The organism is Streptomyces angustmyceticus, from assembly GCF_040701845.1.
GTDB lineage: Bacteria > Actinomycetota > Actinomycetes > Streptomycetales > Streptomycetaceae > Streptomyces > Streptomyces angustmyceticus_A.
Genome location: NZ_JBFBHQ010000013.1, coordinates 111,522 through 154,625, shown reverse-complemented (window position 1 = coordinate 154,625; position 43,104 = coordinate 111,522). Strand labels below are relative to the sequence as shown.

Annotated in this window: 39 protein-coding genes, 7 tRNA genes and 1 pseudogene; 15 read left to right on the top strand and 32 right to left on the bottom strand. The window is 72.9% G+C overall.

The window, feature by feature from the left end; all coding sequences use genetic code 11:
• Positions 1-229: 229 nt before the first annotated feature.
• From AB0411_RS25070 to pgsA, 3 genes are read right to left on the bottom strand one after another with little or no spacing between them, the layout of a single operon-like run.
• A complete protein-coding gene (locus AB0411_RS25070) occupies positions 230-1,390 on the bottom strand; it encodes a glycosyltransferase family 4 protein (protein WP_366419523.1) in 1,161 nt (386 codons plus the stop codon).
• Positions 1,387-2,361 carry a phosphatidylinositol mannoside acyltransferase gene (locus AB0411_RS25065; protein ID WP_366419522.1) on the bottom strand — a complete coding sequence of 325 codons (975 nt, stop codon included), beginning with the start codon at positions 2,359-2,361 and terminating at the stop codon, positions 1,387-1,389. The genes AB0411_RS25070 and AB0411_RS25065 overlap by 4 nt, the downstream gene beginning before the upstream one ends.
• Entirely contained in the window at positions 2,358-3,014 is a 657-nt protein-coding gene (pgsA, locus tag AB0411_RS25060; RefSeq protein WP_366419521.1) for a phosphatidylinositol phosphate synthase, read from the bottom strand. The genes AB0411_RS25065 and pgsA overlap by 4 nt, the downstream gene beginning before the upstream one ends.
• Positions 3,015-3,280: 266 nt before the next feature.
• Between pgsA and AB0411_RS25055 the strand changes: the two genes are divergently transcribed.
• Both AB0411_RS25055 and AB0411_RS25050 read left to right on the top strand, forming a co-directional pair.
• Entirely contained in the window at positions 3,281-5,479 is a 2,199-nt protein-coding gene (locus AB0411_RS25055) for an elongation factor G-like protein EF-G2 (RefSeq protein ID WP_366419520.1), read from the top strand.
• A gap of 209 nt (positions 5,480-5,688) precedes the next feature.
• On the top strand, positions 5,689-7,344 hold the full coding sequence (locus AB0411_RS25050; protein WP_366419519.1) for a hypothetical protein: 1,656 nt from the start codon (positions 5,689-5,691) through the stop codon (positions 7,342-7,344).
• 62 nt (positions 7,345-7,406) lie between these two features.
• On the opposite strand, the gene AB0411_RS25045 is transcribed toward AB0411_RS25050, so the two are convergent.
• From AB0411_RS25045 to AB0411_RS25035, 3 genes are all read right to left on the bottom strand, one after another.
• Positions 7,407-8,609 carry a YncE family protein gene (locus AB0411_RS25045; RefSeq protein WP_366419518.1) on the bottom strand — a complete coding sequence of 401 codons (1,203 nt, stop codon included), beginning with the start codon at positions 8,607-8,609 and terminating at the stop codon, positions 7,407-7,409.
• Positions 8,609-9,376: a polysaccharide deacetylase family protein gene (locus AB0411_RS25040; protein ID WP_366419528.1), complete on the bottom strand. Its 768-nt coding sequence runs from the start codon at positions 9,374-9,376 to the stop codon at positions 8,609-8,611. Before AB0411_RS25040 ends, AB0411_RS25045 begins: the two co-directional genes overlap by 1 nt.
• Before the next feature lie 148 nt (positions 9,377-9,524).
• A complete protein-coding gene (locus AB0411_RS25035) occupies positions 9,525-10,082 on the bottom strand; it encodes an HIT family protein (RefSeq protein ID WP_366419517.1) in 558 nt (185 codons plus the stop codon).
• Between the two features lie 67 nt (positions 10,083-10,149).
• Between AB0411_RS25035 and AB0411_RS25030 the strand changes: the two genes are divergently transcribed.
• Positions 10,150-10,794 (top strand): potassium channel family protein, encoded by a 645-nt coding sequence (locus tag AB0411_RS25030; RefSeq protein ID WP_366419516.1) that lies wholly within the window; start codon positions 10,150-10,152, stop codon positions 10,792-10,794.
• A gap of 68 nt (positions 10,795-10,862) precedes the next feature.
• Here AB0411_RS25030 and thrS read toward each other — a convergent pair whose 3' ends face one another.
• The 3 genes from thrS to AB0411_RS25015 all read right to left on the bottom strand — a co-directional run bounded on the left by thrS (position 10,863) and on the right by AB0411_RS25015 (position 14,699).
• Positions 10,863-12,842, bottom strand: a complete 1,980-nt coding sequence (gene thrS / locus AB0411_RS25025) for a threonine--tRNA ligase (RefSeq protein WP_366419515.1) — start codon at positions 12,840-12,842, stop codon at positions 10,863-10,865.
• A 112-nt stretch (positions 12,843-12,954) separates the two neighbouring features.
• A complete protein-coding gene (locus tag AB0411_RS25020) occupies positions 12,955-14,133 on the bottom strand; it encodes a hypothetical protein (RefSeq protein ID WP_366419514.1) in 1,179 nt (392 codons plus the stop codon).
• On the bottom strand, positions 14,133-14,699 hold the full coding sequence (locus AB0411_RS25015; protein ID WP_366419513.1) for a DUF4365 domain-containing protein: 567 nt from the start codon (positions 14,697-14,699) through the stop codon (positions 14,133-14,135). The genes AB0411_RS25020 and AB0411_RS25015 overlap by 1 nt, the downstream gene beginning before the upstream one ends.
• A 198-nt stretch (positions 14,700-14,897) precedes the next feature.
• Between AB0411_RS25015 and AB0411_RS25010 the strand changes: the two genes are divergently transcribed.
• Positions 14,898-15,623: an exonuclease domain-containing protein gene (locus AB0411_RS25010; RefSeq protein WP_366419527.1), complete on the top strand. Its 726-nt coding sequence runs from the start codon at positions 14,898-14,900 to the stop codon at positions 15,621-15,623.
• A 113-nt stretch (positions 15,624-15,736) separates the two neighbouring features.
• On the opposite strand, the gene AB0411_RS25005 is transcribed toward AB0411_RS25010, so the two are convergent.
• The 4 genes from AB0411_RS25005 to AB0411_RS24990 all read right to left on the bottom strand — a co-directional run bounded on the left by AB0411_RS25005 (position 15,737) and on the right by AB0411_RS24990 (position 17,031).
• A tRNA-Val gene (locus AB0411_RS25005) sits at positions 15,737-15,808 on the bottom strand.
• Between the two features lie 117 nt (positions 15,809-15,925).
• The gene (locus AB0411_RS25000; RefSeq protein ID WP_366419512.1) at positions 15,926-16,387 is read right to left on the bottom strand and encodes an SRPBCC family protein; all 462 of its coding nucleotides are present in this window, start codon (positions 16,385-16,387) and stop codon (positions 15,926-15,928) included.
• An 86-nt stretch (positions 16,388-16,473) separates the two neighbouring features.
• Positions 16,474-16,545 (bottom strand) — tRNA-Val (locus AB0411_RS24995).
• Between the two features lie 54 nt (positions 16,546-16,599).
• Positions 16,600-17,031 carry a TIGR02611 family protein gene (locus AB0411_RS24990; RefSeq protein WP_366419511.1) on the bottom strand — a complete coding sequence of 144 codons (432 nt, stop codon included), beginning with the start codon at positions 17,029-17,031 and terminating at the stop codon, positions 16,600-16,602.
• A 190-nt stretch (positions 17,032-17,221) separates the two neighbouring features.
• Here AB0411_RS24990 and AB0411_RS24985 point away from each other — a divergent pair, with 190 nt between their 5' ends.
• Entirely contained in the window at positions 17,222-17,635 is a 414-nt protein-coding gene (locus tag AB0411_RS24985) for an SsgA family sporulation/cell division regulator (RefSeq protein WP_003959770.1), read from the top strand.
• 227 nt (positions 17,636-17,862) lie between these two features.
• Positions 17,863-18,432 carry a CGNR zinc finger domain-containing protein gene (locus AB0411_RS24980; RefSeq protein WP_366419510.1) on the top strand — a complete coding sequence of 190 codons (570 nt, stop codon included), beginning with the start codon at positions 17,863-17,865 and terminating at the stop codon, positions 18,430-18,432.
• Positions 18,433-18,482: 50 nt separating this feature from the next.
• Here the strand turns inward: AB0411_RS24980 and AB0411_RS24975 are convergent, their stop codons facing one another.
• Both AB0411_RS24975 and AB0411_RS24970 read right to left on the bottom strand, forming a co-directional pair.
• Positions 18,483-18,638, bottom strand: a complete 156-nt coding sequence (locus AB0411_RS24975; RefSeq protein WP_164993091.1) for a hypothetical protein — start codon at positions 18,636-18,638, stop codon at positions 18,483-18,485.
• A gap of 68 nt (positions 18,639-18,706) precedes the next feature.
• Entirely contained in the window at positions 18,707-19,156 is a 450-nt protein-coding gene (locus AB0411_RS24970; RefSeq protein ID WP_366419509.1) for a hypothetical protein, read from the bottom strand.
• 192 nt (positions 19,157-19,348) lie between these two features.
• On the opposite strand from AB0411_RS24970, the gene AB0411_RS24965 reads away from it, so the two are divergent.
• Entirely contained in the window at positions 19,349-19,876 is a 528-nt protein-coding gene (locus AB0411_RS24965) for a DsbA family protein (protein ID WP_366419508.1), read from the top strand.
• Positions 19,877-19,895: 19 nt separating this feature from the next.
• On the opposite strand, the gene AB0411_RS24960 is transcribed toward AB0411_RS24965, so the two are convergent.
• From AB0411_RS24960 to AB0411_RS24950, 3 genes are read right to left on the bottom strand one after another with little or no spacing between them, the layout of a single operon-like run.
• Positions 19,896-20,726: a GNAT family N-acetyltransferase gene (locus AB0411_RS24960; protein ID WP_366419507.1), complete on the bottom strand. Its 831-nt coding sequence runs from the start codon at positions 20,724-20,726 to the stop codon at positions 19,896-19,898.
• 35 nt (positions 20,727-20,761) lie between these two features.
• Positions 20,762-21,586 (bottom strand): aminotransferase class IV, encoded by an 825-nt coding sequence (locus AB0411_RS24955; protein WP_260637891.1) that lies wholly within the window; start codon positions 21,584-21,586, stop codon positions 20,762-20,764.
• The gene (locus AB0411_RS24950; protein ID WP_366419506.1) at positions 21,583-22,650 is read right to left on the bottom strand and encodes a chorismate-binding protein; all 1,068 of its coding nucleotides are present in this window, start codon (positions 22,648-22,650) and stop codon (positions 21,583-21,585) included. Before AB0411_RS24950 ends, AB0411_RS24955 begins: the two co-directional genes overlap by 4 nt.
• A gap of 177 nt (positions 22,651-22,827) precedes the next feature.
• Between AB0411_RS24950 and AB0411_RS24945 the strand changes: the two genes are divergently transcribed.
• The 5 genes from AB0411_RS24945 (at position 22,828) to AB0411_RS24925 (ending at position 23,292) form a co-directional block, all read left to right on the top strand.
• Positions 22,828-22,900, top strand: a tRNA-Gly gene (locus tag AB0411_RS24945).
• A 35-nt stretch (positions 22,901-22,935) separates the two neighbouring features.
• Positions 22,936-23,009, top strand: a tRNA-Cys gene (locus tag AB0411_RS24940).
• 1 nt (position 23,010) lies between these two features.
• Positions 23,011-23,082: transfer RNA gene (locus AB0411_RS24935), tRNA-Val, on the top strand.
• 32 nt (positions 23,083-23,114) lie between these two features.
• A tRNA-Val gene (locus AB0411_RS24930) sits at positions 23,115-23,186 on the top strand.
• Between the two features lie 34 nt (positions 23,187-23,220).
• Positions 23,221-23,292, top strand: a tRNA-Val gene (locus tag AB0411_RS24925).
• Between the two features lie 63 nt (positions 23,293-23,355).
• Here AB0411_RS24925 and AB0411_RS24920 read toward each other — a convergent pair.
• The 3 genes and pseudogenes from AB0411_RS24920 to AB0411_RS24910 all read right to left on the bottom strand — a co-directional run bounded on the left by AB0411_RS24920 (position 23,356) and on the right by AB0411_RS24910 (position 25,154).
• Positions 23,356-23,633, bottom strand: a pseudogene (locus tag AB0411_RS24920) (zf-TFIIB domain-containing protein).
• 73 nt (positions 23,634-23,706) lie between these two features.
• Positions 23,707-24,720, bottom strand: coding sequence for a phosphotransferase family protein (locus tag AB0411_RS24915; RefSeq protein WP_366419505.1), 1,014 nt, complete (start codon positions 24,718-24,720; stop codon positions 23,707-23,709).
• A 224-nt stretch (positions 24,721-24,944) separates the two neighbouring features.
• Positions 24,945-25,154 carry a hypothetical protein gene (locus tag AB0411_RS24910; protein WP_366419504.1) on the bottom strand — a complete coding sequence of 70 codons (210 nt, stop codon included), beginning with the start codon at positions 25,152-25,154 and terminating at the stop codon, positions 24,945-24,947.
• Positions 25,155-25,754: 600 nt separating this feature from the next.
• Between AB0411_RS24910 and AB0411_RS24905 the strand changes: the two genes are divergently transcribed.
• Entirely contained in the window at positions 25,755-27,107 is a 1,353-nt protein-coding gene (locus AB0411_RS24905; RefSeq protein WP_366419503.1) for a serine/threonine-protein kinase, read from the top strand.
• 136 nt (positions 27,108-27,243) lie between these two features.
• On the opposite strand, the gene AB0411_RS24900 is transcribed toward AB0411_RS24905, so the two are convergent.
• The 9 genes from AB0411_RS24900 to AB0411_RS24860 all read right to left on the bottom strand — a co-directional run bounded on the left by AB0411_RS24900 (position 27,244) and on the right by AB0411_RS24860 (position 40,072).
• Entirely contained in the window at positions 27,244-28,059 is an 816-nt protein-coding gene (locus AB0411_RS24900; protein ID WP_366419502.1) for a TrmH family RNA methyltransferase, read from the bottom strand.
• Positions 28,060-28,112: 53 nt separating this feature from the next.
• Positions 28,113-29,351, bottom strand: a complete 1,239-nt coding sequence (gene cobA, locus AB0411_RS24895) for a uroporphyrinogen-III C-methyltransferase (RefSeq protein WP_366419501.1) — start codon at positions 29,349-29,351, stop codon at positions 28,113-28,115.
• A 160-nt stretch (positions 29,352-29,511) separates the two neighbouring features.
• Positions 29,512-33,723, bottom strand: a complete 4,212-nt coding sequence (gene cobT, locus AB0411_RS24890; RefSeq protein ID WP_366419500.1) for a nicotinate-nucleotide--dimethylbenzimidazole phosphoribosyltransferase — start codon at positions 33,721-33,723, stop codon at positions 29,512-29,514.
• Positions 33,724-33,959: 236 nt separating this feature from the next.
• Positions 33,960-35,180: a precorrin-6y C5,15-methyltransferase (decarboxylating) subunit CbiE gene (gene cbiE / locus AB0411_RS24885; RefSeq protein WP_366419499.1), complete on the bottom strand. Its 1,221-nt coding sequence runs from the start codon at positions 35,178-35,180 to the stop codon at positions 33,960-33,962.
• 177 nt (positions 35,181-35,357) lie between these two features.
• Positions 35,358-35,993 carry a GNAT family N-acetyltransferase gene (locus tag AB0411_RS24880; RefSeq protein WP_366419498.1) on the bottom strand — a complete coding sequence of 212 codons (636 nt, stop codon included), beginning with the start codon at positions 35,991-35,993 and terminating at the stop codon, positions 35,358-35,360.
• Between the two features lie 289 nt (positions 35,994-36,282).
• On the bottom strand, positions 36,283-37,137 hold the full coding sequence (locus AB0411_RS24875; protein WP_366419497.1) for a MetQ/NlpA family ABC transporter substrate-binding protein: 855 nt from the start codon (positions 37,135-37,137) through the stop codon (positions 36,283-36,285).
• 98 nt (positions 37,138-37,235) lie between these two features.
• Positions 37,236-37,970 (bottom strand): methionine ABC transporter permease, encoded by a 735-nt coding sequence (locus AB0411_RS24870; RefSeq protein ID WP_366419496.1) that lies wholly within the window; start codon positions 37,968-37,970, stop codon positions 37,236-37,238.
• Positions 37,967-39,043 carry a methionine ABC transporter ATP-binding protein gene (locus AB0411_RS24865; protein WP_366419495.1) on the bottom strand — a complete coding sequence of 359 codons (1,077 nt, stop codon included), beginning with the start codon at positions 39,041-39,043 and terminating at the stop codon, positions 37,967-37,969. Before AB0411_RS24865 ends, AB0411_RS24870 begins: the two co-directional genes overlap by 4 nt.
• 381 nt (positions 39,044-39,424) lie before the next feature.
• Positions 39,425-40,072 carry an HAD-IA family hydrolase gene (locus AB0411_RS24860; RefSeq protein ID WP_366419494.1) on the bottom strand — a complete coding sequence of 216 codons (648 nt, stop codon included), beginning with the start codon at positions 40,070-40,072 and terminating at the stop codon, positions 39,425-39,427.
• A 117-nt stretch (positions 40,073-40,189) separates the two neighbouring features.
• Here AB0411_RS24860 and AB0411_RS24855 point away from each other — a divergent pair, with 117 nt between their 5' ends.
• Both AB0411_RS24855 and AB0411_RS24850 read left to right on the top strand, forming a co-directional pair.
• Complete coding sequence (locus AB0411_RS24855; RefSeq protein WP_260637904.1) at positions 40,190-40,558, top strand: hypothetical protein; 369 nt, start codon at positions 40,190-40,192, stop codon at positions 40,556-40,558.
• Entirely contained in the window at positions 40,551-41,009 is a 459-nt protein-coding gene (locus tag AB0411_RS24850) for a hypothetical protein (RefSeq protein ID WP_366419493.1), read from the top strand. Before AB0411_RS24855 ends, AB0411_RS24850 begins: the two co-directional genes overlap by 8 nt.
• 95 nt (positions 41,010-41,104) lie before the next feature.
• Here AB0411_RS24850 and AB0411_RS24845 read toward each other — a convergent pair whose 3' ends face one another.
• Together AB0411_RS24845 and AB0411_RS24840 are read right to left on the bottom strand one after the other, a co-directional pair.
• Complete coding sequence (locus tag AB0411_RS24845; RefSeq protein ID WP_366419492.1) at positions 41,105-41,647, bottom strand: GNAT family N-acetyltransferase; 543 nt, start codon at positions 41,645-41,647, stop codon at positions 41,105-41,107.
• Positions 41,648-41,935: 288 nt separating this feature from the next.
• Entirely contained in the window at positions 41,936-43,072 is a 1,137-nt protein-coding gene (locus AB0411_RS24840; protein ID WP_366419491.1) for a glycerophosphodiester phosphodiesterase, read from the bottom strand.
• Between the last annotated feature and the right edge of the window lie 32 nt (positions 43,073-43,104).

Below are 43,104 nucleotides of genomic sequence, written 5' to 3'. Positions count from 1 at the left end.
TGTGGGACGTAAAGCGAAGCAGTCCCACACACCGGCCCCGCAGGCCCGTCACCGCACCCACAGCCCCGCGCAGCGGACCCGCCCGCCGCAGGCGCCACGGCGGGACAGCCAAAAACGGGGCGGAGACAAAACGCAGCGGACCGGCCGCCAGGCGCCACGGCGGGCGCACCGCGCAGCGGGCGAAGAACGGCGAGCAACAACCACGGCGGGAAAGCCAAAAACGGGGCGCTCAATCCTTCGCCAGCCAGCGCCGGGCCCGCAGGCCCATCCTCTCGTCGGTGGCCACGGACGCCGCCCCGGTGGTGACGGTCTCGTAGACGGCGAGAATGTCGGCCCCCACGGTCGACCAGTCGAACCGCCGCACATGACGGGTGCCGCGTTCCCGCAGCTCCGCGAGGCGGTCCGGATCGCCGAGCAGTCGTACCGCCGCAGCGGCGAGCGCCTCGGCGTCCTCGTTGGTGAACAGCTCGCCCGCCTCGCCCTGGTCGAGGACCTGGGCGAAGGCGTCGAGGTCGCTGGCCAGTACGGGCGCCCCGGCCGACATCGCCTCGACGAGGATGATGCCGAAGGATTCGCCGCCCGTGTTGGGGGCGACGTAGACGTCGACGCTGCGCAGCAGCCGTGCCTTGTCCTCGTCGCTGACCATGCCGAGGAACTCGACCCGGGAGCGCAGCTCGGCGGGCAGCGCCGCGACGGCTTCCTCCTCGTCGCCGCGGCCGGCGACGAGGAGCCGGGCGTCGGGGACCGCGGCCAGGATCGTGGGCAGCGCCTTCATCAGGACCGGCAGGCCCTTGCGCGGCTCGTCGATGCGGCCGATGAAGCCGATGGTTTTCCCCTGCCACTCGGCCTTCGGCTCGGCGGAGTCGAAGAAGTCGACGTCGACGCCGTTGGGGATGACCACCGCGTCGCCGCCGAGGTGCTCGACGAGGGTGCGGCGGGCGTATTCGCTGACCGCGATGCGGGCGCTGATCTTCTCCAGCGCGGGCTGCAGGATCGGGTAGGCGGCGATCATCGCCCGCGAGCGCGGGTTGGAGGTGTGAAAGGTCGCCACGATCGGCCCCTGTGCCGCCCAGCAGGCGAGCAGGCCGAGGGAGGGCGAGGCCGGTTCGTGGATGTGGATGACGTCGAAGGCGCCGTGCTGGAGCCAGCGGCGCACCCGGGCCGCGGAGAGGAAGCCGAAGTTGAGCCGGGCGACCGAGCCGTTGTACGGGACGGGGACGGCGCGGCCGGCGGAGACGACGTACGGCGGCAGGGGCGTCTCGTCGTCGGCGGGGGCGAGGACGGAGACGTCGTGGCCGAGGCGGATCAGGTGGTCGGCCAGGTCGCGGATGTGGAACTGCACGCCGCCGGGGACGTCCCAGGCGTACGGGCAGACGATGCCGATCTTCACGCAGTCTCCGTTCCGGGGGCCGCGGTGCCGCCCGGGGCACCGGGCTCCTCGCGCGGCTCCAGGTCGGCGAGCCAGAGCCGCTGCAGCATGTGCCAGTCCTCGGGGTGGTCGGCGATGCCGGAGGCGAAGGCGTCGGCGAGCGCCTGGGTCATCTGGGCGGCCTTCTCGGCGCGGGTGCCGGTCTCGGGGGCCTCGATCTCCGGGTGGACCCGGCCGCGCATGACGGCGGTGTCGTCGTACCAGAGTGTGACGGGCAGCAGCATGGCGCCGGTCTGGAGGGCGAGTACCGCGGGGCCGGCCGGCATCTTCGTCGCCTCCCCGAAGAACTTGACCTCTATCCCGGAGGCGGACAGATCGCGGTCGGCGACCAGGGCGACCAGGCCGCCGGCCCGCAGCCGCCGGGCGAGCGTCCCGAAGGCGGAGCCGCCGGTGTGCGGCAGCACCTCCATGCCCAGGCCTTCACGGTAGGCCACGAAGCGGTCGTAGAGGGACTCCGGCTTGAGGCGCTGGGCGACGGTGGTGAAGGGGACGCCGAGCTTGGTGGTGACCCAGGCGCCGGCGAGGTCGTAGTTGCCCATGTGCGGCAGGGCGAGGATGACGCCGCGGTCGCTGTCGAGCCCGTCCTCCAGGTGGTGCACGTCCTCGGGCGTGAAGCCGTTCCTTATCCGCTCCTTGCTCCAGGCCGGCAGCCGGAAGGACTCCATCCAGTAGCGCATGTAGGAGCGCATCCCGGCCCGGGAGAGCTCGGAGAGCCGCTGCGGGGTGGCGTCCGGGACGACCCGGGTGAGGTTCGCCTCCAGCCGCAGGACGCCCTTGCCACGGCGCTTCCAGACCGTGTCGGCGATCCGGCGGCCGAGTCCGGTGGCCACGCCTTCGGGCAGCTTCTTGACGGTGCTCCAGCCCAGCGCGTAGAGCGCGTCCGCCAGCTTGTCGGTGTCGAACCGCGGCCGGCGGGTCGTGCGTGGACTCATGCGCCTGTTCCCCCTTGTGCCATGGCGTCGGCCTCGGCCGACTCCCGTCGTACCGTCACCACACGTTGGCCGAGGGTGACGGCGCTGCCGATGCCGACGACCCACAGGGCGATCGGCAGCAGGATCTCGACGCCGGGTACCCCGAAGGCGTGCAGCCCCGACAGTCCGCAGGCGACGAGCGTGATGACCAGCCGCTCCGCGCGCTCCACCAGGCCGTTGACGTTCACCGGCAGCCCGATGGCCTCGCCGCGCGCCTTGGTGTACGAGACCACCTGGCCGCTGGCCAGGCAGAAGATCGCCATCGCGCAGAGCAGCAGGCTGTCGCCGCGCCCCGCGTACCAGAGGGCGAGCCCGCCGAAGATCGCCGAGTCGGCGACCCGGTCGAGGGTGGAGTCGAGAAAGGCCCCCCAGCGGCTGGAGCGTCCCAGTTGCCGCGCCATGTTTCCGTCGACCAGGTCGGAGAAGACGAACAGGGTGATGACCACCGTGCCCCAGAAGAACTCGCCCAGCGGGTAGAAGACCAGGGCGCCGGCCACCACGCCTCCGGTCCCGACGAGGGTGACCGCGTCCGGGCTGACGCCGAGACGGATGAGCAGGGCGGCGAACGGCGTGAGAACACGCGTGAAGAACGCACGCGCGTACTTGTTCAGCATGGCCTTCCCGGAGGTCGATACGGGCCGCGAGGTCAAGGGGCCACCGGCTGGCCCATCGTAGCCAGGAGGTCTCGGGCCACCACGAACGCATCGCGGCGCAGGGCGCATCCCACGGCTCCAGGGCTGCGCCGCGCGCCCGTGGACGCCTCCGCGGGCCCCGTACCGGACCCCTTGGGAGGACCGGTCCGATGTGCCACGTATGGACGCATCATGACCTCGGTGGAAAGCTCGAATCACCGCAAAGTGTCGACCTGGAGGCGAGACACATGAGCGAGAAACCGAGTACACACCCGGGAGCCGCCGGCAGGGCATCAACGGCCGGCCAGCCCACGGCCCTGCGGAATGTGGTGCTGGTCGGCCACTCCGGATCGGGGAAGACCACCCTGGTCGAGGCCCTCGCGCTGGCATCCGGCGCGGTCAACCGGGCGGGCCGGGTCGAGGACGGCGGCTGTCTGTCCGACTACGACGAGATCGAGCACCGCCAGCAACGCTCCGTACAGCTCTCCCTGGTCCCGGTTGACTGGGGCGGAGTCAAGATCAACCTCTTGGACACCCCCGGATACGCCGATTTCGTCGGGGAACTCAGGGCCGGTCTGCGCGCCGCGGACGCGGCCCTTTTCGTTGTCTCGGCGGCCGACGGCGTGGCCGGCGCGACCCGCATGGTCTGGGACGAGTGCGCGGCCGTGGGCATGCCGCGCGCGCTGGTCGTCACGCACCTGGAGGCGTCCCGCGCCGACTTCGACGAGATGACCGAGCTGTGCCGGACCTCGTTCGGCGGCGAGGACCCGGACGCCGTCGTGCCCCTCTACCTCCCGCTGCACGGGACACCGGGCGCCGACGGCCACGCCCCCGTGCACGGCCTGATCGGCCTGCTCACCGGGCGGGTCTTCGACTACTCGTCCGGCGAGCGCACCGAGCGCGCGCCGACCGACGACGAGCTGCCGCGGATCGAGGCGGCCCGCGCCCGCCTCATCGAGGCGGTCATCGCCGAGAGCGAGGACGAGTCCTTGATGGACCGCTACCTCGGCGGCGAGGAGATCGACATCAAGACCCTGATCGGGGACCTGGAGACGGCGGTCGCCCGGGGCACCTTCCATCCTGTGCTGGCCGCGTCTCCGGCCGCCGAGGGCTCCAAGCAGGGGCTGGGCACCGTGGAGCTGCTGGAGCTGATCAGCGGCGGCTTCCCGACCCCCGCGGAGCGCGAGGCACCCGAGGTGACCAGCCCGGACGGCGCCCCGCGCCCGGCGCTGAGCTGTGACCCCGACGGCCCCCTGGCGGCCGAGGTGGTCAAGACCTCCTCCGACCCGTACGTCGGCCGGATCTCCCTCGTACGCGTCTTCTCCGGCACCCTGCGCCCGGACGAGACGGTGCACGTCTCCGGCCACGGCCTGGAGGACCGGGGGCACGAGGACCATGACGTCGACGAGCGGGTCGGCGCGCTGTCCACCCCGTTCGGCAAGCAGCAGCGCCCGCTGCCGCAGGCCGTCGCGGGCGATCTGGCCTGTGTGGCGAAGCTGACCCGTGCCGAGACCGGCGACACCCTGTCCGGCAAGGACGACCCGCTGCTGATGGTGCCCTGGACGATGCCCGACCCGCTGCTGCCGGTCGCCATCCGGGCCCACAGCAAGGCCGACGAGGACAAGCTGTCGCAGGGCCTGGCCCGCCTGGTCGCGGAGGATCCGACGATGCGCCTGGAGCACAACCAGGACACCCATCAGGTGGTCCTGTGGTGCCTGGGCGAGGCCCATGTCGATGTCGCGCTGGAGCGGCTGCGGGCCCGCTACGGCGTCCAGGTCGACACGGTCGCGCACAAGGTGCCGCTGCGGGAGACCTTCGGCGCCCCCGCCGCGGGCCGCGGCCGCCATGTGAAGCAGTCCGGCGGCCACGGCCAGTTCGCGATCTGCGAGATCGAGGTCGAACCGCTGCCGGGCGGCTCCGGCATCGAGTTCGTGGACAAGGTCGTGGGCGGCGCGGTACCCCGGCAGTTCATCCCGTCCGTGGAGAAGGGGGTGCGCGCCCAGGCCGAGCGCGGGGTCGCCGCCGGGCATCCGCTCGTCGACATCCGCGTCACGCTGCTCGACGGCAAGGCGCACTCCGTCGACTCCTCCGACGCCGCGTTCCAGACGGCGGGCGCGCTGGCGCTGCGCGAGGCCGCCGGCGGGGTCCGGATCGAGCTCCTCGAACCGGTGTCCGAGGTGAGCGTGATGGTTCCGGACGATTTCGTCGGCCAGGTGATGAGCGACCTGTCGGGGCGCCGCGGCCGGGTCGTGGGCACCGAGCAGTCAGGGGCGGGGCGCACCGTGGTGCGCGCCGAGGTGCCCGAGCTGGAGATCGACCGGTACGCCGTCGACCTGCGCTCCCTCTCGCACGGCACCGGCCGGTTCTCCCGCGTTCACCTGCGACATGAGCCGATGCCGCCCCAACTCGCCGACAAGTGGCGGGAACAGGCCGAGAACGGCGCATAGTCAACGGCCCGTCAGCCCTGCGGGTGGCCGCTGTCCGGCTCAACTCCCCTGAGCCGGACGGCGGCTGTACGCTGAGCACCTGCCGTGGGGCCGGGGAGCCGGCGGCAGGACGAGAGGTCAGGGGCTCGAACACAGGCTCTCAGCAGGTGTGCCGTCGGCGGAAGTCGGGAAGAGCCGCATCATCGGATGCGTACGGTGTGGGGGCGGTAGTGGCAGACGGCTTTGACTTCAGTCCCGGGGCACAGGTCCCGTTGTCGGGGAGTGCCGGGCAGACGGCGGCGACCCAGGCGCTGGCCTCGGCCGCCTACCGGGACAGCCCGCTCGCCGACATCTCCAAGGCCGACTCCGAGTCCGGCAAGTCCGAGATCAAGAAGCCCAAGCTGTCGCTGTTCGCGCCCAATCTCGGCGAGGCGTTCTCGCGCGCCGTACAGGTGCGGATGCTGGGCGGTGGCCGCGCCGCGCTCATCCAGTCCTTCGGGACCGAGCCGCAGACCATCGTCGAGCACTGCCTGTCCGCCACCCGCGTCCGCAAGCAGCGGGACGCCAAGCTGACGGTGCTGATGGTGCTGTTCGGGGTGCTGTTCCTGCCGGGTGTGCTGCTGTGGCTGGGCGTCTTCCAGCTGCGCAAGATGCTCTCCAAGGACGGGGCGGGCAGCGGGCTGTCGATGCTCGGCGGTCTGCTGCTGACGGTGCTGGCCGGCGTGGGCCTGTTCTTCATGATCAAGCTGCCGCTGACCGGCTTCTGGCCGATGTACGCCCGCGCCATGATGGTCGCCCCGGTGATCGGCTGGTGGCTGGCCAAGCAGATCTGCGAGAAGACCGCGGTGGCCATGCGGGAGTCCTGGAAGGGGCTGCTGGAGGGCGGCGGGGTGGCCGCGAAGATCCCCGAAGCGGTGCCGCAGGACCCGAACCAGATCGCCGCCGAGACCCTCCGGCAGAACCTCGCCAAGATCTCCGCCGAGCAGAGCAGCAACGTCGTCTTCTACGCCGGCCCCAAGGGCATACTCGGCATGGGCACGCGCTGGGGCAGCTGGCAGCTCGCCGAGGAGCTCATCCCGGCGCAGGAAGGCAGCGAGATCCACCCGTTCCGCAGCTGGGACGTGATCCGGGCGATCCACGACAAGCTGCGGCTGCTGGAGCGCAGCCCGCTGCACACCGGCGGGTTCCCCACTCCCTCCGTACGCCACTGGATCGTCTCGCCGGTCGGTGAGAAGGCCGCCGCCGTCACCCGCCCCGAGGGCTCCCATGTGGAGGCGTACCAGATCCGCGGGCACGAGATAGAGCGGATCTGCAACGAGCAGCAGTTCGGCAGCGGCAACCGCCACTACCTGGGCGTGCAGTTCGTGCTGTGGGACGGCCAGTTGGTGATCACGTTGATGATCACGGTCACGGTGCTGCACGAGACCCTGCGCATCGAGGTGACCGGTCACGCCCTCGGTCCGGTCAACGGCCTGTTCACGACCAAGCCGGAGCCCAAGACCAAGGACGTCGCCAAGGTCGTCAAGTTCTGGGAGACCAAGACCCAGCACCTCCCGCTCATCGAGCCGCAGGAGGTGGTCCGGCTCGCCGCGCGCGCCCCGCTGACCTGGTTCCCGCCGGTGCTGGACTTCCTCGGCGGCAAGCTGACCCTCCCCGAGCCGTTCGGCCTGCGGCACGTCTGGGCGGACAAGCCCTGGCGCCACCGCTTCATGGCCGATGACGCGCTGCGCGCCGCGACCCCGGTGCTGCGCACCGTCCACGCCGCCGCGATGAGCGTCCTCAAGGAGAACGGCGTGGACACCGAGCGCTTCACCAACCGCTCCCTGGTGCTCAGCGGCATGATCCAGGGCGTGGAGCCGCAGAAGGCGGACGAGTACAACGCCTAGGAACCACCGGCCCTGCGGACCCACGGGGCAAGGGATCTGACGCCCCTCGGGCGCCGGGCCGCCTAGCGGAAGATGCCCGTGTGCCCCAGGGAGTAGCGCCCCGGCTGCGGGTAGACCGCCAGCCCGTGCGGGCCCTGGCCGACGGGGATCTTGGCCAGGGTCCGGCCGGTACGGGTGTCCAGCGCGTACACCTCGGAGTTGTAGCGGCCGGACAGCCACAGCACCTTGCCGTCGGTGGACAGGCCGCCCATGTCGGGGCTGCCGCCGCCGCGGATGCGCCACTTGCCGATCAGGGCGCCGGTCCGGAAGTCGAGGCGGGAGATGGTGCCTTCGCCGCGGTTGGAGACGTACATGTAGCGGGAGTCGCGGCTGACGTAGAGGCCGTGGGCGCCCTTGCCGGTCGGCAGGAGCTTGGGCCGGTCGAAGGTGTCGCCGTTGAGGATCCAGATGCCGTCGGCCATCATGTCGGCGACGTACCAGGTCCTGCCGTCCGGGGAGATCTTCACGTCCTGCGGCATCGCGCCCTCGAACGGGAGCTTCTCCTGGCCGATGACCTTCATCTTCTCGGTGTCGACCTTGAGCAGCTCACCGGAGAACTCGCAGGAGACGATGAAGTACCGCCCGTCCGGCGAGAAGTCGGCGTGGTTGACGCCACCGCAGTTGACCGGCAGCGTCTTGCGGATCTCCATGGTGTGCGGGTCGCGGAAGACCAGCTGCCGGTCCATCGAGGCCATCACCACGGCGTACTTCCCGTTGGGCGTGAAGTAGAGGTTGTACGGGTCGTGGACCTTGACGGGCTTGCCGACCTTGCCGGTGGCGGGGTCGATGGGGGTGAGGTCGTGGCCCCGGTTGTTGTTGACCCAGAGCGTCTTCAGGTCCCACGACGGCACCACGTGCTGCGGCTGTACGCCCACCCGGAGGGTGTCGATGACCTTGTAGGTCTTCGGGTCGATGACGCTGACCGTGTCGGATCCGGTGTTGGGGACGTAGATCCGCGAGGGGAAGTCCTTGACCTGCGGCGCCAGCCTGCCCGGCCGGTCGGCCGCGTAGAGGTCGTGCTCGTCCAGCAGCGGCGGCATCCCCGGCAGGCCCGGCTCGGCGCCCTTGACCGGCGCGCGTTCGACCGGCCGCGGGCTCTGCCCGGCCCGTTCGGTCCCCCCGCTGCCACAGCCCGCCGCCACCAGCGCGCAGGCCACGGTGAGCAGCGCGGCCCGGTGGCGCGCGCGCAGACGGGGACGGTCGGGGGTACGGTTCCGGTCAGCCATCAGGTCACTAGCTCCGTTGTCGTCACCGCGCGCAGACCGCGTCGGCGGAGGCCGTCGAGGATCGGGGGCAGGGCCGCCACCGTGCCGGCGTGCCCGAGGTGGAGGCTCACGACCGAGCCCGGTCGGACCGCGTCCAGGACCGTGCGCCGGACGGCCGGCGCTCCGGGGTCGTTCGCGTCGAGGGAGTCCACGTCGTAGGACAGGACGTGCGGATAGCCGGCCTTGCGGGCCAGCCCGGTCACCAGGTCCGTGGCCTGCCGGGCCTGCGAGGGGCGGAACCAGCTGCCGATGCTTCCGGTGAGCGCCCGCAGCCGGTCGGCGCACCGGCTGATCTCGGCGTAGGCCTCGGCGGCCGGCAACGCGCAGATGTTGCGGTGGTGCATGGTGTGGTTGCCCAGCTCGTGCCCGCCGTCGAGGATCCGGCGGGCCATCGCGGGCTGCTCGTCGAGCCAGTCGCCGACGGCGAGCACGGTGACCCGGGCCCCGGCCCGCTCGGCCTCGCCGAGCAGCGCGGTCGCCATCTTGGGGTCGCCCCTGCCGTGGAAGGTCAGCGCGACCGCGCGGCCGTTCCGCGGCCCGTGCGCGATCTGTACGGGCAGGCCGGGCACCCGGGTCGGCGGCCCGGCGGTGCGGGCCCGGGCGGGTGGGGTGGGGCCGGCACCGGCCGGGGCCGGGGACCGTACGGCGCCGGCGTCCTCGTCCCGGTGCGGGTCGCAGCCCGAGAGCAGCGCACCGGCGGCCGCGGCCGAGACGGCCGCGCGCAGCACGGCACGGCGGTGTGGGGAAGTCACCACCCCATTAGAGAGGCAACCAATCCGATTCAGGGCGATCTATCCGGTTCGCCCGGGTACGTGTCGCTTCAATCGGGGCGGCCTCGTACGAAGCCGGCGGCCCCGCACGAGGCCGGGGAACGTCCTACGCGGGCCAGGCGTCCGCGAGCATCGCCCGGGTGTCGGCAAGGAGTTGGGGCAGCACCTTGGTGTGGCCGACCACCGGCATGAAGTTGGTGTCACCGCCCCAGCGCGGGACCACGTGCTGGTGGAGGTGCGCCGCGATGCCGGCACCGGCGACGGTGCCCTGGTTCATCCCGATGTTGAAGCCGTGCGCCCCGGAGGCGGTGCGCAGCGCGGTCATCGCCCGCTTGGTCAGCTCGGCCAGCTCCGCGGTCTCCGGCCCGTCCAGCTCGGTGTAGTCGGCGACGTGCCGGAACGGGACGACCATGAGGTGACCGCCGTTGTACGGATAGAGGTTCAGCACCGCGTAGACATGCTCGCCGCGCGCGATCACGAGGCCGTCCTCGTCCGACTTGGCGGGGATCGCGCAGAACGGACAGCCGTCGCCGGCCCCCGGGCCGGTCGGCTTGTTCTCACCCTGGATGTAAGCCATCCGGTGAGGCGTCCACAGGCGCTGGAAGGCGTCCTGCGTCCCGACTCCGATCTGCTGCTCCGGCTCGCTTGTCATACGGGCCAGCATATGGCTTCGCCCATTGGAGCCGTGTCGTTGGGGCGCATACCGCGACCTGCTCCGCGATGCTGAGCCGGTGGACAGGGAGCAGCGGCTGAGGAACTGGGAACAATCCGCCCAGCCCTACCTCCTTGCCGCCTCGCTCCTCTTCCTCACCTCCTACGCGGTCCGGGTCCTGGTCCCCGGCCTCTCCCCCGGCTGGCGGGCCTGGTGGGAGCTGGTCACCGTCGTCACCTGGGGCTTCTTCGTCGTCGAATATCTGGCGCGGCTGGCGTTCAGCAACGACCGGCGGCACTTCCTGCGCACCCGCTGGCTGGACCTGATCGTGACCGTGCTGCCCCTGCTGCGGCCGCTGCGGATCGTCGACATGCACGAGCGGATGCAGCGGCGCCGGGACCATCCGCGGCTCGTCCTCGAAGCGCGGGTGATGGCGTACACCGGGCTCACCTCGCTGCTGCTGGGTTTCGCGGCCAGCCTGGCCGTCTACCACGACGAGCGCCTCGCCCCGGGCGCGAACATCCACACCTTCGGTGACGCGGTGTGGTGGGCCTGCTCGACGCTGACGACGACGGGCTACGGCGATGCCACGCCCGTCACCTCGCGCGGCAGGGTGGTCGCGGTGGCGCTGATGTTCGTCGGGGTGGCACTGGTCGGAGCGGTGGTGGGCTCCTTCTCCTCCTGGCTGCTGCGCCGCTTCCGGCAGGACGACGAGCCCGGCTGACGCGGCCCGGCGTGCGGCACGAAGCCCCGGCGAGCGGACCGCTCGCCGGGGCTTCCCGCTGCCGGGCGTCACACCTGGGCGCGACGCTCCACGACATCGAGGATCTCGGCGATCGCCGCGTCGCGCGGGATGCCGTTCTTCTGCGTGCCGTCGCGGTAGCGGAAGGAGACCGCGCCGTTGGCGACGTCCTCGTCACCGGCGATGATCATGAACGGGACCTTGGCCTTCTGCGCGTTCCTGATCTTCTTCTGCATCCGGTCCGACGAGGAGTCCACCTCGATCCGCAGGCCCTTGGCCTTGGCCTGCGCGGCGAAGTCCTGGAGGTAGGGGACGTGGGCGTCGCCGATCGGGATACCGGTCGCCTGGACCGGCGCCAGCCACGCCGGGAACGCGCCCGCGTAGTGCTCCAGCAGCACCGCGAAGAACCGCTCGATGGAGCCGAACAGCGCGCGGTGGATCATCACCGGACGCTGCTTGCTGCCGTCGGCCGCGGTGTATTCCAGGTCGAAGCGCTCCGGCAGGTTGAAGTCCAGCTGCACGGTCGACATCTGCCAGGTCCGGCCGATGGCGTCCTTGGTCTGCACGGAGATCTTGGGCCCGTAGAACGCGGCGCCGCCCGGGTCCGGGACCAGCGGCAGCCCCTGCTTCTCGGCCACCTTCCGCAGGGTCTCGGTGGCCTCCTCCCACGCCTCGTCCGAGCCGACGAACTTCTCCGGGTCCTTGGTGGACAGCTCCAGGTAGAAGTCGGTCAGGCCGTAGTCGCGCAGCAGGTCGAGGACGAAGGTGAGCGTGGCGTCCAGCTCGTCCGCCATCTGCTCCTTGGTGCAGTAGATGTGCGCGTCGTCCTGGGTGAAGCCGCGGGCACGGGTGAGGCCGTGCACGACGCCCGACTTCTCGTAGCGGTACACGGTCCCGAACTCGAAGAGGCGCAGCGGCAGCTCACGGTACGAACGGCCGCGCGCATCGAAGATCAGGTTGTGCATCGGGCAGTTCATGGGCTTGAGGTAGTAGTCCACGCCCTCGTCGAGCTGCATGGGCGGGTACATGCCGTCGGCGTACCAGTCCAGGTGGCCCGACTTCTCGAAGAGCTTGCCCTTGGTGGCGTGCGGCGTGTAGACGAACTCGTAGCCCGACTCCTCGTGGCGCCGGCGGGAGTAGTCCTCCATGACCCGGCGGATGATGCCGCCCTTGGGGTGGAAGACCGCCAGGCCCGAACCGATGTCCTCCGGCACGGAGAACAGGTCCAGCTCGGCACCGAGCTTGCGGTGGTCGCGCTTCTCGGCCTCGGCGAGGAACTCCAGGTGCGCCTTGAGCTCGTCCTTGGTCGGCCAGGCGGTGCCGTAGATCCGCTGCAGCTGCTTGTTCTTCTCGCTGCCGCGCCAGTAGGCGGCGGCCGAGCGCATCAGCTTGAACGCCGGGATGGCACGGGTGCTGGGCAGGTGCGGCCCGCGGCACAGGTCCTTCCAGCACAGCTCGCCGGTCTTGGCGTCGAGGTTGTCGTAGATGGTGAGCTCGCCGGCGCCGACCTCGGCGGAGGCCCCCTCGGCTGCGTCCGCGGCGGAGCCCTTGAGTCCGATCAGCTCCAGCTTGTACGGCTCGTCGGCCAGCTCCTCGCGGGCGGCGTCGTCGCCGACCGCCCGGCGCGCGAACTTCTGCCCGCGCTTCTGGATCTCCTGCATCTTCTTCTCGATGCGCTTGAGATCGTCGGGGTGGAAGGGGGTCTCGACGTCGAAGTCGTAGTAGAAGCCGTCCTTGATCGGCGGGCCGATGCCGAGCTTCGCCTCCGGGAACAGCTCCTGCACGGCCTGCGCCATCACATGCGCGGTGGAGTGCCGCAGGATGTCCAGACCGTCCTGGGAGGTGATGTCGACGGGCTCGACCGCGTCGCCGTCGGCGACCTCGTAGGCCAGATCCTTCAGCTCTCCGGCCACCCGAGCGGCCACGACGCTGCGCTCGCCCTGGAAGAGGTCGGCGGCCGTAGTGCCCGTGGTCACCACGCGTTCTTCCCGCTCGGAATCGCGTTGGACGGTCACACGGACGTCTGACACCGGTCTCTCCTGACTCATGTCTCTTCACGGCAGCGATTGCTGCGCAGCCGAATCGTACCGAGCCACCGGACCGGACGGCGAAACGGTTTCACCACCCCCCGCTCGAAAACCGCTATTCCCCGGCGCCGCACGCCTCCTCGAAAAAGTCCAGGTTCTCCTGCAGCGACTTCAGCAGCCGGTCCCGCTCCGCCTCGTCGACCTGTACGGGCGTGACCTCGCGGCCGCCGGTGATCCGGCGGAACCCGCCGCGGCTCTCCAGCCGCCCGGTCACCCGGACGGGCAGTCCCACCAGGTGCGCATGCCCGGCGATGCGGTAGTCCTCCTCCCCCAGCGCGACCCGCACCTGCAGCACGTCGGCCCCGGTGATCACCCGCAGCCGCACCGTGCCGGGCCCGCCCGGCCGCTCCCGCCGCAGCCGTATCACCGTGCCGGTCACCCGGACCGGCAGCGACGGCTCCTCGCGCACATAGCGCTGGGCCGCCCGCTGCAGCGCGGGCAGATCGCCGGGCGAGAACTCCACCGGTTCGGGGCGGGCCGGGCAGCCGGCCGGAGCGCCCTCCCCCGGCGACCACTCGACCGCGATCCGCACCCCCTCCGCGTCCCGCACCAGCGCGATCAGCGCCTGCACCAGCTCATGGCAGACCCCCAGCTCCACGGCCGCGTCGAAGGCCTCCATCCCGCCGGTGGCCCGCTGGTAGTCGGTGGCGTCGCGGGCCGCGTGCAGCGCCCGCTGCAGCCCGGCGACCGCGCCGCGCCCGCCGCGCACCGGCACGAACGCGGTCAGCCGGCGCCCGGCCGCCGCCGGTCCGACCAGCACCTCGCCCAGGAACCCCTCGGCCCGCCGCTTGTGCCGCGCCCCGTAGTAGCCGGCCCGGCCGTACGTCCCCAGCGCCCCGGCGACCAGCATCGAACGGGCCGCACCGCGCAGCTGCTCCTGTGCGGCCCAGTACCCGCCGCCCGGGCCGCCGTCGGGGATCTCACGCTCCCAGCGCACCTCGTCGCTGGGCACCGCCAGCCCCACCAGCACCTCGCGCGCGGAGGGCGCGGAGCTCCGCGCCAGCGCCGCCAGCGCCTCGGCGAGCAGCTCCCCGCTGTCGGGGAAGCGGCGGTCGTGCGGGACCAGCAGGCTGGTGCCGCCCGCCCCGCCGGGCGGAGTCCACCGGGCGTACCGGCCCGCGGCCCCGCCCCGGCGCCGCCAGCCGTGCCGGGCCAGCAGGGCGCCGAGCACCGCCGGGTCGAGCTGCGCGGGATCCGGGAGCCGCGCGTCCTCCTCGTCGATCGGCCGGTACATCAGGGTCTCCCTCCCGCCCCGACCCGCGTCATGATCTCGCAGAGCGCTCGGTCGTCGAAGATCCGCGCGGTCGGGATCCGCACGGTGGTCCTGCGCCGGCCGGTCACCGGATGGCCGGCCAGGTTGATCCAGTAGCAGCAGTGCCGCAGTGCGAGACGGTCGTGCGAGGCCCGCAGCCAGTCCTCCTGGGACCGCGGGACCAGCATCACGACCAGGATCTTGTGCACGGAAACGGGCGTACGGGCCAGCTTCACCAGATGGTCGTTGTCGAGCGTGAACGCGAACGTCGGCCCCGGCGGGCGGGGGGCGGTCTGGTAGGTGCACTTGAGCTGCACCTTGATGGTGACTTCGTCGTCGACGGTGTGACCGGGCGCGCCATGGCTGACGTGCCAGTCGATTCCGTTGTCCGGGAAGGGCTGCGCCAGCGAACATCCGGAGGCGGCGGCGACCGCGTGCAGATAGCCCACCTGGAGGGTCTCCATACAGGCCGTGGTGGCGAGTGAGCCGCGCTGCGGAATGGTCAGCTGGGGCAGCAGCCCGCCCGGTTCGGGCTGCGCGAGCGTCATCGCGGGGGTGCCTTCCGGGCTGTGCCGATCGTGCGAGTGGATGACGGGGAGAAGGCGGAACGCGTCGGCCCGTCCCTCTGGTTGTCTCCGCGTCAAGTGGTCGGCAAACAAAGACGGTTCGACCACCGCACGGCTCGGGTATCACCAGCTCGGGTGGCGTGCACGTCATCCCCTGTACGAGCGCGAGGAGTTGGGATGATGCCGTGCTGGTATGACGGTCCGCTTGCCGCCTTCGACACCGAGACCACGGGGATCGACGTCGAGCGCGACCGCATCGTCTCCGCCGCCCTGGTGGTCCAGGAGACACCGCATTCCGCGCCCCGGATCACCCGTTGGCTGATCAATCCGGGCGTCGAGATACCCGAGGCCGCCACGGCGGTGCACGGGCTGACGGCCGACCACCTCGCGCTGCACGGCCGCTGGCCGGCTCCCGTGATGGAGGAGGTCGCGCGCGCCCTGGCCGCCCAGGCGGTGGCCGGCCGCCCGCTGGTCGTGATGAACGCCCCCTTCGACCTCACCCTCCTGGAGCGCGAGTTGAAGCGGCACCGCGCCAGCTCGCTCGGCGCGTACCTGGGCGGCCATCCGCTGCGCATCCTCGACCCCCGCGTCCTCGACAAGCACCTCGACCGCTACCGCAAGGGCCGCCGTACGCTCACCGACCTGTGCGCGCATTACGAGGTCGAGCTGACGGACGCCCATGAGGCGGCGGCCGACGCGCTCGCCGCGCTGCACGTCGTGCGGGCCCTGGGCCATCGCTACGCGGAGCGTCTGGAGGGGCTGCACCCGGCGGAGCTGCACACCCGCCAGGCCGTCTGGTACGCCGCCCAGGCGCGCGGGCTCCAGGCGTGGTTCGCCCGCAGCGGCAACCCGGAAACCGTCGATCCGCACTGGCCGCTGCGTCCCGAACTCCCCGCGGCGGCCTGATCCCGCCTCAGCAATTCGCGGCGGCCGGAAAGATGCCGGGCGGAATTCCCGGTACCGGTTCTCCCAACAAAAAGAACCGGACCGCCTTTTGGCGGCCCGGTTCTTGATCCCGGTGGGCGATACTGGGTTCGAACCAGTGACCTCTTCGGTGTGAACGAAGCGCTCTCCCACTGAGCTAATCGCCCGGGTGTCGGCGAGGTTTCCCCCGCGAACGAGCAGAACAATACAGGCCGCGCGGGCCTTCCATCAAATTCCTGTTCCGCCGGGGTCCCGGCCCGTCCCGCCCGGCCGCCCGGGACGCCTCACCCGCGGGCCAGCCAGGCGGCGAGCCCGCGGCGGCCGGCCCGCATCATCAGCGCGTGATTGGCGGCGAACACCGGACGCCCCAGCAGCGCGAACCGCCGCAACAGCGGCTTGCGGACCTCGACGTCCTGCTCGAAGACGGCGCGGGTGCCGCCGGCGCCGGGCACCACCGTCCAGCGCGCCCAGCCGGCCAGGTCCCCGCGCATCCCTATCTCCAGCACCCCCGAGCCGGGGTCCCGCACGCGCTCGCTCACCACCACGGTCAGGTCGTACGGCAGCAGCGACCGGAAGCGGGCGGTGCCGCTGCGGTCGTCGATCGGGTCCACCGCACGGACCTGCGGCCACCACCGGGGGTACGCCTCGGCGCGTTCGAGGACGGCGTAGACGACGGCCGGCGGGGCATCGAGCAGCCAGACGCTGCGGAAGCGGTAGCGGTGCAGTCGGCGGGACCAGGCGGGCATGCCCCCAGTGTGCGCCCCACGGCGGCAGGCGGACCCAACAACAGCGACGGCCCGGAGACTTGGAGTCTCCGGGCCGTCGTCCGGGGTGGGCGATACTGGGTTCGAACCAGTGACCTCTTCGGTGTGAACGAAGCGCTCTCCCACTGAGCTAATCGCCCGGGCGCACCGCCAACATTACCCCACGTCGGCGGGCACTTCTGACCACTGCGGGGTCACTGGGAGACGTTCCACGGCATCGCGAGGCCGAACTTCCAGACGTAGACCGCGAGCGCCGCGGCGATGATCACCACGCCGATGGTGGTCAGGATGATGTTGCGCCGCCGCACCGCGGGGTCGAGAGCCTTCTGGGCGGCCTCGGTGACCTTGCGCTTGGTCCAGCGCAGCACCAACTGGGCCCAGACGAACTCCGTCGCCCAGATCGCCATGCCCGCGAAGATCACCAGCCAGCCGGGCCCCGGCAGCGGCAGCATGATCACGCCGGCCACCACGACCGCGAGGCCGACGACGAAGATCCCGACCTGCCAGCTCAGGTGGAGCGGCCGGGAGCGCTTGATGAAGTGCGGCGCTCGCGAACCGAGCGGTTGCCCGGCCGGAACGGCGTCCCCCTCCAGCGTTTCCGACCCCCCGTTACTCTGCGTATTCATACCCGCAAACTTACCGGACGGGACGGCTCCGGCGGAATTACCACCGAGGACGATCTCGCAATCCGCCGGAAGAGGTACCTGAAGCCACACAAAACCGTCAGAGGGGTTTACAACGGCACCGTAGGTGGCATGTCGATTTCGCCGACGTGCGAATCCCCGAGCGCACACTGAGCGAAAGGCCCTGGCGCTTATGAACACCACGGTCAGCTGCGAGCTGCACCTGCGCCTCGTTGTGTCGAGCGAGTCCTCACTGCCTGTACCCGCGGGCCTGCGGTATGACACGGCCGATCCCTATGCCGTGCATGCCACCTTCCATACCGGAGCCGAGGAGACGGTCGAATGGGTTTTCGCCCGCGACCTCCTCGCCGAGGGCCTGCACCGGCCCACAGGCACCGGAGACGTCCGTGTATGGCCGTCCCGGAGCCACGGACAGGGCGTTGTCTGCATCGCCCTGAGCTCACCGGAGGGCGAGGCCCTGCTCGAGGCGCCCGCGCGGGCTCTCGAGTCGTTCCTCAAAAGGACCGATGCCGCCGTACCACCCGGTACGGAGCACCGCCATTTCGATCTCGACACCGAGCTCTCCCACATCCTCGCGGAGAGCTGAGACGCAGACCGGTTACCGAAAGCACCCACCCGCTCACACTTGCGTCCGTCCGACTCGGGGAGACGGCGCAGGACCGACAAGTTCATACGGCACACTTCGGCGTCGTCGCCGCGGACCCACCGCGGAGTCGGCGCTGAAGCTTGTTCCAGGCGCTAGAGTCGGCGACCATTCGGCAACGACACCGGGGACGGTACCCGTCCGGCCCCACCCTGCCAGGGAGCGGAACCGTGATGATCAGCCATGACACCCGGTGCGCGCTGGACGCGGTGGTCGACCTGCTGAACACCGCTCCGGAGGGCGACGCGCCCGGGGCGCCGGACAGCCTGACCGACCTCGCGGCCCTTGAAGACTTCGTCCGGCTCCATGACGTCAGCGACGTGGGGGCCCTCGGCGCCGGCGACCTGGCGGCCGTACGGTCCGTCCGCGCCCGGTTCGCGCGGATCTTCGCGGCCGAGGACGACCGCGGCGCGGCCGAACAGCTGAACTCGCTGGTCGCCTCGGCGGGCACCACACCGCAGCTGACCGATCACGACGGGTACGACTGGCACGTCCACTACTTCGCGCCGGGCGCGTCGGTCGCCGAGCATCTGGCCGCGGACGGCGGGATGGCGCTGGCCTTCATCCTCGTCGCCGGCGAGCGCGAACGGCTGCGGCGCTGCGAGGCGCCGGACTGCCGGCACGCCTTCGTCGACCTCTCGCGCAACCGCTCCCGGCGCTACTGCGACAGCCGCACCTGCGGAAACCGGCTGCATGTCGCTGCCTACCGGGCCCGGCGGCGGGAGGCGTCGGCGGGCTGAGCCCCCGGCCGGCGCCCCGGCGGGGCGCGCATCGGCGGCAGCGGGCGGCCTCACAGGAGGAAGAGGTCGTTCACCGCCCCGAGGAGGAGCAGGAAGCCGATGACGGCGAGGAAGAGCATCAGCGGCGGCTGGGACAGCGCGAACAGGCAACCGCGGGGTTCGGGGGACGGGGCGTCGTCTTGGGCGAGGGCGCACTCATCGTTCATCTCGCGCGCATCATGACCCAGCCGATCGGCCCCGTGCGTCCGATCAGCGCCTCAGCAGCGGTAGTTCATCAGATCCCGTGCTTTTTCAGGATCGCTTCGATGTCCGAGAAGTCATCCTTGGGTGCACCGCCCTTGCCCTGGGCGGCCTTGCCCTTGGGCGCCTGCTGCGCGGCGCCGAGGGAGGGCGCGGAGGCGGCCGGGGCCACCGCGTCGGACCGGCCGGCCGTCGCGGCCCGGCGCTCCTTGCGGCTGCCGATCCCGCCCCTGCGGCGCTCCACTCCCCTGCTGATCATGAACAGCACGGCGGAGAGCGCGAGCACCCCGAAACCGGCCCAGACCGTGGGCTTGAAGACGATGTTGGTGACCCAGTCGATGACGCCCGTCATCACCAGGCCGATGGGAATCAGGGAAAAGGCGGCGATGCGGGTCGCGGCCAGGAACCGCTTGCGGTACGCCGTCAGCGCGGCGATGCCCAGGCCCGCTGCCGACACCGCGGCGCAGACGGTCGAGGTGAGCATCCGGTCCTCCTGCCGATGGAAGGGCGAGCAGGCGCTCTGCTCCCTTCCATCCTGCCTTGTCCGCCCGGGCCCGGGCCATGTTCCGGTACGGGCTCAGGGACATCTCGGGGTTGCGCTCCTCCGCAGGTCGTGGATCGGACGGCGGGGGTACCTCCGGGCGCGCGCGGGCGGCGGGCTGGAAGACTGGCTCCCATGAACGACGCCACCACCTCCGCCGCCCGTCCCGACCGCCCCGTTCTGGACGTGTGGTGCGAACTGCAGTGCCCGGACTGCCATGCCGCCCTGGAGGACCTCAGGGCGCTGCGGGCACGCTACGGCGACCGGCTGGACATCCGCCTGCGCCACTTCCCGCTCCCCAAACACCGGCACGCCTACGTCGCCGCGCAGGCCGCCGAGGAGGCCACCGAGCAGGGGCAGGGCTGGCCGTACATCGAGGCGGTGCTGGCCCGCAGCGAGGAGCTCGGCGCGCGCGGCGAGAAGCTGCTGCTGGAGGTCGCCGGCGAGCTGGGGCTGGACGCCGAGGAGCTGGACACCGCGCTGATCGACGGGCGGCACCTGCTGATCGTCGACGCGGACCAGGCCGAGGGCAAGGCGATCGGGGTGACCGGGACCCCGACGTATGTGATCGGCGGCGAGCGGCTGGACGGCGGCACGAGCCAGGAGGGGCTGCGGGCCCGTATCGAGGAGATCGCCGACCGGCTGCTCGCCGGGCAGGACTGAGCCGGGCCGCGCGGCCGGGCTACCGGATCGGCTTCCACAGCTGGTAGCCGGTGGGCCGGTAGCCCAGCGAGGTGTAGAGGCCGAGGGCCGGCGCATTGTCCGCGTAGACGTTCAGGCCGAGGGTGGTGTGGCCGGCGGCGAGGCTCTCGCGCTCGGCGACCAGCATCAGGGTGCGGCCGTGGCCCTGCCCGCGGTGGGCGGGCGCGACCCGCACATCGACGACATAGCCGCCCGGCTGCTCCGGCATCCGCAGGGCGACCCAGATGCTGCCGACGTCCGCGCCGCGGTGCGTCAGGACGCGCAGCGCCTGGTCGGGCGTGTCCGGGCCCTCCGGCAGCAGGGCGCGGTGGCCCGCGGCCGAGAGCTCCTCCGCGCGGGCGCGCGGCATGCCCTGGCCCAGCTGCGTCCGGAGGTGCTCGGCGAGCGCGGCGTCCCGCCAGGCGGGGTACTCCGCCTCGCTCAGCGCGCGGTCGCCGCTGCCCTCGGGCAGCCGGGGCGGAGCGACGAGGGTCTTGCTCATCATGCGGCTGCGCTCGGTGTAGCCCAGCGCCGCGGCGAGCCGGGCGGCGGCCTCCGCGTCGGCGGGGACGGTCACCTCGATCTGCCGGCAGCCCCAGCCGCGCAGCACTTCCTCGGCGGCGAGCGCGGCGACCGTGGCGCGGCCGCGGTGCCGGTCCGGCGCCTCGACGGTCAGCTCCGCGATCCGGCCCGCGGCCGGGCCGAACCGGGCGTCCGTCGCCAGCCGGATCCCGCCGACCCGGCGGCTGTTGACGCAGATGTCGTACGGGCGGGCGCGGCGCCCGTCGTCGTGTCGCTCTTCGGGTCCCGCGGGGCGCAGCGTAGTGGTCACGAGGACTTTCTACTCGCCCGTGCGCGGGCCCGTCATCACCGCGGATCGAAGTCGGCTGCGGACTGCTCGTCGAAGATCCGCATGGCTTCCGCGGTCACCGGGCCGGGGCCGTCGGCGAGTTGCCGGTCGTCGATGCGGGTCACGGCCTGGACGTCGCGCAGGGTGGAGGTCAGGAAGATCTCCTCTGCCCGCTCCAGGGCGTCCAGCGGCAGGTCGGTCTCCTTGGCGCCCGCCCAGGCGACGGTCAGGGCGCGGGTGATGCCCGCCAGACAGCCGGAGTGCAGCGGCGGCGTGTGCAGTTCGCCGTCGAGGACGACGAAGACGTTGGAGCCGGTGCCCTCGCAGAGCGCGCCGACCGTGTTGGCGAACAGCGCCTCGGAGGCGTCCCGTTCACGGGCACGCGCCAGTGCGACGACGTTCTCGCCGTACGACGTGGTCTTCAGGCCGGCGAGGGCCCCGCGCTCGTTGCGGGTCCACGGGACGGTGACGGCGGCGGTGGCGTCGGGGCGGCGCTGGGTCTCGGAGAGCGCGATGACCAGCGTGGGGCCGGCGTCGCCGCGGTCCGAGCCGAGCGGTGAGACACCGCCGGTGTAGGTGAGCCGCAGCCGGCCCAGGGCCATCGGGTTGGCGTCGAGGACCGCCGCGCAGCCGCGCCGCACCTCGTCGAGGTCGGGGTCGGGCAGCCCCAGCCCGCGGGCGGAGGTGGTCAGGCGCTCCAGGTGGCGGGTGAGGGCGAAGGCACGGCCGTGCTCGGCCTTGATGGTTTCGAAGACTCCGTCGCCGACCGTCAGGCCGTGGTCGAAGACCGAGACCCGGGCGCCCTCGGCGTCCTGCAGGCCTCCGTTGAGCCAGATCTTCATCGTTTCCCTCCAGTCGCCTCGTGCAGGCCCGACGCTACCGCGAGCAGCCTGCGCGCCTTCAACTCGGTCTCGGCCCACTCCCGCTCCGGATCGGAGTCCCAGATGATCCCGGCGCCGGCGCCGAAGCGGAGCACGGGGCCGGCGGGCGGAGTGCGGTCGATCCAGAACGTACGGATGCCGACCGCGAGCTCGCCGGTGCGGCGGTCCGCGTCGACCCAGCCGATGCCTCCGCAGTACGGGCCGCGGGGCGCGGTCTCCAGCTCGCCGATGATCCGCAGCGCGCTGGACTTGGGGGCACCGGTGACCGACCCGGGCGGGAAGGTGGCGTCCAGCAGATCCGCCCAGGCGGTCTTCTCGTTCGCCCCGTCCAGCTCCCCGCACACGGTGGAGACGAGGTGGACCAGGCCGGGGTGCTCCTCGACGGCGCACAGTGCCGGGACGGTGACCGTGCCGGTGGCACAGACCCGGCCGAGATCGTTGCGGACCAGGTCCACGATCATCACGTTCTCCGCCCGGTCCTTCGCCGAGAGGTCCGCCGCGGTCCGGCCGGTGCCCTTGATCGGGCCGGACGCGACGGTGCGGTCCTCGCGCCGCAGATACAGCTCCGGCGAGGCACTGGCGATCTCCACGCCGTGGCCGGGCAGCCGGATCGTGCCCGCGTGCGGCGCCGGGTTGCCCCGGGCCAGCACCGCGGACAGGGCGTCCACGTCGGTGCGGACGGGGTCGGGCAGCGGCGCGGTCAGCACCCGGCAGAGGTTCACCTGGTAGACGTCGCCGGCCGCGATGTGTTCACGGACGCGCCGTACGCCGCCGGTATAGGCGTCGCGGTCCAGGGAGCTGGTCCAGGCGCCGGGGGCGGGGCCGCGCCAGCCGTCGGGGGCGGGAGCGTCCGCCGCGGTGGCGGGCCGTACGTCGCCGAAGCGGGCGCAGACCACCTTGCCCTCGAAATCGGCGGCCACGGCCCACCAGCCCGTGGAGTCCAGGGCCGCGGGATCGCTGGTCACATCCAGCAGGTCGGTGGCTATCAGGCCGCCGAAGCGTGCCATCGGAGCGAAGTCGTGCACGTCAGCGAGTCTATGGCGGCGGCCCCGACCCTGCCTGTGCCGAGCGAGCAGCGCAGCACGCTGCACAAACGCGTTTTTGTACTGGCCCCGGAATCCGCTAGAGTTCAACACGTCGCCGGGACGCGCAAGCGCCCCGGAGGACACGTAGCTCCCGGACGTAGTCTGGGAGAGACACCTGCGGACGTAGCTCAGTTGGTAGAGCACCACCTTGCCAAGGTGGATGTCGCGAGTTCGAGTCTCGTCGTCCGCTCGATGTGGGGGATCTTCCCGAACCCCCTCACTCCTGGTGGAGTGGCCGAGAGGCGAGGCAACGGCCTGCAAAGCCGTCTACACGGGTTCAAATCCCGTCTCCACCTCCAAGGACGATTAGCTCAGCGGGAGAGCGCTTCCCTGACACGGAAGAGGTCACTGGTTCAATCCCAGTATCGTCCACTGGATCCCCCGGAAACGGGGTGTCCGACCCCGCGCGATTAGCTCAGCGGGAGAGCGCTTCCCTGACACGGAAGAGGTCACTGGTTCAATCCCAGTATCGCGCACGCAGCTGCGGATCTTCATGATCCGCGGTCCCGAGGACGATTAGCTCAGCGGGAGAGCGCTTCCCTGACACGGAAGAGGTCACTGGTTCAATCCCAGTATCGTCCACACCTGGTACCGAGGGCCGGAGCAATCGCTCCGGCCCTCGGTCGTCGTCCGGGACGCGTGCGGTCAGGACGAGAAGAGCATGTGGCCGAAGCCGCGGTGGTGATGGCCGTGGTGTCCATGGTGGCCGTGGTGCCCTGGTGCGGGGCTCCCCAGGCGGGGGCGGCGGGGTAGGCCTGCGGGGCGGGCGGCGGCGCCTGCTGGGACCACTGCGACTCGAGACGGGTCAGCGCCTCCAGCTCCCCGTAGTCCAGGAAGATCCCCCGGCAGCCGGCGCACTGTTCTATCTGGACGCCGTTGCGTTGGTATGTGTGCATCGGCGCATGGCACTTGGGGCACTGCATCGTCGGCTCAGCTCCTGTCGTCCGTCACGGTTCGGCGGGGCGCCGCCGGAACGGCCTCCCGGCGACGAGGTGTTCACCCTACGTCCGGGCGGGCGGGCGCCAACTGGTCCGGCAGGGACGTCATCCGGGCACAGGCGCCGACGACCGCCTCCTCGACCTCGTCCAGCGGCCGGCCGGCGGTGGCGGCCTTGGCGACGGCCAGCGCGGCGGTCTGCACGGTCAGGGCGCGGGCCGGGACCTCCAGCTCGGGCCAGGGATCGCCGGAGGGGCGGACGGCGGGGCCGCCGGCGGCGCGGTAGGCGGTGAGGAAGCGGGTCCACAGGTCCGGGGCGAGCAGGCCGGTGGCGAACCATGCGGCGGGGCGGGCCAGGTCCCAGGCGCCGTCGCCCGTGCCGAGGTCGTCGATGTCGATGAGGAGCCAGGGGCCGCCGGCGGCCGGGTGGCGGACGAGCTGGCCCAGGTGCAGGTCGCCGTGGCAGAGGGTGGCGGTGCCCGGCGGCGGGGCGACGTCCCGGGCCCACGGCGGCAGCAGGGACCAGGCGCGCTCGACGGCGGCGGCCGCCGCGGGCAGCGGTCCGGTGCCGGGCCGGGGTGCGGACGGCGGGCCGCCGGCGGGGGCCAGGGCGGCGCGCAGACGGGCCAGGGCGCGGGCGGCCTTGGCGGGGCCGCGCATCGGCGGTACGGGGCCGGGCAGTTGGCGCGGGTCGACGGTGTGGAGGCGGGCCAGCAGGCGGGCGGCGTCCTCCCAGGGCACGGCGTCGGGATCGTCGGGCGGGACCGGGCCGCCGTAGGGCCAGCGGGTGAGGGCGCGGCCGTCCTCGGTGAGGGTGAGGAGGCCGTCGGGGGCGGTGACCGGGAGCGGGGGCAGCAGGATGCCGTGCAGGAGGGGGTGGGCGGCGATCCGGAGCCGGGCGGCCAGGGCCTCGGGGTCGGCGTCGGGGGCGTGCGCCTTGGCGACCGTGGGGCCGCTGCGGACGACGGTGCCGTCGGGGCGGTCGGCGAGCACCTCGGGGGCGGTGGCCGGTGCGTCCGGCCGGCCCGGCGGCGCGGAGAGGGCGGCCAGGCGGGCGAGGAGTGCGGTGGTCATCGTTCCCCCGAGTCCTGCGCGGGCCGGTCGCGCCGTGGGCGGTGGTGCGGGCCGCGGGCGGCCCGGAGGGGATCGTACGCGCGCCGCGGGCGGGCCGGGAAAGCCCGATGGCCGGGCATCTCCCCAGATGCCCGGCCCTCGTGCCGTCCGCCGCACCCCCGTCCCCACGGGGTATTCCGCCGGAGGTCCCGTCCCGGGCCGCTCTCCCGGGACCGGGGCGCCGCTCAGCGCCCCAGCATTCCGACCACGGACGACGCCTGTGTGATGACGGCCTCCCAGCCGCCGAAGACCACGGCGAGAACGCTCGCCAGCGGCAGCACGATGGCCACCGCGACAAGGGGATGGCGGGTGCCGGAGGGCTGCCGGCCGCCGAGCGCCGCGGCGACTCGCCGCCCCTGCGCCCGAAGGGCCGTCCGCCCTGAGGTCTCCGTCATCGTCCCGCTCCCGTCGTGACTGGGGCGGCGGGCGTCTGACCTCGGGGGACGAGTGCTGCGCCCGCCGCTGGTAACCACAGTAGGCATGCGGTGGGCGGCGGGCGTCATGCCGTCGTACCGATTGGTCGGCCTCCAGGAGGATGAGGGGTCCCGGCCCCGCGTACTCCCCTGGGTGGAGAGAGCCTCCGGCCCATAGGGGGTCTCCCCCAGGGGGGACCGCCGCGCTTCCTCGGCCTGCGCACTCCTGAGGGTGACCTCGCTCACGTCGGGCGCTCCCCCGTGCCCCGCCGTCCCGCCCCCGCGCCCACCCTCGCTTTCCGCCCCTTGGCCGCATCCCCGGCATCCGCCGCCAACCCGCCCGGATCCCCCTTCATCCCGCCAATCCCCCTTCTGCGGCGGATCATTGGGTCCCCTGGGGGACGGCGGGATGCCCGGCGGCCGGTTTTTCCTCCCGCGCTCGGGGAATCGCACCCCGCCACCGGCAATCCGGCCGCCGACGCATGCGCGGCCTCTCAGCACAGCGAGCCGTCAATCCGTAAGCTGTGCCACGTCAGACGGTTGGCAGCGGAGGGGGCTCCCCACCGCAGGTAGGGGACGGACATGGCGATGATGCGGCTCCGACGCGAGGACCCGCGTGTCGTCGGGACGTTCCGGCTGCACCGCCGGCTCGGCGCGGGCGGGATGGGTGTGGTCTACCTCGGCTCGGACAAGCGCGGGCAGCGGGTGGCCCTCAAGGTGATCCGCCCGGACCTGGCGGAGGATCAGGAATTCCGCTCGCGGTTCGCGCGGGAGGTCTCGGCCGCCCGGCGGATCCGCGGCGGCTGTACGGCCCGGCTGGTCGCGGCCGATCTCGACGCGGACCGCCCCTGGTTCGCCACCCAGTACGTCCCGGGGCCGTCGCTGCACGACAAGGTCAACGAGGAGGGCCCGCTGTCGCCCGCGCAGGTCGCCTCGGTCGGCGCCGCGCTCTCCGAGGGCCTGTTGGCCGTCCATGACGCGGGCGTGGTGCACCGCGACCTGAAGCCGTCCAACATCCTGCTGTCGCCCAAGGGCCCGCGGATCATCGACTTCGGTATCGCCTGGGCGACCGGCGCCAGCACCCTGACCCATGTCGGCACGGCGGTCGGCTCACCGGGCTTCCTGGCGCCGGAGCAGGTGCGCGGGGCCGCGGTGACACCGGCCACGGACATCTTCGCGCTGGGCGCCACCCTCGCCTACGCCTGTACCGCGGACTCCCCCTTCGGGCAGGGAAGTTCGGAGGTCATGCTCTACCGCGTGGTCCACGAGGAAGCACAGCTCGCCGGGGTGCCGGACGCCTTGGCGCCGCTGCTCGCCTCGTGCCTGGCCAAGGATCCGGCGGACCGTCCCAGCACGCTGTCGCTGTCACTGCGCCTCAAGGAGATCGCGGCCCGTGAGGCGCACGGCCCGTCGGGCGGGCTGCTGGAGAACGGGGCCGGTGCCGGGGCCGGTTGGGAGCGCGGGGAACGCCGTCCCGCGGACCGGCCGACCGGACAGCGGGCCGAGGAGTACGCGCGCCAGCGCACCGAGCGGGGGACGGCCGGCACCTCCTCGCCGCGTCCGCACCCCTCCCGGCCCCCGGCGCCGCGGGACGCACGGCCGTCCGGCCCGGCCTCGGCGGCGGGGAGGAACCCCCGGCGGCCCGGCGGGCGCACCGCGCGGCGCGTCCCGGGCGCCGGGCCGCCCGGCCGCAGCGGGACGCGCACCCCGGTGCGTACGACGTCGGGCGGGCGCCGGCCAGGACCCGACCGCCGGCTGCTGCGCCAGCGCGTCATCGTGTTCGTGGTGGTGACGCTGCTGGTGGCGCTCGGTATCGCGGCCGCTCAGGGGTGCCAGGGGCCGGCCACCCATGGGCTGGGCGTGCAGCAGTCGGTGCCGGACGCCCCTGCCTCGGCGGTGGGCATGCCCTACGGCGTGGAGGAACGGAACCCCTAGGGGTGCGGAGGGCCCCTGCGAAGCCTCAACTCGGTGGGGCGGGGTGGCATTCCCGCCCGGGGAGGAACCTGCCGGGCGGGAACGGGCCTTCGGTGGAGCGCGGAGGGCGGTCCCGTGCTCCGGCACAGGGCGCGACCTACGCCGGCCGGCCCGCCGCCACCGCGTAGAACGCCACCGCGGCGGCCGCTCCGACGTTGAGCGAGTCCACGCCGTGCGCCATCGGGATGCGGACCCATTCGTCGGCGGCCCGCAGGGCGCCGGTGCTCAGACCACCGCCCTCCGCGCCCAGCATCAGCGCGGCGCGCTCCAGGCGGTGCACCGCGGCCTCGTCGATGCCGGTGGCCTGCTCGGCCGGGGTGAGGGCGAGCAGCTTGAAGCCCGCTTCCCGCACGGCGGCCAGGTCCCGGGGCCAGCTCTCCAGGCGCGCGTACGGCACCGAGAACACCGCGCCCATCGAGACCTTCACCGAGCGGCGGTAGAGCGGATCGGCGCAGTCCGGGGAGAGCAGCACCGCGTCCATGCCGAGGGCCGCCGCGCTGCGGAAGATCGCGCCGATGTTGGTGTGGTCGTTGACCGCTTCCATGACGACGATGCGCCGGGTGCCGGCGAGGAGTTCGGTGGCGTCCGGCAGCGGCTTGCGCTGCATGGACGCCAGTGCGCCGCGGTGCACGTGGTAGCCCGTCACCCGCTCGGCGAGGGCGGGGCTGACGGCGTAGACCGGTGCCGGGACCTCGTCGATCACATCGCGCATGACGTCGACCCACTTGGCCGAGAGCAGCATGGAGCGCATCGCGTAGCCGGCGTGCCGGGCGCGCCGGATGACCTTCTCGCCCTCGGCGATGAAGAGCCCTTCCGCGGGCTCGCGCCGGCGCCGCAGTTCGACGTCGGTCAGGCCGGTGTAGTCGGCCAGCCGCGGGTCGTCCGGGTCGTCGACGGTGATGATTTCTGCCACGGGGAGAGAGTGCCTTGTCGGAGTCGGGGATCACATACCGCGTACGGGATCGGTTACGTGTGGGTGGGCGCGGCCGCCACGGCGACGACGTCGCCGATGACGATGACGGCCGGGGGGCGCACGCCCTCGGCCCGTACGGTCTCGCCGAGGGTCGCGAGGGTGGCGTCGACCCGGCGCTGGGCGGCGGTGGTCCCCTCTTGGATGACGGCGGCCGGAGTTTCGGCGGCGCGGCCGTGCTCGATCAGCTTGGCGGCGATGGCGCCGCTGTTCTCGACGCCCATCAGGACCACGAGGGTGCCGCGCAGCTTGGCGAGCGACGGCCAGTCCACGAGCGAGCGCGCGTCGTCGGGGGCGACATGGCCGCTGACGACGGTGAACTCGTGGGCGACACCGCGGTGGGTGACGGGGATGCCGGCGGCGCCGGGCACCGAGATGGTGCTGGAGATGCCGGGGACGACGGTGCAGGGGATGCCGGCCTCCGCGAGCGCCTGGGCCTCCTCCATGCCGCGGCCGAAGACGAACGGGTCGCCGCCCTTGAGCCGGACCACGGCCTTGCCGGCCTTGGCGTGCTCGATCAGCGCGTTGTTGATGGCCTCCTGGGCCATGAACCGGCCGTAGGGGATCTTCGCGGCGTCGATGACCTCGACATGCGGCGGGAGTTCGGCGAGCAGGTCGCGGGGGCCGAGCCGGTCGGCGATCACGACGTCGGCCTCGGCGAGCAGCCGGCGGCCGCGGACGGTGATCAGGTCGGGGTCGCCGGGGCCGCCGCCGACCAGCGCCACGCCCGGGGTGTGCGGGCGGCGGTGGTGCGGGGCGGCGAGGCTGCCGTCGCGCAGCCCCTCGACGATGGCGTCGCGTACGGCGGCGGAGCGGCGCGGGTCGCGGCCGGTGAGAACGGCGACGGTGACGCCCTCGCTGCGGCCGGTGGCCGGGGTCCAGGCGGTGGCCGCCTCGGCGTCGTCGGAGCGTACGCACCACACCCGGCGGTCCTCGGCCTCCCGGGACGCGGCGGCGTTGGCCTCCGGGTCGTCGGTGGAGATCAGCGCGTACCAGGCGCCGTCGAGGTCGCCGTCCCGGTAGCGGCGGCGCTCCCAGCGGACCTCGCCGGCGTCGGCCATCGCCTCGACGGACGGGGTGGCGGACGGGGAGATCAGCAGGACGTCGGCGCCCGCGGCGACGAGGGACGGGAGCCGGCGCTGGGCGACCTGCCCGGCGCCCAGGACGACCACCCGGCGGCCGGACAGCCGCAGTCCGACGGGGTAGGCGGCGTGTTCGGCGGCGTGCTCAGCCATGGCGGTACGGCTCCTTGTGCGGATGCTGCGGGTTCGGCGGCCGGCGCAGCCGCTGCGGCTCTGGAGCGGCTGGTGCGGGGGACGGCCCGGGGCGGAAGTACGGCCCCGGCCCACAGCCTATGGGGCTGCGGGCCGGGGGTCATGCGGAGGTCGGGCCTGATCAGGTCTTCTCGGTCACTCCGGCCGAGTCGAAGGTGGCGACCTCGTGCATGGCGCGGGCGGCGCTCTGCACCACGGGCAGCGCGAGCAGCGCGCCGGTGCCCTCGCCGAGGCGCAGATCGAGGTCGACCAGCGGGCGCAGGCCCAGCTTGTTGAGGGCCGCGACATGGCCCGGCTCGGCGCTGCGGTGTCCGGCGATGCAGGCGGCCAGCGCCTCGGGGGCGATGGCGCGGGCGACCAGGGCGGCGGCGCCGGCGCTGACCCCGTCGAGGATCACCGGCGTGCGCAGCGAGGCGCCGCCGAGGATCAGGCCGACGAGGGCGGCGTGCTCCAGGCCGCCGACCGCGGCGAGGACGCCGATGGGGTCGGCCGGGTCGGGCTGGTGGAGCTCCAGGGCGCGGCGGACGACATCGACCTTGCGGGCGTGCGTCTCGTCGTTGATGCCGGTGCCGCGGCCGGTGACCTCGACCGGGTCGACGCCGGTGTAGACGGAGATCAGCGCGGCGGAGGTGGTGGTGTTGGCGATGCCCATCTCGCCCGTGAGCAGCGCCTTGTTGCCGGCCGCGACGAGGTCTCGGGCGGTGTCGATGCCGACCTCGATGGCCTTGAGCACCTCCTCCTGGGTCATCGCCGGGCCGGCCGTGAAGTCGGCGGTGCCGGCGCGGACCTTGCGGGGCAGCAGACCCGGGGTGGCGGGCAGGTCGCTCGCGACGCCGACGTCCACGACGCAGACCTCGGCGCCGACCTGGTTGGCGAAGGCGTTGCAGACCGCGCCGCCGCCCAGGAAGTTGGCGACCATCTGGCCGGTGACCTCCTGGGGCCAGGGGGTCACGCCCTGGGCGTGGACGCCGTGGTCGCCTGCGAAGATCGCGACGGCGGCGGGCTCCGGGATGGGCGGCGGGCACTTGCGGGACAGCCCGGACAGCTGCGCGGAGATGATCTCCAGCATGCCGAGTGCCCCGGCGGGCTTGGTCATCCGCTTCTGCCGCTCCCAGGCCTCGCCGAGCGCCTTGGCGTCCAGCGGGCGGATGCCCTGCAGGGTCTCCTGGAGCAGGTCGTGCGGGCTCTCGCCGGGCAGCGCACGCCGGCCGTAGGTCTCCTCGTGGACGACCCAGGACAGCGGGCGGCGCTTGGACCAGCCGGCCTGCAGCAGCTCGGGCTCCTCGGGGAACTCGTCGACGTAGCCGATGCACAGGTACGCGACGACTTCGAGGTGCTCGGGCAGGTCCAGTTCGCGGACCATCTCCCGCTCGTCGAAGAAGCTGACCCAGCCGACGCCCAGGCCCTCGGCGCGGGCGGCGAGCCAGAGGTTCTCGACGGCGAGCGCGGAGGAGTACGGGGCCATCTGCGGCTGGGTGTGGCGGCCGAGGGTGTGCCGGCCGCCACGGGTGGAGTCGGCGGTGACCACGATGTTCACCGGCGTTTCGAGGATCGCCTCGATCTTCAGCTCGCGGAACTGCTTGGCGCGCGCCTTGGGCAGCGACTTGGCGTACGCCTCGCGCTGCCGCATGGCGAGCTGGTGCATCTTCTCGCGGGTCTCGTCCGAGCGGATGACCACGAAGTCCCAGGGCTGCGAGTGGCCGACGCTGGGGGCGGTGTGGGCCGCCTCCAGGACGCGCAGCAGCACCTCGTTGGGGATCGGGTCGCCGCGGAAGCCGTTGCGGATGTCGCGGCGCTCGCGCATCACGCGGTGCACGGCGGCGCGCTCGGAGTCGTCGTACCCGGCGGCCGGGGACGCCGCCTCGGCCGCGTCGGACGCGGTGGGGTCGCCGCCGTCGGGCTGCTCGCCGGCCGGCTGCGGCTGGTCGTCGCCGAGCTGGACGAGTTCGGCGACGTCCTGCTGGTGGGGCGCCTCGTCGGCGGGGGCGTCGGGCGCCGGCCCGGCCGTCGAGGGCTCGGCGGCCGCGGCGCGCGGGGCCGGGCCGTCCACGGGGGACGGCTCGCCGGAGGCCTGGGCCGGGATGTGGACGGCCACGGGCGGGGCGTCGGCGGACGGGCCCTCGGGGGTCTCGGGCTCCGCGGGGGCGGCGGGCTCCGCGGCTTCCGCGGTCGTGGCGGGCTCCGCGGGTTCGTCGGTCGCCGGCTCCGCGGCGGGGACGGTGTCCGCGGTCGCCTCGGCCGTCGGCTCTTCCGGCCGGCCGGGGGCGTCGGGGCCGTCCGCTGCGGGCTGTTCCTCGACGGCGGCGTCCGCGTCCTGTGGCGCGGCCTCCGCTGCGGGCGCCTGTGCGGTCTGCTGCCCGGCGGCGTCCGCGGGGGCATCGGACTGCGGCTGCCCGGCGGCCGGTTCCTGCGCTTCGGGCGGCTCTATGACGGTCTGATCCGTGTCCGCCTGCTCCGTGTCCGTCCGGTCCACGGGCGCGCCGGTCTCGTCGGCGGGCGGCGCGACGGGGCCCGGGGAGACGGCGACGGGCGCCGGGTCGGCGGCGGGCTCGGCCGCGGGGACGTCCGTACCGGCCTCGGCGGGGACGGCCTCGGGCGCGGCGGCCTCAGCAGCGGAGTCGGGCGCGGTGGCCTCAGCGGCGGAGTCAGGTGCTACCGCCTCGGGCGCTGCGGTCTCGGGCGCTGCGGTCTCGGGCTGCGGCTGGGCCTCGTCGGTGGCAGGGGCCGGATCGGCGCCCTGGCCCTGGTCGGCGGGCTGCTCGTCCTGCGCTGCCGGGGCGGGATCGGCGGGGGCGTCGGCCGGCGGGGCGGCGGCGGGCTCCTCGGCCGGGCCGACCGCTTCGGGCGCGACGGGGGCCGGGGTGGCGGCGGGCTGCGCCTGCGCCTCCGGGTCGGCCACAGCTTCGGCTTCAGCTTCGGCTTCGGTGGGCAGGCCCTGCTCCACGGGCTGCTGCGGGCTCTCGGCGGCGACCGCCTCGGGCTGCTGGGCCTCCACGGCGGAGTCGTCCACGGCGGGCGTCTCCGGCGCGGCGGCATCCGCCACCGGGGCCTCCGGCACCACTGCTTCCGCCTCGGCCGCCTCGGCGAGTTCGGCAGCCTCGACAGGCGCGGCGTCCTCAACGGCCCCGGCCGCGCCGTCCTGACCGGCCACGGCCGCATCGGTCAGGGCGTCCGCGGGCATCTCCTGCGGCTGTTCCGCCGCCGCTTCCCCGGCCGGCGCGTCCTGCCCGGCCTCGGGGGTTCCCGTGCCGGCCACGCCGTCGCCGGCCTCCGCCGCGCCCTCGGGCGGCAGCGGCATGGGCTGGGGCTGCTCGACGGGCAGCGCCTCGGCAGGCAGCGCTTCGGCGGGCTGGGCCGTCTCCGGCAGGACGGGCGCCGCCTCGGCGGCAGGGGCGGCCGGCGCCTCGGGGGCGACCGTTTCTGCAAGCGGGGCCGAGGCCGCGGCCTGGGCGGTGGCCTCCTCCCACGACGGCACCTGCGACGGGATCTCGCCGAGCTGCGGGCCGGGCAACGGGCCCTGGCCCGCGGCCCCGTAGGTCTGCTCGGCGGACAACTGCCCGCCGTAGGGCTGCTCGCCGTAGGGCTGCTGACCGTACGACGGCGCCGCGAAGGCCTGCTCGGCCGCGGGCGCCTCGCCGTAGGGCTGCTCGGTGTACGGCAGGGCCGCGCCGGGCGGCTGCTCGCCGGACGTGGCCTCGGGGCCCCCGGCCGGGGCGTCGAAGTACTCGGGTCCGCCGGTGGGCGGTCCGGCGTGCCGCGCGGTGGGCTGGGCGGGCGCGTCGGCCGGTCCGCGGTCGGCGAGCGAACGGACCACTCCGCCGGTCGGGTCGGGGACGGGCGGACCCATGTGCAGCGGACGGCGCTGGGGGGTGGCGGGCGCCGCGGCGCGGCTCTGCTGCTGCGGTGCGGCGGGCTGCGGGATCCGGACGGCGCTGAGGTCGACGGAACCGGAGTCCCGGCCGCCGCTCTCGTGGTCACCGGCCGGGGCGGGCATCGGCTCGAAGCCGGTGGCGCCCTGGGCGGCCGCGTCGAACGGCGCGGCCTGCTGGGGGTACTGGCCCGGGTGGGGCTCCTGCGGCTGCGGGAGCGGCTGGGGGGCCGGCTGCTCGCTCCAGGCACCCTGGGCGCCCGGCATCAGCAGCAGATCGTCGTCCTCGGCGACGCCGTCGGCCTGGTCGACGTAGGGGTATGCGCCGGGAGGGGGCACCAGGCCCGGCAGCTCCGTCGGTCCGGCGTCGGCAGGGGAGGGAGCGGCCGCCGGTTGCGGCTGCCCGGGATGTCCGCCTGCGTTCTCCGGCTGTCCCTCGCCCGGGACCTGGCCGGTGTCGGTCATGCGTACCCCTCGCCCATTGGTAGTGCTCCTTCCAACCGCTCGTGCGACGCGCTCGACCGGGGCGCGCCGACGCCCCGATAGCTAGAACGAGCGAGCACGCCTCGCGGCACGTCCGCTCTCCAGAGCTTCATATTCGGCCAAAACCACGGCATTTTCCGGATATTGGCGTACGAAGCCGAATGCGGAACGGCGGCGCAACGATCCGCCAGCCTACCTCGCGCGGGTTGCCGTGCTGGTCATGGGTGAGGAACGCGATATCCGCTGAGCAAAAACACCACGGACCGTTCGCGTTCGACCCAGACGGAGGTGTCCAGGTCCACGGACTGCAGCAGCGCGCACTCGACGTCGTAGCCGCCGTCGGCCAGTGCCCGGCCCAGCGCCTCGGCCTCGTCGCGGGTGGCGGCGTGGGTGACGATCCGTTCGGGGCGGCGGGCCGCGCAGGCCGTCACCACCTCCGCTCCCCCGGCGCCGACCCGGATCACATCGGGCTCGGGCAGGTCCTCCAGGATCTGCGGCGCCCGGCCGTGGACGGCCTGGAGTTGGACGCCGTGGCGGCGGGCGAGGGCGGCGGCGCGTGCGCAGGCGTCCGGGTCGGCGTCCACCGCGATGACGGCGGCGCCGAAGCGCGCGGCCTCCACGGCGGCGGCTCCGCTGCCCGTGCCGATGTCCCAGACCAGGTCGCCCACCTGCGGCCCGAGCCGGGCGAGTTGTGCGGTGCGCAGCTGGACGGACTCCCCCTCGCCCAGGGCGCCGCCGTAGGCGCCGGCCGGAAGTCCCCAGCCGCGCGGGCCCGTCGGATGACCCACCTCGCGGCCGGCGATCCAGCCGGTCCCCTGGGCCGCGGCGCCGCCGGGCGAACCGCCCACGACAATCACGACATTGGGGTCACGCCAGACATGGTCCGCCACTTTGTCCGATGTGAGGACCGTCACCCGCTCGCGATCGGTGCCCAGATCCTCGCAGATCACGAAGGTGCGGTGGACGCCGCCGAGCAGCAGGGCGAGTTCGGCGGGTCCGGCACCGGGCGCGGTGAGGACCGCGACCTTGGTGTGGGCGCGGCAGACGTTCACCGCGCGGCGCAGGTCGCGGCTGTGGGCGACGACGACCTGGGCGTCGTCCCAGGGCATGCCGGCCCGCGCGAAGGCGGCGGCGACGGAGGAGACCGCGGGCACCACTTCGACTTCCAGGCCGTGCTCGGGTGCCCGCAGGGTGCGTACGACGCCGAAGAACCCGGGGTCGCCGTCGGCGAGCACGACGGCGGTGCCGCGGTGCTGGGCGATGCGGCGGGCGGCCAGGGTCACGCTGCCGAGCCGGATCCGCTCGGCGTTCGGCGGGACTTCGGGCAGGGCGAGGTGGTGGGCGGCGCCGGCCACCAGGGTGGCGGCGCCGAGGGCGGAGCGGGCGGCGGCGGTCAGCGCGGAGCCGTCCCATCCGATCACCGTGACCCGGTCGGCCATGCTCGTCTGTCTCCTGGGGCTGCAGTGGTTACGCGCGCGGCGTCGGCGGGCGGGCCGGCTGCGGGCGGCCGCAGGCCGGTGGGGGTGCCGCTGGGGTGCGCCGGACCGCGCGGGTCGCGCAGGTGCGCGGCAGGGCGAGGGTACCCCGAGAGGGAGGGACCGGAGCGCGGGCCCGGGTCAGTTCCACTCGGGGTAGGAGAATCCGTTGGCGTCCGCCAGCCGGCCGGGGACGCCGTCGAGGTCCTCGGGCAGCAGGCTCCAGACGATGAGATCGGTGCGGATGTCGGCCCAGCCGCCGTCCTCGGTGCGGCTGCGGGCGATGAAGGCGTTGCGCAGCACGCCCTCGCTGATGCAGCCGATCTTCTGGGCGACCTGCTGGGCGGCGGTGTTGTCGGCGGCGGTGCGCAACTCGATGCGTTCGAACTTCTGGTCACGGAAGAGCCAGTGGGCGACGGCCAGCGAGGCCTCGCAGGCGTACCCCTCGCCGCGGGCCCAGGAGGCGACGGCATAGCTCAGCTCGCTGGAGCGGATCCGCCAGTCGGTGTGGCGCAGTTGGACGACGCCGACCAGGCGCTGGGTGAGGAACTCGGTCACCGCGAAGTCGACGCCGCGGCCGGCGGCCCGCTCGGCGGGGGCGCTCTCGTCGGTCCAGGCGCGGGCGGCGTGCTCGGGGTACGGCTGGGGTATCGCGGTCCAGGCGGCGATCAGCTCGTCGTTCATCATCGCGGTGAGGGCCGGTACGTCGGCCTCCTCGAAGGGGCGCAGCACCAACCGGTCCGTGCTGATCGAGATGTCCGGAAAGGTCGATGTCATGCCGCTGCTCCCACGCCGTTGACTGTGGTGTTCCGGACCGTCGCGGGCTGTGAGACCGCGAGGTCACGGGCCGTCTTGACCGTCTTGAGTGCACCAGCATGCAGCATCGGCCCACGGGTGTGCCACGCGCGTGGACCCCGGCCGCGCGCGGCGCGGGTCCGGGGCCCGGGGGCCGCGCGAACGGAGGGCCACCCTCCGGTGACCTGCGCACGGGCGGCCGCACGTCCTCACCCGCCCACCCCCCGAAGGGGACGGGCGGCGGGGAAAGACGTCAGGACGGGAAGCGGCGTCAGCTCTTTGCCGGGCCGAAGGCCGGGATGACCGAGCCGTCCTTGTACTTGTCCTCGATGAACTTCTTGACCTCGGGGGAGTTCAGGAGCTTGGCCAGCTTCTTGACCCGCGGGTCGTTCTCGTTGCCCTTCTTGACGGCGAGGAAGTTGGCGTAGGGGTTGCCCTTCGCCTTCTCCAGGGCCAGCGCGTCGGTGGAGGGCTTGAGGTGGGCGCCGATGGCGAAGTTGCCGTTGATGATCGCGGCGTCGACGTCGTCGATGCGCGGCGCGGTCTGGGCGGCCTCCAGCTCCGTGATCTTGATGCCCTTGTCGTCCTTGACGTCGGTCAGCTTGGCGTCGGAGCCGACACCGGGCTTGAGGGTGATCACACCGTTGTCGGCGAGCAGCTTGAGCGCGCGGCCCTCGTTGGAGGGGTCGTTGGGCACCGAGACGGTGCTGCCGGACTTGAGCTGGGAAAGCTTGTCGATCTTCTTGGAGTAGACGCCGAGCGGCTCGATGAGCACGTTCTGCACGGGCACGATGTGCGTGCCGTTCTCCTTGTTGAAGGTGTCGAGGAACGGCTTGTGCTGGAAGAAGTTGGCGTCGACCTGGCCGTCGTCGGTGACCTTGTTCGGGATCTTGTAGTCGTTGAACGGCTTGACGACGAGCTTGAGGCCCGCCTTGTCCGCCAGCTTGTTCTTGACGAAGTCGAGGATGGTGCCGTGCGGCGTGGGGCTCGCGGCGACCACGAGCGGGGCGTTCTTGTCGCCCTTGTCGCCGGCGGTGGTGTCGGAGGGGGCGCTGCAGGCGCTCGCGCCGAGGGCGACGGCGGAGGCGGCGGCTATGGCGACGGAGATCTTGAGGGTGTTGCGCACGAAGAGTGCCTCTTTCTTGTTCGCACGCGGGGGTTCACGTGCGGTGTCCGCCCGGCAAAGGGTCCGGGCTCGGGGTGGAGCGGTGGCTCCGGGGTGGGTCAGGCCGCCTCGGTGACGGCCGCGGGCTCCTCGGCACGGGCACGGCGCAGACCGACCCGCAGGGAGGAGGAACGGGTCCCGCGCCCGGCGAGCCGGCGGACGACGACGTCGCCGAGCAGCTGGACGAGGGAGACCAGGAGGATCAGCTCCACCACGGTGGCGATCATCAGCGACGTCTCGTACTGCTGATAGCCGTAGGTGTAGGCGAGGTTGCCCAGGCCGCCGCCGCCGACCGCACCGGCGATCGCGGAGTAGCCGATCAGCTGGATGACGAGCGTGGTGACGCCCGCGATCAGCGCGGGCAGCGCCTGCGGGAGGAGGACCTTGAAGACGATGGTCCAGGTGCCGCCGCCCATGGCGTGGGCCGCCTCGACCAGGCCGCCGTCGACCTCGCGCAGTGCGGCCTCCACCAGCCGGGCGAAGAACGGGATGGCGGCGAGGGCCAGCGGGACCACCGCGCCGGTCGGGCCGATCGAGACGCCGACGAGGAGGCGGGTGAAGGGGATCAGCACCACGATCAGGATCAGGAACGGGAAGGACCGCCCGATGTTCGCGATCGCCCCGAGCACCTTGTTGACCACGACGTTCTGCAGGACGGCGCCACGCTGGGTCAGATGCAGCAGCACACCGACCGGGATGCCGAAGAGCACCGCGTAGAACGTCGACCACCACACCATGAACAGGGTGTCGAGCGTGTTGTCGTACAGCAGCGGCTGCATCTCGGTCCAGGTCACTTGGCACCTTCCTTCACCAGCGGGGCGCCGGCCTCGACGGAGCTCAGCGCGTGGTCGACGGCTTGGCCGGCGACATCGGCCACGTCCACCTGCAGTCCCTGCTCGCGCAGGAAGCCGATGGGCACGACGTTCTCCTCGAAGGGGCCGGGCAGCTCGATGCGCATCCGGCCGACCTGCTTGCCGCCGACGGTGTCCATGGCGGCGCCGAGGATGGAGATGTCGACGTTGTAGGTCCGCGACAGCTCGGAGATCACCGGGCGGGTGGCGGCCGATCCGTGGAAGGTGATGTCGACGACGGTGCGGTCGTCGGCCGAGGGCTCGCCGCCGACCGGGAACAGCTCCCGGGCCAGCTCGGAGCCGGGGGTGGCGAGCAGCTCGGCGACGGTGCCCTGCTCGACGACCCGGCCGTTCTTCATCAGCGCGGCCGAGTCGCAGATCGACTTGACCACGTCCATCTCGTGCGTGATGAGCACGATGGTCAGGCCCAGCTTGCGGTTGAGGTCGCGCAGCAGCTGGAGGATGGAGCGGGTGGTCTCCGGGTCCAGGGCGCTGGTGGCCTCGTCGGAGAGCAGCACCTTGGGGTCGCCGGCCAGCGCGCGGGCGATGCCGACGCGCTGCTTCTGCCCGCCGGAGAGCTGGGCGGGGTAGGCCTTGGCCTTGTCGGCGAGGCCGACCAGGTCCAGCAGCTCCAGCGCCTTGCGGGAGCGCTCGCGGCGGTCGACCTTGAGGATCTCCAGCGGCAGTTCCACATTGTCCTGGACGGTGCGCGAGGACAGCAGGTTGAAGTGCTGGAAGACCATGCCGATGTGGCTGCGGGCGGCGCGCAGCGGGGCGCTGGCGCGCTTGCCGCGCCCGGCGAGGGACGTCAGCTCCTGGCCGGCGACGGTGACCGTGCCGGAGGTGGGGCGCTCCAGGAGGTTGAGGCAGCGGATGAGGGTGGATTTGCCGGCACCGCTCTGGCCGATGACGCCGTACACCTCGCCCTCGCGGACGTGCAGATCGACGCCGTCCAGGGCGGTGACTTCGCGGTCTCCTGAACGGTAGACCTTGGTCAGGCCCGTTGTGGTGATCACTAGGGAATTCCGTCACTGTCGAGTGCTCGGCGGCTCGCCCGCCGGGCACGGGGCATTCTTGCGAGTGCGGCAGAGGGGAACGGGGAGCGGCGGCGGGCGCGGGGCCCGGCTCCGGGTTCCGGTGACGCGGGGCGGCCGTGGGCGTCGGGAGATTGACGTACGGCACATGGCAGGGTCTCGCTTCGGGGCGCGAGGCTCAGGCGGGGGCCCTCAGCGGTCACACATTCGACACATGCAACGAGCACCGGGCGTCAGGTACGCCTCGGTCGCAGGGGTGCGGTTGCTCGTCGCGGTCATGGCGGCAAGTAAACCAGACAGCAGTGCGGGCCGATCAAGCCAGTCCGGATGGCGGACAGGCCTGACCGACCCGTGGACAGCACCTCACGGCGCGAGGGTGATCTCCACCGATCCGTCCGTGGCCTGGGCCGACACGTCCGCGAGGGTGGCGACGACGATGTCCGCCGACAGCTCGTCCGCCCGGTGGGTTGTGGTCAACGCCACGGTCACCATCCCGGCCGCGCGGCCCGCCGCCAGTCCGGCCGGCGCGTCCTCGAAGACCACACAGCGGGCCGGGTCCGCCCCGAGCCGCTCGGCGGCGAGCAGGAACGGCTCCGGGTCGGGCTTGCCCCGGCTGATGTCGTCGGCGGCTACCAGGGTCTTGGTGCGGATCCCGGCCTCGTCGAGCCGGGCCTCGGCCAGCCGCCGGGTGGCGGAGGTCACCACGGCCCACCGCTCGGCGGGCAGGCTCTCCAGCAGGGCGAGGGTGCCGGGCAGCGCCGCGACTCCCCCGGCGGTGTCCTCGACCTCCAGCTGCTCGATCCGGGCCACCGCCCCGGGCACCCGGTCGGCGGGCAGCAGATCGGCGACGATCTCCGCCGCCGGACGGCCGTGCAGGGGGATCCGGGCGAATTCCTGCTCGGTGATGCCGTACTCCGTCGCCCACCGGGTCCAGCAGCGCCGGACGGACTCCAGGGAGGAGATCAGGGTGCCGTCGTTGTCGAACAGGAGCGCCTCAGCGGTGATCTTCATACTGCACGAGCGTACGGGTCACGGTGGGGCCGACGGCGGCCGCCCGCCCGGGGCCGATTAGCATCGCCCCATGCCCCACAACCCCCTCGTGCGCAGCCGTGCGGCCCGGAGGTCCCGGTGATCGACGCGCTGACGATCGCGGTCGCGGTGACCGCTCTCGCGCTGGCCGCGTGGTGCGGCTTCGCCGCCTTCCGCGACCAGCCCACCAAGGACTGGCACTTCATCGGCATGGCGCTGGTGTCGGTCCTCGGCCTCGTCCAACTGGTCGTCGCCGTCGTGCAGTTGTCGCGCGGAGAGTCGCCGGACAAGGGCACCGCGCTCTTCGTCGCGTACCTGCTCGGGGCGGCGGCCTGTGTCCCGGCGACCGGGTTCATGTCGCTCTCGGAGCGCACCCGCTGGGGATCGGCCACCGTCGCGGCGGGCGCCGTGGTGCTGGCCGTGCTGGAAGTGCGGCTGTTCGACATCTGGGGAGGCGGCAGTGCCTGAGACCACGGCGACCACGGCGGAGGACGGCGACGCGGCCACCGCACCGGCGAAGCGTTCCCTGGGCACCGGCCCCGGCCGCCTGCTGGTCACGCTCTACGGCATCTTCACCGTCGCGGCCGCGTCCCGCTCCCTCTACCAGCTCCTCGCCCAGTTCGACCGGGCCCCGCTGGCCTACGCCCTCTCGGCCGTCTCCGCGGTCGTCTACGGGTTCATCACCTTCTCGCTGGTGCGCGGCGGCGAGGGCGCCCGCCGGGCCGCGCTCGCCTGCTGCGCGCTGGAGCTGCTCGGGGTGCTCGGCATCGGCACCTGGACGCTGCTCGACCGGTCCGCTTTCCCCGACGCGACGGTCTGGTCCGACTACGGCATGGGCTACCTCTTCATCCCGGTCATCCTGCCCGTCACCGGGCTGATGTGGCTGCGCCGGGCGCGTACGGAGCGGCCCGCCGCCTGAGCGGAAGCGGAAGGGGAGGGCGGACGCACGGCCCGCCCTCCCCTTTTTCACGCCCTGGTGGCCTCACACCCGGGCGGCTCCACGTCCCGACGGCCTCACGCCTGGGCGGCGAACTCCCCCTGGCTCGGCGCCGCCGGTGCCGCCACCGCGCCGGCCTCCACGGGAAGCTCCTTCTCCAGCGTCACCACGCTGAGCCGGGGCGTGCGCTGCTCGGTGCCCACGGGCACATAGCCGCGGCTGCGGTACAGCCGCAGATTGCCCTCGCTGCGGTGGCCGGTGAACAGGCGGAAGCAGGTCGCCGACCGCTCGGCCGCCAGCCGCTCCTCGACCGCGTCGAGCAGCCGTCCGCCCAGGCCGTGCCGCTGCATCCGCGGGTGCACGATGAGCTTGGCTATCCGCGCGGTGCCGTCCTCGTCGACCGTGCCGCGCACGGACCCGACCACCTCCGCACCGAGCCTGGCCACCACGACGCAGCCCTCGCCCAGTTCGGCGCGCAGCGCCTCCAGCGTCTGGGTCAGCGGCTCGATGCCGTAGTCGTCGTACAGCGCGGCTTCCTGCTGGTAGCAGAGGAACTGGAGTTTGAGGATCTGCTCGGCGTCCTGGTCGGTCGCCGCAGAGATGGTCACGCTCGTGCCCATGCGCGTATGCCTCCCCTATTCGGTTCGCTGGTCCGGGCGCCGAGGGTGAGAGGGGTGCGCCCGGAACGATGTGCCCTGACGGACGGCGCCGTGGGGTACCCGTCGCCGTCATGGCGTGGCTGACACTGCTTCTTCCGGGTTCCCCGGTATGTGGCAGCGGCAATCTCCGCCGCGAGCATTCTGCGCGGGCGAACGCGGTGGGCGGAACGGACCGGCGCCGGGCTCTCCTGTGACATTCCCAACTCAGATGAGTATGCGGGGAGCCGGCGCCGGGCCGGACGCGACCGGTCAGTGCTTGCGGAACTCCGCGGCCGCCAGCAGCGCGGTGTCGGGGTTGTCGGAGAACAGGCCGTCGATGCCGGTGCCCAGGAGCGCCTTGAAGAAGCGGAGGGAGTCGCCGTAGGCGTTCGGGTCGCTGCCGCGCCGGAAGTCGGTCGGCAGGAAGGTGTTCTCGTTGCGGACCGTGTAGGGGTGCAGCACCAGTCCGGCGGCGTGGGCGTCCTTGACCACGGCGCTGGGCTCGCCGAGCTTGCCGTCGGCGTCCCGCGGGATGATCACGGTCAGGTCCGGGCCGATGCCCTGGGCGAAGCCGGCGAGCCACTTCAGGCCCTCGGGCTTGACCAGGTCGGCGACGGTGCGCGGGTCGCCGGACGCCGTGAAGTCCCAGGGGCGGTCCTTGAGCGTGCCCAGCAGGACGACCTTGGGGCAGTCGACGAGCTTGTCCAGGCGCTGGATGCTGCTGGGTTCGAAGGACTGCAGGAAGTTCGGGGAGTGCTTCCGGTGCCGGCCGTGCGCCCGCAGGGCCTTCGCCAGCCGCTCCTCCAGGCCGAGGCCGAGCCCCCGGAAGTAGGAGGGGTGCTTGGTCTCGATGTGCAGCCAGACGGGACGGCCCCGCTTGCGGCCCTCGCGCTCGGCCCACTGCAGGACCTCCTCGAACGTCGGCACGTCCCACACCCCGTCGTAGAGGGTGTTGTGCTGACGGGTGCCCGGTATGCGCTCCTTGGCGCGCAGCGTCTTGAGCTCCGCGAGCGTGAAGTCCTCGGTGAACCAGCCGGTCAGCTTGGTCCCGTCGACGGTCTTGGTGGTCTTGCGGTCCGCGAACTCGGGGTGCGCGGAGACATCGGTGGTGGCGGTGATGTCGTTCTCGTGACGGCAGACCAGGTGCCCGTCCTTGGTGGGGACGAGGTCCTGTTCGATGACGTCCGCGCCCATGTCGAGGGCGAGTTGGTAGGAGCCGAAGGTGTGCTCGGGGCGGTAGCCGCTGGCGCCGCGGTGGCCGACGATCAGCGGGACCGGCAGTTCCCGGGGCACGCCGTCCCGCGTGCGGGCGCTCGCCTGGCCCGCTCCGCCGAACACCGCCGCTCCCGCGCCGAGAGCCGCGGCCCCCAGCACCGTCCGTCGTCCCGGCTGCTGCCACTTGTGCATGCCCACGCTCCTTGTCCGAGGTGTTTCGGTGT

Coding starts and splice junctions, on each gene's coding strand:
- AB0411_RS24840 (WP_366419491.1), bottom strand. CDS start 43,072: ATGCACAAGTGGCAGCAGCCGGGACGACGGACGGTGCTGGGGGCCGCG.
- AB0411_RS24975 (WP_164993091.1), bottom strand. CDS start 18,638: ATGAACGATGAGTGCGCCCTCGCCCAAGACGACGCCCCGTCCCCCGAA.
- AB0411_RS24910 (WP_366419504.1), bottom strand. CDS start 25,154: ATGACGGAGACCTCAGGGCGGACGGCCCTTCGGGCGCAGGGGCGGCGA.
- AB0411_RS25020 (WP_366419514.1), bottom strand. CDS start 14,133: ATGTACCGGCCGATCGACGAGGAGGACGCGCGGCTCCCGGATCCCGCG.
- AB0411_RS24955 (WP_260637891.1), bottom strand. CDS start 21,586: ATGAAGATCTGGCTCAACGGAGGCCTGCAGGACGCCGAGGGCGCCCGG.
- AB0411_RS25045 (WP_366419518.1), bottom strand. CDS start 8,609: ATGGCTGACCGGAACCGTACCCCCGACCGTCCCCGTCTGCGCGCGCGC.
- AB0411_RS25055 (WP_366419520.1), top strand. CDS start 3,281: ATGAGCGAGAAACCGAGTACACACCCGGGAGCCGCCGGCAGGGCATCA.
- AB0411_RS25035 (WP_366419517.1), bottom strand. CDS start 10,082: ATGCTGGCCCGTATGACAAGCGAGCCGGAGCAGCAGATCGGAGTCGGG.
- AB0411_RS24965 (WP_366419508.1), top strand. CDS start 19,349: ATGAACGACGCCACCACCTCCGCCGCCCGTCCCGACCGCCCCGTTCTG.
- AB0411_RS25000 (WP_366419512.1), bottom strand. CDS start 16,387: ATGCCCGCCTGGTCCCGCCGACTGCACCGCTACCGCTTCCGCAGCGTC.
- AB0411_RS24905 (WP_366419503.1), top strand. CDS start 25,755: ATGGCGATGATGCGGCTCCGACGCGAGGACCCGCGTGTCGTCGGGACG.
- cbiE (WP_366419499.1), bottom strand. CDS start 35,180: ATGGCCGACCGGGTCACGGTGATCGGATGGGACGGCTCCGCGCTGACC.
- AB0411_RS24915 (WP_366419505.1), bottom strand. CDS start 24,720: ATGACCACCGCACTCCTCGCCCGCCTGGCCGCCCTCTCCGCGCCGCCG.
- AB0411_RS25010 (WP_366419527.1), top strand. CDS start 14,898: ATGCCGTGCTGGTATGACGGTCCGCTTGCCGCCTTCGACACCGAGACC.
- AB0411_RS24880 (WP_366419498.1), bottom strand. CDS start 35,993: ATGACATCGACCTTTCCGGACATCTCGATCAGCACGGACCGGTTGGTG.
- AB0411_RS24985 (WP_003959770.1), top strand. CDS start 17,222: ATGAACACCACGGTCAGCTGCGAGCTGCACCTGCGCCTCGTTGTGTCG.
- AB0411_RS24860 (WP_366419494.1), bottom strand. CDS start 40,072: ATGAAGATCACCGCTGAGGCGCTCCTGTTCGACAACGACGGCACCCTG.
- AB0411_RS25065 (WP_366419522.1), bottom strand. CDS start 2,361: ATGAGTCCACGCACGACCCGCCGGCCGCGGTTCGACACCGACAAGCTG.
- AB0411_RS24845 (WP_366419492.1), bottom strand. CDS start 41,647: ATGGGCACGAGCGTGACCATCTCTGCGGCGACCGACCAGGACGCCGAG.
- AB0411_RS24990 (WP_366419511.1), bottom strand. CDS start 17,031: ATGAATACGCAGAGTAACGGGGGGTCGGAAACGCTGGAGGGGGACGCC.
- cobT (WP_366419500.1), bottom strand. CDS start 33,723: ATGACCGACACCGGCCAGGTCCCGGGCGAGGGACAGCCGGAGAACGCA.
- pgsA (WP_366419521.1), bottom strand. CDS start 3,014: ATGCTGAACAAGTACGCGCGTGCGTTCTTCACGCGTGTTCTCACGCCG.
- cobA (WP_366419501.1), bottom strand. CDS start 29,351: ATGGCTGAGCACGCCGCCGAACACGCCGCCTACCCCGTCGGACTGCGG.
- AB0411_RS25015 (WP_366419513.1), bottom strand. CDS start 14,699: ATGACGCTCGCGCAGCCCGAACCGGGCGGGCTGCTGCCCCAGCTGACC.
- AB0411_RS24970 (WP_366419509.1), bottom strand. CDS start 19,156: ATGCTCACCTCGACCGTCTGCGCCGCGGTGTCGGCAGCGGGCCTGGGC.